Annotated in this window: 54 protein-coding genes and 1 pseudogene (2 of these 55 only partly in view); 36 read left to right on the top strand and 19 right to left on the bottom strand. The window is 51.4% G+C overall.

What is annotated here, in order from left to right; genetic code table 11:
- Positions 1-95 carry the end of a protein kinase domain-containing protein gene (locus K3T82_RS01495; RefSeq protein ID WP_220191735.1) on the top strand. The gene continues 2113 nt to the left of window position 1, outside the view, so the window shows 95 of its 2208 coding nt (coding positions 2114-2208); the start codon falls outside the window, past its left edge; its stop codon occupies positions 93-95.
- 234 nt (positions 96-329) lie between these two features.
- On the opposite strand, the gene K3T82_RS01490 is transcribed toward K3T82_RS01495, so the two are convergent.
- The 4 genes from K3T82_RS01490 to K3T82_RS01475 form a co-directional block, all read right to left on the bottom strand.
- Complete coding sequence (locus tag K3T82_RS01490) at positions 330-1535, bottom strand: winged helix DNA-binding domain-containing protein (protein WP_220191734.1); 1206 nt, start codon at positions 1533-1535, stop codon at positions 330-332.
- A 142-nt stretch (positions 1536-1677) separates the two neighbouring features.
- Entirely contained in the window at positions 1678-2820 is a 1143-nt protein-coding gene (locus K3T82_RS01485) for an epoxide hydrolase family protein (protein WP_220191733.1), read from the bottom strand.
- Positions 2821-2996: 176 nt separating this feature from the next.
- The gene (locus K3T82_RS01480; protein ID WP_220191732.1) at positions 2997-3179 is read right to left on the bottom strand and encodes a hypothetical protein; all 183 of its coding nucleotides are present in this window, start codon (positions 3177-3179) and stop codon (positions 2997-2999) included.
- 68 nt (positions 3180-3247) lie between these two features.
- On the bottom strand, positions 3248-3532 hold the full coding sequence (locus tag K3T82_RS01475; protein WP_220191731.1) for a hypothetical protein: 285 nt from the start codon (positions 3530-3532) through the stop codon (positions 3248-3250).
- Positions 3533-3845: 313 nt separating this feature from the next.
- On the opposite strand from K3T82_RS01475, the gene K3T82_RS01470 reads away from it, so the two are divergent.
- The 6 genes from K3T82_RS01470 (at position 3846) to K3T82_RS01445 (ending at position 9721) form a co-directional block, all read left to right on the top strand.
- Complete coding sequence (locus K3T82_RS01470) at positions 3846-4424, top strand: RNA polymerase sigma factor (protein ID WP_220191730.1); 579 nt, start codon at positions 3846-3848, stop codon at positions 4422-4424.
- The gene (locus K3T82_RS01465) at positions 4417-5250 is read left to right on the top strand and encodes a hypothetical protein (RefSeq protein WP_220191729.1); all 834 of its coding nucleotides are present in this window, start codon (positions 4417-4419) and stop codon (positions 5248-5250) included. The genes K3T82_RS01470 and K3T82_RS01465 overlap by 8 nt, the downstream gene beginning before the upstream one ends.
- Positions 5251-5279: 29 nt before the next feature.
- Complete coding sequence (locus K3T82_RS01460; protein WP_220191728.1) at positions 5280-6161, top strand: hypothetical protein; 882 nt, start codon at positions 5280-5282, stop codon at positions 6159-6161.
- A 13-nt stretch (positions 6162-6174) separates the two neighbouring features.
- On the top strand, positions 6175-7095 hold the full coding sequence (locus tag K3T82_RS01455) for an ABC transporter ATP-binding protein (protein ID WP_236030934.1): 921 nt from the start codon (positions 6175-6177) through the stop codon (positions 7093-7095).
- An 822-nt stretch (positions 7096-7917) separates the two neighbouring features.
- Positions 7918-8946 (top strand): CHAP domain-containing protein, encoded by a 1029-nt coding sequence (locus tag K3T82_RS01450; protein WP_236030932.1) that lies wholly within the window; start codon positions 7918-7920, stop codon positions 8944-8946.
- 511 nt (positions 8947-9457) lie between these two features.
- Positions 9458-9721: a response regulator transcription factor gene (locus K3T82_RS01445; protein ID WP_220191727.1), complete on the top strand. Its 264-nt coding sequence runs from the start codon at positions 9458-9460 to the stop codon at positions 9719-9721.
- Positions 9722-9896: 175 nt separating this feature from the next.
- Here K3T82_RS01445 and K3T82_RS01440 read toward each other — a convergent pair whose 3' ends face one another.
- Positions 9897-10187, bottom strand: coding sequence for a UBP-type zinc finger domain-containing protein (locus tag K3T82_RS01440; RefSeq protein WP_220191726.1), 291 nt, complete (start codon positions 10185-10187; stop codon positions 9897-9899).
- Positions 10188-11024: 837 nt separating this feature from the next.
- Between K3T82_RS01440 and K3T82_RS01435 the strand changes: the two genes are divergently transcribed.
- Positions 11025-13067 (top strand): PAS domain S-box protein, encoded by a 2043-nt coding sequence (locus tag K3T82_RS01435; protein WP_220191725.1) that lies wholly within the window; start codon positions 11025-11027, stop codon positions 13065-13067.
- Positions 13068-13814: 747 nt separating this feature from the next.
- Here K3T82_RS01435 and K3T82_RS01430 read toward each other — a convergent pair.
- Both K3T82_RS01430 and K3T82_RS01425 read right to left on the bottom strand, forming a co-directional pair.
- Positions 13815-14765 (bottom strand): LLM class F420-dependent oxidoreductase, encoded by a 951-nt coding sequence (locus tag K3T82_RS01430; RefSeq protein WP_220191724.1) that lies wholly within the window; start codon positions 14763-14765, stop codon positions 13815-13817.
- A 26-nt stretch (positions 14766-14791) separates the two neighbouring features.
- Positions 14792-15724, bottom strand: a complete 933-nt coding sequence (locus tag K3T82_RS01425) for an EamA family transporter (RefSeq protein ID WP_236030930.1) — start codon at positions 15722-15724, stop codon at positions 14792-14794.
- Between the two features lie 90 nt (positions 15725-15814).
- Here K3T82_RS01425 and K3T82_RS01420 point away from each other — a divergent pair, with 90 nt between their 5' ends.
- The 6 genes from K3T82_RS01420 (at position 15815) to K3T82_RS01395 (ending at position 22545) form a co-directional block, all read left to right on the top strand.
- On the top strand, positions 15815-16336 hold the full coding sequence (locus tag K3T82_RS01420) for an Lrp/AsnC family transcriptional regulator (RefSeq protein WP_220191723.1): 522 nt from the start codon (positions 15815-15817) through the stop codon (positions 16334-16336).
- A gap of 244 nt (positions 16337-16580) precedes the next feature.
- Complete coding sequence (locus K3T82_RS01415; RefSeq protein WP_220191722.1) at positions 16581-19715, top strand: winged helix-turn-helix domain-containing protein; 3135 nt, start codon at positions 16581-16583, stop codon at positions 19713-19715.
- A 128-nt stretch (positions 19716-19843) separates the two neighbouring features.
- Positions 19844-20836: a hypothetical protein gene (locus K3T82_RS01410; protein WP_220191721.1), complete on the top strand. Its 993-nt coding sequence runs from the start codon at positions 19844-19846 to the stop codon at positions 20834-20836.
- Positions 20837-21077: 241 nt separating this feature from the next.
- The gene (locus tag K3T82_RS01405; RefSeq protein ID WP_220191720.1) at positions 21078-21707 is read left to right on the top strand and encodes a TetR/AcrR family transcriptional regulator; all 630 of its coding nucleotides are present in this window, start codon (positions 21078-21080) and stop codon (positions 21705-21707) included.
- Positions 21708-21733: 26 nt separating this feature from the next.
- Entirely contained in the window at positions 21734-21898 is a 165-nt protein-coding gene (locus K3T82_RS01400; RefSeq protein WP_220191719.1) for a hypothetical protein, read from the top strand.
- Positions 21895-22545 carry an alpha/beta fold hydrolase gene (locus K3T82_RS01395; RefSeq protein ID WP_220191718.1) on the top strand — a complete coding sequence of 217 codons (651 nt, stop codon included), beginning with the start codon at positions 21895-21897 and terminating at the stop codon, positions 22543-22545. The genes K3T82_RS01400 and K3T82_RS01395 overlap by 4 nt, the downstream gene beginning before the upstream one ends.
- Before the next feature lie 462 nt (positions 22546-23007).
- Here the strand turns inward: K3T82_RS01395 and K3T82_RS49760 are convergent.
- Both K3T82_RS49760 and K3T82_RS01390 read right to left on the bottom strand, forming a co-directional pair.
- Positions 23008-23239: pseudogene (locus K3T82_RS49760) on the bottom strand (AAA family ATPase); the annotation flags it as partial.
- A 13-nt stretch (positions 23240-23252) separates the two neighbouring features.
- Positions 23253-23834, bottom strand: coding sequence for a TetR/AcrR family transcriptional regulator (locus tag K3T82_RS01390; protein WP_220191717.1), 582 nt, complete (start codon positions 23832-23834; stop codon positions 23253-23255).
- A gap of 318 nt (positions 23835-24152) precedes the next feature.
- On the opposite strand from K3T82_RS01390, the gene K3T82_RS01385 reads away from it, so the two are divergent.
- The 15 genes from K3T82_RS01385 (at position 24153) to K3T82_RS01315 (ending at position 40814) form a co-directional block, all read left to right on the top strand.
- On the top strand, positions 24153-24734 hold the full coding sequence (locus tag K3T82_RS01385; protein ID WP_220191716.1) for an NADPH-dependent FMN reductase: 582 nt from the start codon (positions 24153-24155) through the stop codon (positions 24732-24734).
- Positions 24735-24773: 39 nt separating this feature from the next.
- The gene (locus K3T82_RS01380; RefSeq protein WP_220191715.1) at positions 24774-25490 is read left to right on the top strand and encodes an antibiotic biosynthesis monooxygenase family protein; all 717 of its coding nucleotides are present in this window, start codon (positions 24774-24776) and stop codon (positions 25488-25490) included.
- A gap of 64 nt (positions 25491-25554) precedes the next feature.
- Positions 25555-26373, top strand: a complete 819-nt coding sequence (locus K3T82_RS01375; protein ID WP_220191714.1) for an SDR family NAD(P)-dependent oxidoreductase — start codon at positions 25555-25557, stop codon at positions 26371-26373.
- 68 nt (positions 26374-26441) lie between these two features.
- Positions 26442-26849: a nitroreductase family deazaflavin-dependent oxidoreductase gene (locus tag K3T82_RS01370; protein ID WP_220191713.1), complete on the top strand. Its 408-nt coding sequence runs from the start codon at positions 26442-26444 to the stop codon at positions 26847-26849.
- 388 nt (positions 26850-27237) lie between these two features.
- On the top strand, positions 27238-27744 hold the full coding sequence (locus K3T82_RS01365; protein WP_220191712.1) for a 2Fe-2S iron-sulfur cluster-binding protein: 507 nt from the start codon (positions 27238-27240) through the stop codon (positions 27742-27744).
- Positions 27741-28739, top strand: coding sequence for an FAD binding domain-containing protein (locus K3T82_RS01360; protein WP_220191711.1), 999 nt, complete (start codon positions 27741-27743; stop codon positions 28737-28739). The genes K3T82_RS01365 and K3T82_RS01360 overlap by 4 nt, the downstream gene beginning before the upstream one ends.
- The gene (locus K3T82_RS01355) at positions 28736-30832 is read left to right on the top strand and encodes a xanthine dehydrogenase family protein molybdopterin-binding subunit (protein WP_220191710.1); all 2097 of its coding nucleotides are present in this window, start codon (positions 28736-28738) and stop codon (positions 30830-30832) included. The genes K3T82_RS01360 and K3T82_RS01355 overlap by 4 nt, the downstream gene beginning before the upstream one ends.
- Positions 30833-31038: 206 nt before the next feature.
- Positions 31039-32271: a GAF domain-containing protein gene (locus K3T82_RS01350; RefSeq protein ID WP_220191709.1), complete on the top strand. Its 1233-nt coding sequence runs from the start codon at positions 31039-31041 to the stop codon at positions 32269-32271.
- 174 nt (positions 32272-32445) lie between these two features.
- Positions 32446-32919, top strand: a complete 474-nt coding sequence (locus K3T82_RS01345) for a sensor histidine kinase (RefSeq protein ID WP_220191708.1) — start codon at positions 32446-32448, stop codon at positions 32917-32919.
- Positions 32920-33242: 323 nt separating this feature from the next.
- Positions 33243-36161 carry a helix-turn-helix transcriptional regulator gene (locus K3T82_RS01340; protein ID WP_220191707.1) on the top strand — a complete coding sequence of 973 codons (2919 nt, stop codon included), beginning with the start codon at positions 33243-33245 and terminating at the stop codon, positions 36159-36161.
- 272 nt (positions 36162-36433) lie between these two features.
- The gene (locus tag K3T82_RS01335) at positions 36434-36877 is read left to right on the top strand and encodes an ester cyclase (protein ID WP_220191706.1); all 444 of its coding nucleotides are present in this window, start codon (positions 36434-36436) and stop codon (positions 36875-36877) included.
- 98 nt (positions 36878-36975) lie between these two features.
- On the top strand, positions 36976-37800 hold the full coding sequence (locus tag K3T82_RS01330) for a hypothetical protein (RefSeq protein WP_220191705.1): 825 nt from the start codon (positions 36976-36978) through the stop codon (positions 37798-37800).
- A gap of 362 nt (positions 37801-38162) precedes the next feature.
- Positions 38163-38957, top strand: a complete 795-nt coding sequence (locus K3T82_RS01325; RefSeq protein WP_236031218.1) for a GNAT family N-acetyltransferase — start codon at positions 38163-38165, stop codon at positions 38955-38957.
- Between the two features lie 361 nt (positions 38958-39318).
- The gene (locus K3T82_RS01320) at positions 39319-40224 is read left to right on the top strand and encodes an alpha/beta fold hydrolase (RefSeq protein ID WP_220191703.1); all 906 of its coding nucleotides are present in this window, start codon (positions 39319-39321) and stop codon (positions 40222-40224) included.
- A 239-nt stretch (positions 40225-40463) separates the two neighbouring features.
- On the top strand, positions 40464-40814 hold the full coding sequence (locus tag K3T82_RS01315) for a DUF2200 domain-containing protein (protein WP_220191702.1): 351 nt from the start codon (positions 40464-40466) through the stop codon (positions 40812-40814).
- A gap of 143 nt (positions 40815-40957) precedes the next feature.
- Here K3T82_RS01315 and K3T82_RS50850 read toward each other — a convergent pair whose 3' ends face one another.
- Both K3T82_RS50850 and K3T82_RS01305 read right to left on the bottom strand, forming a co-directional pair.
- Positions 40958-41452, bottom strand: coding sequence for a hypothetical protein (locus K3T82_RS50850; RefSeq protein ID WP_476630034.1), 495 nt, complete (start codon positions 41450-41452; stop codon positions 40958-40960).
- 410 nt (positions 41453-41862) lie between these two features.
- Positions 41863-42330, bottom strand: coding sequence for a hypothetical protein (locus K3T82_RS01305; protein ID WP_220191700.1), 468 nt, complete (start codon positions 42328-42330; stop codon positions 41863-41865).
- 906 nt (positions 42331-43236) lie between these two features.
- Here K3T82_RS01305 and K3T82_RS01300 point away from each other — a divergent pair.
- Positions 43237-43821 (top strand): HdeD family acid-resistance protein, encoded by a 585-nt coding sequence (locus tag K3T82_RS01300; RefSeq protein ID WP_220191699.1) that lies wholly within the window; start codon positions 43237-43239, stop codon positions 43819-43821.
- 432 nt (positions 43822-44253) lie between these two features.
- Here the strand turns inward: K3T82_RS01300 and K3T82_RS01295 are convergent, their stop codons facing one another.
- From K3T82_RS01295 to K3T82_RS01285, 3 genes are all read right to left on the bottom strand, one after another.
- On the bottom strand, positions 44254-45096 hold the full coding sequence (locus tag K3T82_RS01295; protein WP_220191698.1) for a class I SAM-dependent methyltransferase: 843 nt from the start codon (positions 45094-45096) through the stop codon (positions 44254-44256).
- Positions 45097-45236: 140 nt separating this feature from the next.
- A complete protein-coding gene (locus K3T82_RS01290) occupies positions 45237-46412 on the bottom strand; it encodes a sigma-70 family RNA polymerase sigma factor (protein ID WP_220191697.1) in 1176 nt (391 codons plus the stop codon).
- Positions 46413-46494: 82 nt separating this feature from the next.
- Positions 46495-46926 carry a MarR family winged helix-turn-helix transcriptional regulator gene (locus K3T82_RS01285; protein ID WP_220191696.1) on the bottom strand — a complete coding sequence of 144 codons (432 nt, stop codon included), beginning with the start codon at positions 46924-46926 and terminating at the stop codon, positions 46495-46497.
- Positions 46927-47083: 157 nt separating this feature from the next.
- Between K3T82_RS01285 and K3T82_RS01280 the strand changes: the two genes are divergently transcribed.
- Both K3T82_RS01280 and K3T82_RS01275 read left to right on the top strand, forming a co-directional pair.
- Complete coding sequence (locus K3T82_RS01280; protein WP_220191695.1) at positions 47084-47896, top strand: alpha/beta fold hydrolase; 813 nt, start codon at positions 47084-47086, stop codon at positions 47894-47896.
- 1197 nt (positions 47897-49093) lie between these two features.
- Positions 49094-49966 (top strand): Cof-type HAD-IIB family hydrolase, encoded by an 873-nt coding sequence (locus tag K3T82_RS01275; RefSeq protein WP_220191694.1) that lies wholly within the window; start codon positions 49094-49096, stop codon positions 49964-49966.
- Positions 49967-50297: 331 nt separating this feature from the next.
- Here K3T82_RS01275 and K3T82_RS01270 read toward each other — a convergent pair whose 3' ends face one another.
- On the bottom strand, positions 50298-51902 hold the full coding sequence (locus K3T82_RS01270) for a GGDEF domain-containing protein (RefSeq protein WP_220191693.1): 1605 nt from the start codon (positions 51900-51902) through the stop codon (positions 50298-50300).
- A 515-nt stretch (positions 51903-52417) separates the two neighbouring features.
- Between K3T82_RS01270 and K3T82_RS01265 the strand changes: the two genes are divergently transcribed.
- On the top strand, positions 52418-52744 hold the full coding sequence (locus K3T82_RS01265; protein ID WP_220191692.1) for a nucleotidyltransferase domain-containing protein: 327 nt from the start codon (positions 52418-52420) through the stop codon (positions 52742-52744).
- 193 nt (positions 52745-52937) lie between these two features.
- Here the strand turns inward: K3T82_RS01265 and K3T82_RS01260 are convergent, their stop codons facing one another.
- Entirely contained in the window at positions 52938-53396 is a 459-nt protein-coding gene (locus K3T82_RS01260; protein ID WP_220191691.1) for a hypothetical protein, read from the bottom strand.
- Between the two features lie 495 nt (positions 53397-53891).
- Positions 53892-54212 (bottom strand): hypothetical protein, encoded by a 321-nt coding sequence (locus tag K3T82_RS01255; protein ID WP_220191690.1) that lies wholly within the window; start codon positions 54210-54212, stop codon positions 53892-53894.
- Between the two features lie 281 nt (positions 54213-54493).
- Between K3T82_RS01255 and K3T82_RS01250 the strand changes: the two genes are divergently transcribed.
- From K3T82_RS01250 to K3T82_RS01240, 3 genes are all read left to right on the top strand, one after another.
- Positions 54494-54682 carry a hypothetical protein gene (locus K3T82_RS01250; RefSeq protein ID WP_220191689.1) on the top strand — a complete coding sequence of 63 codons (189 nt, stop codon included), beginning with the start codon at positions 54494-54496 and terminating at the stop codon, positions 54680-54682.
- Between the two features lie 362 nt (positions 54683-55044).
- Positions 55045-55491 carry an Hsp20/alpha crystallin family protein gene (locus tag K3T82_RS01245; RefSeq protein ID WP_220191688.1) on the top strand — a complete coding sequence of 149 codons (447 nt, stop codon included), beginning with the start codon at positions 55045-55047 and terminating at the stop codon, positions 55489-55491.
- Between the two features lie 247 nt (positions 55492-55738).
- Positions 55739-56266, top strand: coding sequence for a GNAT family N-acetyltransferase (locus K3T82_RS01240; RefSeq protein ID WP_220191687.1), 528 nt, complete (start codon positions 55739-55741; stop codon positions 56264-56266).
- A 68-nt stretch (positions 56267-56334) separates the two neighbouring features.
- Here K3T82_RS01240 and K3T82_RS01235 read toward each other — a convergent pair whose 3' ends face one another.
- Entirely contained in the window at positions 56335-57096 is a 762-nt protein-coding gene (locus K3T82_RS01235) for a hypothetical protein (protein ID WP_220191686.1), read from the bottom strand.
- A 395-nt stretch (positions 57097-57491) separates the two neighbouring features.
- Positions 57492-57671: the end of a helix-turn-helix transcriptional regulator gene (locus K3T82_RS01230; protein ID WP_220191685.1), read on the bottom strand. 453 nt of this gene lie beyond the right edge of the window; only the last 180 of its 633 coding nucleotides appear in the window; its start codon lies beyond the right edge, outside the window; it ends in the stop codon at positions 57492-57494.

The raw sequence follows: 57671 nt of genomic DNA, 5'->3' as shown, positions 1-57671 counted from the left end.
ATTCAGGAACCTCGCAAAATCTTTTAGGCGTGACCTGGTCTGGCTCGCAGTTTGTCGCCGTGGGATTTCCTGGGTTGATCCTCACCTCCCCCTAAGCCATTTGCAGAAATATATTCTCACTGAGAGCTCCCGAATGCACGGATTATTTGAGCCTTGTGGCAATAACGATGAAGAGCAAATTTATTGCTCAACTCTTCTTCATTAACAGCGTTAATGGCAGTAATTGCAGGTGAGAGCTTTCTTTCTTTACACCTCATTTCTTACGATGCGGTGCCAGCGTAAGTAGCAAATTCTACTGATGAAGTGTTTTGTTTGCTCATTATGTCAACTCAAGCGTGTCCACCTGCTGTGACGGTGCCGATAGTCAACCGGGGGTTGCCTTCGAGAAATGCTCCGATGCGTTCCACCTGGTCGTCGAGATCACGGCGTTGCGCGGCGGTGAGTTGGTCGAACGGCTCCACGGTGATATCGATCCAGCGACCAGAGCGCCGCTGGTGCCAGACCCCGGCGACAATACCGTCGATGAGCAGCACTGGAAAGTTTCCGGCTTGACCACTTGGGGTCAGTGCGCGTTTGGCGGCTCGCCCGGGAAAAAGCAGTTCGCGCGGGTGGCTGCCAACCGTATAAGCATCGAAGTAGGGGAGAAGCAGCACACTTTGGGGCATGATGGATGGAACCGTGGTGTCTCCGGCTACCACCCATGCCAGGCTGCCATTGACCTCCACTTGTTGAAGTTCACCAGACAGGGAGTCGAACAGTTCCGTTGCCCACCGTCGTGGTGCGTTCAGCCACTGCGCGAATTGCTGAGGAGTGGCCGGTCCGTAGGCATACAGATAGCACTTGATGAGCCAGGTAAGGGCGGTTGACCCATCGGCAGGTCGCAATCCAGGCAGGAACCGTTGGGGGTTGGTGTAGGTGACCTTGGGACCTCGGTTGGGACCGAAACACAGCGCACCGCGGGTTCCTGCTGTCGCAAGGGCCATACGCCATCGAGGCCACATCCCATTGAACGCGGGCACGACCAGTTCGCCAGCCCATGGGCCGGTGGCAGCAATGACTGCTGCACTCAGTTCATCGATGGTTAACTCGGCATCGCACAGTGCGGTTGCAATGGCATTAACCACCTCATCGGTTTGCTCAGAAGTCAGCCGTACCTCTTTTGTCTGACCGTTGTGGGAAGGTGGGAGTGCGGAGAGCGCACTGGTCCACATGGGCAGATCTTGGGCGGCCAGGAGGTGTACTGTGCCGCGCGGCCCGAACGTTTTCACGAGGCTGCGCTCAGTCCACAGGGCCTCTCTGACCACCCGCTGTGTGATGGAGGTGATTCGCAGTCCAATGGACCAAAAGGCTGCGGACAATACCTGGGCATGCGCTCCACACATGGTTCTGACCATGTCCGCAGGTCGGACGTCCTTTGAGGGCGTGGAAAGCCCATGGCGAACGACCCGGCGGGCGGTGATTTCGGCCCACGACAGTTGAGGCTGTGGAGTCGACGTTCTCATTTGATGATTCATGCGACTGGTTTCTATGTTCATGGTGATATGCTTTCATTTGAAGCGCCCGTGAGAGTGAGAAGCGTCTTGCACCTCAAAAACTCCCTCTCATTTCGCAGGCAAGAGAGGGACAAAGTCCTTTTGTCCCTCCCTGTAGGTATCTGTTGATTGCTTCCTGATCTGACTACCGCATAGAACGATAGAAAGCCCGCAGGTCTTCCGCCAGCAGTTCTGGTTCCTCTAGTGCAGGGAAATGCCCACCTCGTGGCATCTCGGTCCACCGTTCGATACGCAGGGTGCGCTCCGCAAGGGCACGCGGAGCAGGAGTATCTTTGGGGAAGAGAGCCATTGCCACCGGAACCTCGATACGCAGCCCCGCTTGAAGCGATGGCATGTGGCTTTCCTCATAGTACGAGCGAATCGAGGGATTGATCGTTTGAGTCACCCAATAGATCATGATGTTGGTAAGCAGTTCATCTTTCGTATACGTACGCTCAAGATCGCCATCGATGTCGCTCCAACCATAGAATTTTTCGATGATCCAGGCAGCGAGTCCGACGGGCGAATCGGAGAGGCCATAGGCTAGCGTTTGCGGCTTGGTTGATTGGATCATGACATACCCGCCCTCCTGAAAGAATCTCTGCTGCATCGCCCCCAGGTACCCTTGCTCGATGGGCGTCAGGCTCGATGGGTCCAGGTTCATGGTTGCCTGAAAGCCAATGTCAGTCAGATGGATGCCGATGACCGATGTGGGGTTATTGAGTGCCAGGAGTTGGGAGATAGGACTGCCACCATCCCCACCTGCCGCGGCATAATGCTGGTAGCCGAGTACGTCTCGCATCAAACGACCCCACACCTCCGCCGTCTGTTTCACCGTCCAGCCTGGCTTTCGCACGGGATCGGAGAAACCAAAACCGGGAATGGAGGGAACGATCACATCAAAGGAGTCAGCCGCGTTGCCTCCGAAGCGTTCCGGGTCGGTGAGCATAGGAATGATCTTGTGCATGCGATAGAACGAATCGGGCCAGCCATGAGTGAGGATGATCGGCAGTGGATTCGGCCCTTTGCCGCGCTCATGGATAAAATGAATGCCCAGGCCATCGATGTCTGCGCGAAATTGCGAATACCTGTTGAGTGCCGCCTCCTGTTTGCGCCAATCGTACTCGTGCTGCCAGTAGGTCACCAGACGCTTGAGATAGTCAAGATTCGTGCCATAACTCCAGCCAGCACCTTCGACCTCGTCGGGCCAGCGCGTGCGAGCTAAGCGCTCACGCAAATCGTCAAGGGTGGATTGAGGGATGGCGATATTGAATGGTTGTATATTCATGTTTATCTTTCTCCTTTTCTTTATTACAAGAAGATTGTAACATTGAACAAGGGCAAAATCGGCCCTCGTTTCAGAAGTTCTACCCAAAACGGGCTAAATCGAACAAGAGAAATGGGTGGATACCTCATGGAAACACACGTTGAGGGGTAGGAAACTCCCAATCGTGGTTGAGCCATTCAACGCGCAATGCCGCCGCCGCATTGCTGCGCAGCCAGCGCATTCCACTGCTCATAAGAGCCGATCCAGGCTCGCTGCTTCTGCAGGTACATGATCGCTTGCCGCAAGGGAGCTAGGTGCTGTGCAGGCTGTCCCGCCAGTTCCCTTCGCCATTGCTTGAGTTGGTTCTGATCCTTGTCCATCTCCCCTTTTCATAATCAGGTATTCAACTGGCTCACCGAACGCGCCTGCTCTTCTTGAGAGTGCTGGGTCAGCATTTCCACGGCGTAGGCGGCTTTGCGCACCGTTTGCCACAGGTGGGCCAATCCAGAATCTGCTCCGAATGAGGAAAATGCGTGGCGGCTTTCTTTTTGATCCAGTGCGCTCCATCGGCGACTGCCACTTGAAGATGCTGTTGGAGTCCCAACTCTTGCACCGCGTGACCTGCTTGTTGACCCAGCGCACGAGCGTTCTCAAAGGTGGCAACAGAACGACGCCTGCGGCAGCGGCTGCGTTGACGAGGAGGATGACGGCGGGTCTGGACAGAGCGGCTCAATTCCACTCATGCCATAGCTTCGTTGGGCTATGGTGGAATGTTGCCTCATTCTTGTCCACTACCAATCACTGCCACTTTACCTTGCCGGGAAACCGGAAGCTTTCAGCGCATCTTTTTCTCGCAACTTGTTGCAGCCGCTCTGACGATGGCTGAGAGCCTGGGTGAACCACTGGGCCTCACATCTCGCCGTTTAGGGAGTCCCTCCACTTCTAGACTCTAGACAAGATGAACCTTTTCTCCTTCTATCCGGTAGTAGAGAGAGAAGAGCAAAGATTGTTGCCTTCACCATTTTTTAGAGGATATGGGATTTGCCATGTTCATCGATGAAGATCTGTTTCGCGCCTGGCAGCATGGCGATGCAAGAGCACTGGAGATGCTTGTCCAGCGGTATCATGCTCCATTACTCGCACATCTCTATCGTGTTCTGACAGATATGCACCTGGCGGAAGATCTGGTTCAGGAGACGTTCATCAGGCTGATCCGCGATGCGCAGAGCTACTGCTATCCGCGTCCCTTTCGCCCCTGGCTCTACACCATTGCCCACCATCTGGCCTGCAACTATCATACCAGTGCCTATGCTCGCCGCGTCGAACTACGCACTGAGATGCCTGCCATGCAGGCCCACGAACCAGATCCGGCAGAATGGTTTGAGCGCTGGGAACAACACCATACCCTGCACAAAGCACTCACTCATCTGAGTCTTGAGCAACGCGAGGTGCTCAGCTTGCGCTTTGGGCAGGAGCTGAGCATCCCGGAAACTGCGGCCATTCTCTCGATCCCCGCTGGTACCGTCAAAAGCCGGACGTTCACTGCCCTCCGTCTGTTGCGTTCTCACCTGGAGGAAAACGCCAGCTACATGGAGAGCAAAGAAGGAGGACAGCACCATGGATAGCCATGCATTTGATCAGACTCCCGTACAGGGCGATGAGCTCTCCCCCGATCTGCAAGCTGTTGCCAGAAGCTATAGAGCTCAACCGGTTCCACATCCATCCTCAGCCGAGACGGCGCAATTACTCCACACGCTTCTGACGGAAGCCGCTTTTCAGACCCAAGAAATGCGCAATGAGAGCAACGATCACCTCTGGCATATTCTTGTGCTGGCTCGCTGGCGAGTGTATTTGCTTGGTCAATGGTTCTGGATGATTGGTATCGTGTTTCTCCTGGCTGGTATCTTCCTGGCCCGGTTTCTCACGGTTCCTGATCTCATTACACTTCTGATTCTTCTGCTCCCTCTGACATCCGTGCTCAGTCTCGCCTATGGGCTACGCACACTGTCGGCTGGATTACGGGCCGTTGAGGCAAGTTGCCCGGCCAATTTTGTGCAAACAGGTATGGGCATGGGCCTGGCTCTTCTGGCGTTCGATAGCCTGCTTGGCCTGGCTGCAACGCTTGGCTTTGCTCTGGCGAACTGGGCACCGTTCTGGCATTTATTGCTGGCCTGGCTGGCCCCACTGCTGCTGCTCACTGCCATCTCGCTCCCTCTTGCACTCCTGCGCAGTGTGCGTCTGGCAGTGCTGATTGGAGGTGGGCCCTGGCTGCTTCTGGGCTTACTTGCCCTGAATGAGCAACATGGATCAGGTGTGACGAACGTGCTCTTTTCTCTCCCACAGGATCCATTCTCGTTCTCATACCACCTGGTAACTATTTTACTCAGTCTCCTGCTTCTGACCGTACTCTTTCTCAGCGCCCCCAAATGGCAGCGCTTCTGCGCTTTTTAGAGGTATGAGAAAGCTTGGAAGGATTGTGTATGTCTCACTTCTGGACCATCATGAAACTTGAATTGAAGCTGACCTGGCTCAACTGGGTCACGTGGCTTATGGTATTGGTCATGCTCATCATTGGAGCCTTATGCGCTTCCAGTAACCGGAGCGAACCCTGGTCAACCTGGGCGCACCTGGGGGACACCGGTTTCTTCATGTCGCTCATCCTGGCTTTCTGCACCGGAAATCAGATCCACCGTGATTCTGTGCAACGCCTGGACGGGATCGTTCTGAGCACGCCTGTCGCTACTCCTGTTTACGTCTGTGGGAAATACCTGGCTGGACTGGTGAGCCTGCTCCTCCTTGCTGGTTCTGGACTGCTTTCCGCGCTCGTGGTAGATCAACTCCCTACTGGTACGCACGCTTTCCTGATCTTCTCACCCCTCTTCTATGCGCCACTGGGGGCACAACCCTATCTCATTGGCTGGGTCTGGCTGGTGCTGACCCCAATCACTTTTGGTGCGACCTTCGTGTTGGCCTGTATGACACTCACACGCGGTCAGCGTGTCATTGCCTCTCTCGCCATCCTCCCCATCTGGATTTTGCCTCTGTTTCTCGTCAGTTCCATTCCCCAACTGCTTGATATTACCGCCGCCGTTTTCTTCCCTGCGTATTCTCTCGCCCCAGCGGATACTCCTCCAAGCACTCCCATCAATGAGTTTCTGCGTCAACATCCGGTCTTGTGGAAGAATAGTCCACCGCCAGCTGATCTTGTTCAGCAAGTGATGCATCTTTCTCTGGCAGAAACACCACCTTCGCCCATTCCCGCTCTGTTTCTCTGGAACCGCCTGTTCTTCCTGGGTATTTCCCTGCTGTTGCTTGTTCTGACGATCTACAGTACGCATGTGCTGCGCCGTCGCGCTGTTTAAGGAAAGGAAAAAGATGATGCCAACGCTCTTTATCGATACCGTGAGCAAGCGTTATGAGCGCAATCGTTGGGCCTTGCGCGAGTTCTCGCTGCGCATGGAGGCCGGTGTGCTGGGCCTGGTGGGTCCCAATGGTGCAGGCAAGACCACACTGCTCAAGATGCTGGCAACGCTGCTACGGCCCACTGAGGGCCATATTACGTGGAATGGTCAGAATATCCTTCGCCATCCCGAGATGGTGCGCCGTGTGCTGGGCTACGTGCCCCAGGACTTCGGCGTCTATCCACAGATCAGCGCACGCATGTTTCTCCGCTATCTTGGCGAACTCAAGGGCTTGCGTGGGACGCAGTTGCGTCAGCGGATCGATGCTGTACTAGAGATGGTTGGCCTCTCCGCAGATGCCGACCGACGCTTAAAAACCTTCTCCGGAGGCATGGTGCGCCGCCTCGGCATTGCCCAGGCGCTGCTGAACGAACCACGCTTGCTCGTGCTCGACGAACCAACGGTGGGCCTCGATCCAGCCGAACGTGTCCGTTTTCGTGAAATGCTGCCCTCGCTCTCTGGCGAACGTATCGTCATCCTCTCGACGCACATTATCAGCGATATCGAGGTCACGGCGACCCATCTCGCCCTGCTAAACCAGGGGCGCTTGAACTGGACAGGCACGCCCGAGGCGTTGCTCGCTGACGCCGCTGGGTCGCTCTGGACACTGACCATTCCGCAGGCTGAATTCGAGCGTTGGCGCGCACGTTATCGCGTAAGCAGCGCGATTCCTCGCGGTGGCCGCGTCGAGATGCGTATTTTGGCCGCGCATCAGCCGCATCCCCAGGCCATCCCGGCTCATCCTACCCTGGAAGAAGCATACCTGCTCTTCCAGGAAGCAATGGGGCCGGAAGAGAGGGCTGAGGCTTTCGTTTCTCCCACGCAGGTCCCTTGAACGGCAAGATCCGAATGAAGGTGTGATCCAAGTGGTTGGGCTCCAACACTACCTTGGTGTCACTTCTGGTGCCCTTGATCTGCCAGCGGGGCTGATGTGCTACGAGACCCAATGTATGCATCAGATGGGCAACTTGCTTGCGAGCACAGAAAAATTCCTCAGCGTATAACTCTGCTTGCACTCATGGTCTTTCGTGTCAAACCTGTGGATACTTCTGAGGATGCTGTCTTCGTTGTACCTAACGATGACTTCTCCTCTCATATTCCTGCGCACCCTCATCAATAGAGACAGAAGATCTACAGAAAACCATTTGTGTAAATCTTCTGTCGCTTCTCAAGTTGCAATCATGGATCGTGATCGCACCCTCTCCCATTTTTCCTCTTACGCAACACATCGATTTTGAGCACAATGGTTTCGATGTCTGAGCCTCTCAGGCATCTTCGCTCAGGCGAATGAATAGCGTGCCACAAAAACGCCCTTCTTTCAGGTCTACTCCCGAACTCTCTGTGTAACACTCACAGGATTCCTGGCTTAGATGAGCAGAGGTGAGTTATGATATGACATTTTGGCATAGTCTTTAGGTCCTGTATAGACACATGCAATTTGACCGATGTGTAGGTGACCGGATAAGGTCAGTATATATGCTGACGTGCTGTAATTTCGGATTTGAAAGTTTGCAATGCAAATCTTAGGGCTGAATGGCAGACCTTATATAAGCAGTTGAGCTTTTAGAACAGCAAGAAAGGAGGCGGATCTCTACTGAAGTGTTGGTGCCGTCTGCGGTTTTCCTCACGACACCTTAGGTTTGAAGGGAAATAGTGTATGTCGTTTTTGGATCACAGATCAGATAGTAGTGCGGAACAACCAGTTGGTTCTAGTCCATTCAAGCCAGGTTCTCTCAACCAGCAGTCATCTACTGTGGAGCAGCAACTCCCTTTCCCCAATATAACAGGTGGTAAACCACAGGTACCATCTGCATCCTCCGAAATGTCTCAGCAGCAAACCGGGCCTATCATGACTCTTGAGGTAAAGAAAGCATTTTCTGATCCCTCAAGCAGCCTCAAGGCAACACGTCAACTTTCTACCGATGCACAAACGGGTAGTTTACCAATAACCAGGAGCAATACGACGGCATTGCGCGTACCAGTGGTCATTAAAGGGTCAAGAAAACATAGCACAGGTATAAAACCAAGGGGAAAACGCCTGTTGTTGCATGTCACGGTCACTGCGTTCTTACTCTTTATTATAGCTGGCACACTGCTTGCTGCCGCGACGGTTGGCGATGTTGATGCACATAACGGACCAGGCAGTATATTTAAAAGCATAAGCGGTGTTTTTGACTCAAAAAGTAGTAATTCCATGTTGTTAGCCCAGCAGGCGGCAACAGCAACGGCCGTGACACAGGATGGGTATGAGCCTCCTAGGTCCCAGCCCAAGAACGGTAGCACTCCCAGCACCCCTAGCTATGCTGGTGTCACCCAGGGACCTACTCTCGGTGGTTCGGGTAACCACTTTTTCCAGGGGCAGTGTACTTACTGGGCCGCTTATCGTTTTCATCAGCTTACTGGTGTCTGGATTCCCTGGACCGGTGATGCCTGGCAATGGTCTGGGCAGGCTGCTGCATATAACTGGCACGTTTCCAGTAGTCCAACGGTTGGGGCGATTATTGTGTTGCAGCCAGGGATACAGGGGGCCGGAGGCTATGGACACGTTGCTATCGTCGAGAAGATTAATTCAGATGGAACCGTCTATACCAGCGACTACAACTGGTATGCAGGAGGAGGTGGCTTTGGCATACTTTCATACTGGAATTTCTCTCCTGGTGGAGGAGTATCATTCATCACCCTCTGAGAGTTATCCATGCTCAAGCAACGTGCCTGAGCCATCTGCCTCAGATGTATCTGAGGCAGATGGCTCAGGCGACCAGGAAGGGCTGTCGGTGATCCTCTGTTTGGTTCTCAGGGAAAACAGTCGCTGACTAAGAATGGGGTGACGATGGTGTTTACCCAGTTCCGCAAGTGAGGAGGGGGAAATGACCCCATGGTCACCCCTCTGGTCTTGCGCCACAGTTTTGCTCTGCGGTATCTTCGGACAGGAGGGGCTCCTGTGGGTTGCAGGAATTGTTGGGATATGGAGGGATGGCTCAGGTCGAGTAGTATCTGCTCAGGCCAACGCAGATACTACTCGACCTGAGGCCGCAAGGTGAGAAGCAAGGTGAGAACGCGTGAGAGGATAACCTATTCTTTGCGCTCCAGGGCACAAAGCGACGGTTCTCAGTAATTCTTATAGTCGTGTGGTTATTGACTTCGGCACATGAAGGGCTATGCCAGAAAACGGTTGTTAAACATTCTCAGCAGATTAAGTGCAAATCCTCCTGCGTGCATTTGTCGAAGGGCCAGGTACTCGGTCAGCCGAAGAGGTAATCCTCCCAGGGGTAGCGAAGCCTCCCTGGGAAGAGTTCAGCGATCAGGAAAAACGAGTCCTGCGTCTATTGGTCGTGGGGCGTTCGAACCCGGAGATTGCGCGTGAACTGGTGATCTCAGACAATACCGTGAAAACCCATATTCAGGGTTTCTACCGCAAACTCAATGTTCACAATTGTATTGAAGCCAGTGGCTCGCTTTGATCATTACAAAAATAACGAGGAGGCTCTTCGAAGAAGAGAGGTGCCTCTTTCGTTGGGCGCATTTATCATTGCGACTCAATGGTTCGTACAATAGTGTGCAAAAAGTAGCCCCAGGGGAGAGGGAGCAGTTCTCTTCCGATGGGGCACAAACGTGCTTCCTCATCTCGCATGGATTTCAATCCTTCTCCTGCTCTTCTTCATCCTCGAATTCGAAAACCACCTCATCGACATAACACCAACCCCAATTCTCTCCCGGCTCAAGCGAAGCTATGAGTGGATGCGTTGTCGTGTGAAAATGCTTGGTCGCGTGTTTATTTTTTGAGGAATCACAACACCCGACATGTCCGCACAAAAGACAGAGGCGAAGATGCACCCACGTGTCTCCTGTTTTTAAGCATTCCTCGCATCCATTTGCACTAGGCGTCACTTTTTTTATTTGCTCCAGATGCGTACACTGTAGAGCCATATGCTATTTCCTTTCACATTCCTTTTTCAGTGTTCCTAGTATACATTATTAGGTATCGTGTTGCTTGATAAGCCTCTAGCATTTAGCCGTAGAGGGGTGCCCAGAACAAGGTGGTGACAGGCATATTATAGCCTGCTGGGAAAGAGCCTCTATTAAGGAACGTGAACCCGCTTGAGCAGGGTGGTCCAAGCTAAATTATCCCGATTACCCTCACTACACCGAGCAGTAGAGAATACTCATGTAACTCGTTGCTTTTCACATTGCGCCACATCGAATATTTTTCTAGATAGTGTATAATCTTGTCCTTTTCTTTAAATACAGTATTTCTGCAATAATAAGTGCGTTTTAAATAATAAAGAGGTAAGCATGAGGAAACATGCCGCCTGCCTGAGAAAGAGAGGAGCTCTCCTCCCAACCCTCAATCCACCTTTCCCGGACACTCATATGTCAGTTTGTCGTCAAGGAAGTGATGCCCCAAAGCGCTTTTCTTCTATCTATGTACTATCATGATAGAGGAAGGTGCGTTGCCATTGTTGTGGATGCATGGGTTAGTAGTTCGAAACAACATTGGAGGGAATTTGTCAATTTTCTTAGATGTTGTTATCGGGCACGAACTGGATTGGCGTTGAGTGTTCAGCTTTTCTCCTGTGTAAGGTGCTCATCGAGCATCATCAATAGTGGCGTTGGTATGCAGAGTCCCCCAACTGAGGCCAATATTTGGGTTGACTGTACTGATTATACGACCTGCAGATGCAGAACATTGGCCATAGGCTCACGAGAAGTCAAAGGGAGGACTATCAAGAAACAAAATCTCTCCAGAGAAAGAAGGTGTCTTCGATGATGAATTCACAAGACCCTAACCTCCATCCAGAGAAACAAGATAGAACATCCGGGGAACTGCCGATCCAGCCAGACAATGCCGAGCTGATGATCTCGTTTTTGCTGACGTTGAACATACTGGGAGCCTTTCTTGAGCTCTCTCCAGATGCACTAATTGTGGTTGATACAAAAGGCGTGATTGTCCTGGTTAATACGCAGTTGGAACTGCTGTTTGGATATGGCCATGACGAACTGATTGGTCAGCCAATTGAATGCCTTCTTCCTGAGCATCTGCGCGCGGGCCACGTGGGCAAGCGAACCCGCTACATGCAGGCAGCACATCCTCGCCTGATGGGCTCCGGACCCGACCTGGTAGGTCAACGCAAAGATCGCGGCCAGTTTCCCGTTGAAATTAGCCTGCGACCCATTCGGATCGAGCGTACGTTGTATGTAATGGGTGCTGTCCGCGATATGACTGCTCTACGTGATGTGGAACGTGAGCGCATGCGGATCTCCCAGCGCTTGCGCCAGCAGGACAAACTCATCAGCCTGGCCCATGATGCGATCCTGGTACGCGATGCAGAGAGCAGAATTGTTTCTTGGAACGAGGGGGCTGAGCACCTCTACAGGTGGACAGCTCAGGAGGCCATGGGCAAGGTCTCCCATTCGCTGCTCCAGACGCGTTTCCCCAGCACGCAGAAGGCGCTTGATCAGACCCTACTGCAGCACGGCCAGTGGCAAGGAGAGCTCAACCACACGTGCCGAGATGGGGCGCGGGTGATCGTCGAAAGCCGCCAGGTGCTCGTGCGCGATGATCAGGGAGTGCCTTCCGCTATTTTGGAAATTAATCGTGATGTGACTGAGCGCCGCCGCCTGGAACATCTGGAGCAAGAGGCTCATGCCGAGATGGATGCACGCTTAAATGTCTTGCAATTGATCCTGGATTGTTTACCCAATGGAATCTTCCTGGTGCAAGGGCCTCAATTGCGCTTACTGATGGCCAATAATGCGGCGGCGGCTCTCTGGGGTGCGGAATGGGCACGAGGCCAACCTCAGGAGGAATTTCTTCAACAGCAAGGCATCCATCTTTTCACCGCCAGTGGGCAACCGCTTCCCCTGGAAGACTTGACCGGCAGGCGTGCCATGGCCTCTGGTGAACCCGTACTCTATCGCCAGTTGGTAATTTGCCGACCTGATGGTACCCGTCTTCCGGTCATGGTGGATGCGATCCCCTTTACGAGTCTCTCTCTGCTTCCTCGCCTTCCCCAGGAGATGACACTGGAGTTTCCTTCTGTAGAGCGGGTGGTTCTGGTGGTCTATCAGGACGTGAGTGCCCTCAAAGAAGCAGAAAGGCTCAAGGATCAGTTCATCAGCCTGGCAACGCATGAACTGCGCACTCCTGTGACCATTGTTGCAGGCTATGCAGATCGCCTGCTCGCGCGCGCAGCACGTGGGGAGGAGCATGGGTTAGACGAGTGGCAGCGTGAAAAGGTGCAGGAGATGAAGCTTGCCTCGTGGCAATTAGCCAGCCTTACGGAAGATCTGTTGGATGTGACGCGGATCCAGGCAGACCTGTTCTCGCTAGAACGATGCTCGACCGATCTGGTTATCCTCACACGGAAGGTGATCAAGCGGCTCCAGGCCACCACAGACCGACATCAGCTTGCTTTCCAAACCACTCTTCCCCAGTTGTGGGTAAAGGTTGATGCCGTGCGGATCGAGCAGGTAATTTCTAATCTCGTTTCCAATGCTATAAAGTACAGTCCAGGCGGTGGGCTCATCGAGGTGGCGCTAGAGGAACATACAGAGACACATGAAGTCCGTTTTCGTATCCGCGATTGGGGGATGGGGATTCCACGTACTCAGCAAGCACACCTCTTTGGACGGTTTGTCCGTGCCGAGAATGCGCGTGCCGCTGGCATCCGTGGAACAGGACTGGGTCTCTATCTGTGCCGGGAACTGATTGAACGGCATGGAGGACACATCAGCTTCGAATCCGAGGAAGGGGTCGGCTCAACGTTCTTCTTCTCGCTTCCCTGCCTTGAATCTGTCCTACAGTGAAAGAGAAAAATGGAAAACTCATCGAACCAGCTATTTTGGTTGCTTGCTTGGACTCTCAGGTATCGCAAGGCTGTATTGGTGGGTCCTATGCTGTCTTCTTGGAGAGCCAGGACGAGCTGCCTTTGCTGCCAGATGATAGCACTCTGGCCTCCCGTATCTGCAAAGAACTCAGCTTCTACATAGGCCACAGGAGCTAGCACTGAGCGTTGACGAGCGAGATCAGCGACAATATCAGCCATCGCTCCCAAATAGGAAGGTGCCCCCTTCGTTTTTTCTCTTCTTCCCAATGATGTTTCTGCTCTGCCGAAGAGTGGGCCCGAAGTTCTGCTGTAAATGCTCTGGTTAATGGGAGTATTTGTAATCCGCAATGCAGCCGCACCACTTGAGCAACAGGATAGAGCCTCTGAACGACGACAAGCGTGTCATTCCCGAGAAGTGCATTGAGTGAGTAGGCTATCACGTTCTCCTCTTCTAGTTCTTCTTGAGGGAGGCTGTACTGCCTACAATAGGGCATTAGGGAATAATAACTCAGAATCTGTTCAAATGCGAGCCCAATCCTTCCAACTTCTGTGCCATTTCTAGCATTCGTTCTGTTTCAGGGACGTGATTCTGCACTGCAGGAATGCCCGTTTGTATCCATTTGGATCTTGGAGCTGAAGATCCCACGGGATGCACCTATGCGTCAAGGACGACTCATGGGATCCTCCTGTGCATGTTCTACCTCGCGCCGTTGCCAGAACAGCCGTTTCATTTTGCGATGAACGCTCTGGCGAAGCGGCGAAGAGCCTCTAGATTGGTCCCATCCACAAAGCGTAGCACCAACTCCTGCACGCCTGCTGCTTCATAGGCGGCTAGCCGTTCTCGAACGGTCTCAGGACTGCCAATCAAGGCCGTCTGCACGGCGTTTCCCAACCTGGCCTTGCGATCAGCAGAAAGCTGCTCCAGCGCTTGTTCGTCGCTGTCGGCGAGAAGACAGATGGTACTCGACGTGCGATGAATCTTCTCGTAGTTACGTCCCATGCGCTCGCAATGCTGTTTGAGGACGGACAACTTCTGCTTCACGGTGGCAGGATCACTGCCCACGTTGCACGCATCGGCGTACTGTGCCACCAGCTTCAATGTTACCTGTTCGCCACTTCCGCCGATGAGAAGCGGGATATGTGGTTTCTGCACCCCTTTGGGCTGATTGATCGCCTTGCGCAGCTGGTAATACGTCCCCTCAAAGACTGCTTCCTCCTGGGTCCACATGGTCAGAATCATCTGGAGGGCTTCACGAAGAGAGCGCAGTCGCGTTGGGGCGTCGAGATATTCATAGCCATAGGCCCGATACTCGTGCTCGTACCAACCTGCCCCAATGCCGAACGTGAGCCGTCCGTGACTGAGGATGTCGACCGTACTGGCCATTTTTGCCAGCAATGCCGGGTGACGATAGCCATTGCAGGTGACCATCTGACCGATGCGGATAGTCCGGGTACTACGCGCCAGAGCCGCAGTGCTTGTCCAGCATTCAAACGTCACTTCCTGCGAGGGAGAGGGAATCGTATGAAAGTGGTCAACGAGCCAGGCGGAAGCGAACCCTACCTCTTCAGCGGTTTGAACCACCCGTGTCATCGTTTCGTAGGCTTCCACAGGATCATGGATGGGTGCCAGATCCATGGTCCAGCCCTGGGGAATCAGCACACCAAATTGGAGCGCCATAGGATGATTACTCCTTCCTTTCTTTGCTACTGATCTTTTGCTACGTTTCGTCTTTTTCGAAGCTGTGGTTTTGTTCCCTGCTTTCTGGGCTGAGCCTCTGCTTCCCGGTGGAGAGCTATGCCACTTACGACCAGGAGAATCCCCGCGATTTCAAGCACGCTGGGAATCTGGCGGAGCACCACGACGCCGATCACCGTAGCAGACGCAGGTAGCAGGGAGAGGAGCAACGCGAATGTAGCCTGTGATAAGCGAGCCATGGCTAATTGATCGCAGACATAGGGAATGACCGACGAGCAAATCCCCACGCCAATACCGGCCAGAACAAAGAGAGGATTTGTCAGAGCTGCCAGCGCGCCGCCCAACCCCAACGGAGTAATGAGGATGAGCGCGATGAGCATAGCTGCCCCCAGGCGATCAATACCAGCAGCGTCACCATCCTGGGCGATCTGGTGGCCGAGCATGACGTAGAGTATGAAGAGTGCGCAGTTGGCGAAGGCGAACAGGAAGCCCAGCGGCTGCCCGCTGAAGCGTACATCGGTGAGCAACCACACACCACCGATGGCGAGCAACAACGCGACGATATTTCTGCGCGTCCGTGCACCAAGGGCGGCTAGTGCAATCGGGCCAAGAAACTCGATAGCTCCCACCGTACCCAAAGGGAGGCGAGCAATCGCCAGGTAGAAACAGACGTTCATCAAGCCGAGAACGATGCCGAGCGCTAGCAATGTGCGCTGTTTTGCCCAAGGCATCTGGGGGAAGATACGCCAGGGCCGTCGCCAGACCGCAAACACGATGGCGGCACTGGCGATGCGCAACCAGGCCACGCCAAGCACTGAGGCATAGGAGAAGAGCAATACCGCAAATGATGGTCCCAGGTAATGGAAGACGGCGCTCACGAAAAAGAAAACGTGAGGCGGAATCTTCCTGGTTACCGTCATTTTGCGCTCGTGCTGCAGCATGGCATCACCTCCGGGTTTTTCGCTCTTGTTCGTATGATACAATGGGGAATAGGTGAAAGTACATGGGAATATCAAGGAGATAGCTGCCTTATGGCTCAAGATTTAAAGGGAAAAAAGCTTTTTACTTACACTGCTTCCTCTGGGGTAATTGACGCAGTGAACAAGCGAGTCCTGGAAGAATTGCAGCGTGAGCCGAGGCTGACAATGTCAGAACTGGGTCGCCGAATTGGAATGTCATCACCTGCCGTAACTGAACGGGTTCGCCGACTGGAGGAAGTGGGGGTTATTCGTGGCTACCGGCTGGATCTCAATCCAGCGGCGCTTGGGCTGCCGATTGCAGCCTATATACGCATCCGTCCCAATTCAGGACAGCTTCCAAGGATTGCGGAACTGGCACAACAGATTCCTGAGGTTGTTGAATGCCATCGCATCACGGGCGAGGACTGCTTTATTGTGAAAGCGTATATTCCTGCTATTGATCAGCTTGACCGCTTGCTCGACAGCTTCCTCTTGTATGGCTCCACGACAACCTCCCTCATCCAATCTTCTCCGGTGCCGCTGCGCCCGCCTCCTTTCCCAGAAGATCTATGGCTTGAGGAAACCAGCAACTAATGCGATTCTCGCTATTTGAGAGCTGCAATCATATCTGAAGCAAGCAGGCTTTGAGAGGAACAAGGAAAGAGAGAAAAGGCGAGAGTAGCAGAGTCATATGTCTCATGTAGAGGCTGATTATGAGCATGTGAAAGACCCCTCCCGGCTTATAGTTTAGTTGCCTAACAGAAGAGATATGCTATACTTGGGAGCGTGTTAGGCAACTAAACCATCTGAACATTCTTGCTCGTAGAAAGAAGCATGTATGCCTAGATTTGTCCGCTCACAGCTCTGGTGGTCTCAGCAGACACAAAGGTATGAGCTTGCTCTTGATAGGGTCGCTGGCACACAGGCATTCAACCTCAATGTATTGGAGTCCATTTCCTCCTTTTCCTTTCGCAGCCGTGATGGAAATAAGTGTACCTTTCGCAAGCAGACTGTGCAACGAGGGAGCACCTACTGGTATGCCTATCGACGCCTGCATGGGTACCTGGTGAAGCGCTATGCAGGCAAGACAAAAGATCTTTCTCTTGCTCGCTTAGAAGAAGTCACGCGTAGCCTGCTCGACGTGCCTTCTTTCCCAGAAGCCTCTTCTCCTCTGCCTCATCAATCTGAACCAGTACAGCCTTCCTCACAAGATTCCCTGCTGTTTTTCTCAAAGATGCAGCCTCCGCGCCTACCCGCTTTGCTGGTGGAGCGAAAAGCCTTGTTGACACGCCTGCAGAGCAGCCTACTCTACCCCGTCACGCTGCTGCAAGCTCCTGCTGGCTTTGGCAAAACAATACTTATCACACATTGGATTGAGGAGCTGCGTTCACATGAGCACTTTCCCCATGTGGCCTGGCTTTCCCTTGATGCTGGTGAGAACAATCCAATCCGTTTCTGGTGCTCTCTCATTCGAGCTTGCCAGAGCGAGGGGATCACAGTAGGTCAAGCTGCCCTCACTCAGCTTTCCCAGGCAGAAGAGCCACCTTTTCAGGTTCCTCCACTTGAGACGATTGTGGCATCGTTCCTCCACGAGGTTTCTCATGACCTCCCAGATACGCTACTCATTCTGGATGACTATCACACCATTACACTCCCATGCCTCCATGAGACCATGACCTTTTTTCTCGACCATCTGCCCCCTTGTTTGCGAGTGGTGCTCCTTTCGCGATCTCAGCCCTCCTTGCCGCTCTTGCGCTGGCGTGCTCAAGGGACCCTCTTCTCATTGGGGGCCACCGATCTACGCTTCTCATTGGAAGAGACAGCCGCCTTTCTGCGAGAGGCAGGTGTGCCCTCTCTCTCGGAGGAAGTACTCAGCCAACTTGATGCTCACCTTTCGGGCTGGGTAACCGGGCTGCGCCTCTTTGCCTACACGCAGCAAGGAAAACGGAGTGCATCCGAGGTTGCTTCCAGCCTCCTCTCCCTACAAGGTGTGGGTGGAAAAGCAGCAATGAGGAGAAATCTCGATGAGGCACCTCAGCCAATCCTGGAATACTTCGTGACGGAAATTTTACAGGCCCAGCCAGAGGTACTCCAGCGTTTTCTCCTTCAAACCAGTGTGCTTCCCTATCTTAATGCATCTCTGTGTCAGATGGTCATCAATGAAGCGAGTGGTAATGAACTGCTCGAAGCTGCCTATACGGCTGGATTGTTTCTGGAGCGCGTTGAAACCGGAGCGGCTCACCTGCAACAGACATTATGGGTGTGGTACCGCTATCATGGACTCTTTGCAGAAGCGATGCGCCGCGAAGCCGAGGTGCGCCTGGGCGAAGCCACCCTACGAGCGTGCTCATTACGTGCAAGCTTTTGGTATGAGCAGCAGATGATGATGGTAGAGGCCATAGAGGCTGCTCTTTATGCACACGATTTTGAGCACGCTGCACGGCTTGCCGAGCAGGTCGATGCCCAGGGACAGATCTCCGATGCACACACCCTCTTCCGGTGGCTTTCTCCCCTACCGGAAATCGTCTTGCGCGCTCATCCCATGCTTTGCTGGCTCTCTGCCCTCGGCCTCCAGTTGCGAGAACCTGACCCTTCTTCTTGCACTCGGGAGCGCATCGTAGCACTGCTCCACATGGCCAGGGAAGGCTGGCAAAACCGTGGAATGGCGACATTTCTCGGCCTGATCGATGCTTTCCACGCTCTGTGCTCCTGGAGGAAAGGCCGGTTTGGAGAGGCGGTCGACTATGCCAGGGAGGCCCTGGCTGGGTTGAAAGATGACGGCGCCCATCGCCGCTTGCGTATGTTTCGTGGCATCTGTCTCTTTATTGTTGGAACAGCACAGATGTCATCTGGGTGCTGGGCAGAAGCTCGGTCATCCTTCTTACAAGCTTGTGAACGGAGCCGCCTTGATGGGGGAAGATCGTTGACGCGGAGCCTGCTGCTCATGTTGGGGATCTGTAGCGAGGTTCTTTTTGAACTGCATCAGGCACACGAGTACTATCAGCAGGCTATTTCCGATGCATGTCTGCCACAGGATCGTCAACTCATCGCGGCAGCCCGGCTAGGCCTCTCTCGGATGGCGTTAGAATGGAATGATCTGCCCTCAGCAGAGAGGCAGGCACATGAAGCCATAACCGTTGCTGGAGAGGGAACGCCAGACTTCTTCCATCAGGCAGATTTCCAACTGGCATGCTTGCTTCTCGCACGAGGAGAGTTTCCCTCCGCCACGGGGCGTCTGGCTGCCCTGCAGGTTCGCCTTCAATTAGCCCCAACATCCGAAGCCGTTCAATTGCTGTCCGAGGTGTATCTTCTCCTTGCGCACTGCCAGCTTCAAGTTGGCAACCTTCAGAGCGCACAGCTCTTTCTCCAGATGCCAGAGCTGCAAGAGCGGATGGCTACCAGGATCTTTCAAGCGCGTCTCTTACTTGCGCGGAACCAGCCCGAGATTGCACGTCAGCAGCTTGAGCACCTGCTGACAGAGGTAAAGGCACCACGTGAGCACCTCATGATCCAGCTTCTTCTGGCTCTCGCCTGCGCAGACGCCGCCGATCAGAAGCCGGCTATGCATTTCTTACGCCAGGCCCTCTCACAGGCGCATCATCAGAACCTCATACGCCCGTTTCTCTCTGAAGGAGAGCCACTCGCACACCTGTTACGCCAGCTTCTGCCCACACTCCGAGAACCAGCATTGCATTCGTATGCGCTGAGCATCTTGCAGATGATCCAATTTTCTGATGAAGAAATGGAGGCCTGCCGCGCCTCAGGCGAAGGCATCATTGCTGAGCCCCTTTCACGGCAGGAGCAACGAGTGCTTGGACTCCTGGCTGCTGGACACAGCAATCAGGAAATTGCCGAAGTACTCGTTGTGTCAATCAATACTGTGAAGGATCATATCAAACACCTGTATCGGAAACTCGGGGTCAATACACGCTTACAGGCAAGGCTGACCGCTCGTCGTCTCCAACTCCTCTGATATGGCCTTCTGGCGCTCTATCCCGTCACGCAAACCACCCCTGGAACCATCCTGCAGGGGGATGTCTCCTATGCAGAGATTTCCTATGCTAACAGCAGGTATTTCTCTCATGCAAAAGGAGTCATTGAATGCAAAGATGGTTGTTTGTGCTGGTGCTGATTGTCATAGCACCACTGGTTGCCGAAGTGCTTTCGGGTTCGACCCCCATAACTCAGCCGGGCCTTCTCCTGGTGGATCTCGTGATCTATGGGCCAGGTGCCCTGCTCATCCGAGAACTGGTACGCCGCCGACATCGAGGGTGGGCAAGTATCCTCCTCATGGGTGTTGCCTATGGACTCGTTGAGGAGGGGCTGGCGTTGCAAAGCCTGTTTGATCCCACCTACGCAACGGTTGCTCTGTGGGGTGCTCGTTTCTTTGGGGTCAACTGGGTCTATACCTCTGTCGTTCTTACCTGGATTCATCCGCTTTGGAGTGTAGCCATTCCAATTGTCCTCGCCGAATTCTTGTTCCCAGCGCAACGCGCGCTTCCTTCTCTCGGCAGATTTGGCCTGGTTGCCACCTCTGTCTGGTATATTCTTGGCGTTGTCCTACTTGCCTTCTTTGCCAGAACCATCTCTTCCTACAGCGTGCCTCCTCTGGTATCGGGCGTGGTCATCGTGATCGCGCTTATGCTTGTGGTGAATGCACTGTTTCTGCTGCCCAGGCAGCGCCCGCGGACTCAACGTTCTGACCAGTTCCCAAAGCCCTTTGGCATCCTGCTCTTTAGTGGAATGAGTGCGTTTCTCGCTCTGGGCATTCCAGCGCTACTCTGGCGTCCCTTTCCAATGCTGACGCAATTTCCTCTGGTTCTAGTTCCGCTCCTGGCACCACCCGTCATAGCCCTGATTCTGATCTGGCGTTTCGTGGATTGGGCACGTTCGTCTTCTTGGAATGACCGTCATCTGCTGGCCCTGGTCAGTGGTATGCTCATAGCTCACTCAGCCGTTGGCGCCCTGCTGTTTAGCAAAACGGTTGTTGAGAGAGTCGCCCTGGCAGTCATGGGGCTCCTGATGGTGATCTTCTTAGGGTGGCTTTGGGTCCAGATTCGTAACCGCAAGGTTGTCCTTACAACCACCAGCTAAAAGCGAGTGAATAGAAAGAAAAAAAGAATTCAAGTGTGGATACATCATAATGATTAAAAAGCTGCAATAGTTGGATGCGTTGAGACTCTATACCAACCGAATGTGTTCATATCTAGCCATGCATTTGCCTCAACAAGTGATATTCATCTTTTTTTAAGAAAAAAGACGCTCCTTGACACCCTCTCATTTACGTTGTATATTTACAATGTAAATATACAACGTAAATGAGAGGGTGAGAAGCATGCCGAAAAATGATGTACCACTCACACGCCAACGGGTGCTGGAGGCGGCTTTACACTTGATTGATCAAGAGGGTCTGGAAGGCTTTAGCATGCGTAAACTTGGAGCCATGTTAGGTGTCGAGGCAATGGCGTTGTACAACCATGTTGAGAATAAACGGGCGCTCTTTGATGGGGTCATCGAACTGCTCGTTATTCAGAGTCCATCCCCTGAGCAATTCGACGGGACACCGCGTGAGGAATTGTGGGCGTTTGCCCACGCTTTCCGCGACGTCTTACGCGCCCATCCACGCGTACTTCCGTTGGTGGCGACGAGCCCGCTACGGACCAAGGCCTCGCTAGTGATTCTTGACCGACTTCTGGCGACAATCCAGCGCGCGCAGATCACAGGAGTTCAGGCAATCTATGCATTACAGTGTCTTGTAGGGTTTATTGTTGGACACACCTGGATTGAGACGGGGACACCTCCCATGGCTGATCTGGAGCGTGGACCAAATGGTCCAATGGTGTGGCAGCAATTTCCGGCAGAGCACTACCCAACGCTTCACGCGTTGTTGCCGGAAATTACGCAGTGGAATCCTGATCGCGAGTTTGATTTTGGGTTGCAGGCCCTGTTCCAGAGCTTGTTTTGAAGGTGAAAAAAGAGAGGTGCGAGAGCATGAAAACGCAGATAAAACGCTACAAGGTTCCAAATGGAGAGGTACAACTCGCAGTCAGCGAGATCGGTCAGGGACAAACGCTCCTATTCTTCAATGGTGGTGGAGCAACACAAGTAGCTTGGAAACGAATCATTGGTGAACTCAGGGGCAGTATCGGCTTGTGACCTTCGATTTTCGCAACCATGGGAAAACCACCATTTCACATAATACCTCCTTGGAGAGTTTCATGACGGATGCAGAGACCATGATGGGTACGGTTGCTGGAGATCGGCCCATTCTGGTCGGTTGGTCTCTGGGGGCAGATCTGGCTGTTTGGTATGCGGCGAGCCATCCGGGAGAGGTGGCAGGACTGTTTCTCATTGATGGTGCGGTGCCGGTCAATCTTGTCAAGGATCCTGAGGATGTGAGACGCCGACTCAATACACCGATGATGCGCATCGGGCCGTTGCTCCTGGATCTGGTTGGCATGGGGTATCGCCTCACACCTTCCGAGTTTGCGACTCTCACCATTGAGGTCAATAAACGCCGCGAGCGGCTTCTTGCAGTCTATGACCAGCTTGATTGTCCTGTGGAACTGGTTCTGGCAACGAAAAGTGCTGGGGAAAAGGGGGAGCGTGCCGAGCAAAACAATGCTTTATGGCGAGCTGGTGGAGAGCAATTGGCCCAAGCGTTCCCAAGACTCGCTCTTTCTTGGATGGACAATACCCATTTGCTCCCTTTCAAGGAGCCGGCAACGCTTGCACGATTACTTGAATCATTCGTCCACCGATGCCAAGCTGGCGATCAGAGAAATGCCCTTAAGCAACAATAGGTTCCTTCGTTGTATGGAGCAAACATCTGCTTCAATCAGGATTACGCCGGAATCCAAGCCTGCCATCCTATGCTGGATGGCAGAAGTCGCCATTTTTGTCCAGGTCCGCGCCTGTATGGGAATCCTCAAACAGATCTTTGATCCCTCATCGCCTCTTCATTGGGTTTGGAGAGAAAGGTGCCAGCTTTTGCAGTGTTTGCGCATGCTGGATGCTCCCTTGAGTCGTTTTGCCACAGATCACTGAAAGCTCCCCGTGCTCAAGCAGCAGTGGTTCCAGAGGTTTGGCCCACGCTTCCAGTTCTTCTTGCTAAAGGAGAAGAGCTGGCTCTCGTGGTGGTTTCTCCGGACTTTCGGGCAGACGCGCTTAGGCTCGAGTCAGACTTAAGCTTCAGGGCATTGTCTGCCCCTCTCTCGCACGTTGTGTGGTACGCTCGTGTGCTGCCCGCAGGCGCACCTCCGCACCTTATACGGCTGGTTGATGCATCCTTTCTCGTCATAATGTTCCGGGTTGGCAGCTCGCCGCTGACGATCCATCCGCCGCTGCAAGCAACGAATGGCTCTGGCTTCAGGAGTCAGTTAGGCGCAGAGCATCTCCAGGCTTGCCTGCTCTTCTTGAGGAACGAGCGCCAGGGGGAGGAACCCAGATCAGCGCCAACCACTCCTTGAGCCCAACCGTGTGCTTATTTTTGTGATGATTCTCGTCACTCCTAGCTTTCTTGTATGTATGTTCCTCCTTCAGAGAGAGCCAACAGGATATGATTAGCCATCTCTTCTACTGAAAGGGAGCCTTTGTCCAGGCACCATCCAGCAGCTGTGCCAAAAATCGCCCAACTCATCGCTGATGCCAGCGTTTCTTTAGGAATCCGGGAACTGCTCCCCGCTTTTTTTGTTTGTTTGAGCCAGCGCAGGAGGACTGTCGCAACTTCCTCTTGTACAATCCATTCGAGATACCGCAAATCTTTTGGCCCACAATGGCGATAAAACTCGTCGAGATACAGAAGAACCACCTTTATGAGAATGCGCAAGTCTTGCATCCCTCCACCTGACGATGGAGAAAGTTTGCTCGCTATTACTTCCTGGATCTGTTGACGAAAAGTGGCATCCAACAACATATATTTGTCCGTGTAGTGGGCATAAAAGGTGGCACGGTTGATGGTTGCCCGCTCCGTAATATCCTGAATCGTGACTGACGCAAACCCTTTTTCTTGCAACAGTTCCAGAAAGGACTGCTGCAAGAGTTGACGTGTTCGTTTTACGCGAGGGTCCACGCTCTTCTCTATTCTCGCCATAGAAATTGACTCCTTATCATCCTTGTATATCTGTTGACAGTCTCTCAATCCTTGGAGATACGTCGTTCTTTACAAACTTTCTCGACAATCTTCTTTCCTATGTTGTTTACACAACAATAACGCAAAATTGCCCGTTGATTGCTCTCTTGATTCCGCGTTAGTATTATAACCAACAACTTTTGTTTAGACAAAAGGTGTTGATTATTAGGATGCACATGGAGGAGACGAGGGAGGGTAAACAATTGAACTGCACCTCTTCTGATCCCCTTTATGGCGACTGGAGCAAATATAGAAGTAAAAGGAGTAAAGAGTAAACGCATGATCAAGATAGCCATTATCATTGGGAGTACGCGCCCATTTCGCAATGCTGAGACCGTTGCTCGCTGGGTCTATCAGATAGCATCCAGGCGCAATGACGCGATGGTTGAACTCGTGGATCTCAACGATTTCAACTTGCCGCTTCTTGATGAGCCAACACCGGCAGCTATGGGGCAGTATACCCGCCCTCATACCAGAGCCTGGGCTGCTAAGATTGCTTCCTTCGATGCCTACATCTTTGTAACCCCGGAATATAACCATGCGCCGTCTGCCGCGCTTAAAAATGCGATTGATTATCTCTATAGAGAGTGGAATAACAAGGCGGCTGGCTTTGTCAGCTACGGTGCTGACGGTGGCAGACTTGCGGTGGAGCATCTAAGGCTGATCATGGGTGAACTGCAAGTCGCCGATGTGCAAACTCAGGTGAGCCTCTCCTTCTCACATGACTTTAAGAATTACAGCGTTTTGACGCCGCGCTCACATCAAGAAACATCCATCAACGCTATGCTTGACCAGCTTATAGCGTGGGGGAATGCTTTGAAGGCTTTACACTCAGAATATGTAGATACTGCGCGAAATTAGCCAAAACTATCATCCCTGGTCTGGGAAAGGAATTCCACTATGAAAATATCCACCCTTATCGTTCCTTTTGAAGTACTAGAAGATCAAAAAAACACGCTGTGCGAGCAGTGGCACACAATGTTGGGCGTTTGGAAACATGAGGAGCATTTTTACTCTGCGAGGCTCTATGAGGTGGACGCCGAAGTGGAGAACTATCTGGTGAAAAATTTAGGCTTTCACTGGCTCAGGGACCGGCCGGGTTCGAGGGCCAGATTTGGTTATATCGCTATAGTTCAGTGGTTATCTTTGCCGTATGGTGAAGCGGCTACCTACATCTCGCAAATAGAGCGGCAGATATCTTTCCCTGCGTATCCAGCATTCTATCACACTGAGGGCGACGGTCTCACTGCTGCATCGAGCAGATCGAAAGAAAAAACATTTACGCTCATCGTTCCTTTTGAGGTGCCAGAAGGTCAGGAAGAAGTCCTTCATAAACAATGGCAAGAAATTGTAGATGGCATGGGCAAAGTAGAAGGTTCTCTTGGTCCAGGGCTTTATGAAATAGATGCCCAGGCTGAAGGGTTCCAACGAGGATTGCGCTCTCCTCAGGGACATGATTTCAGAGCAAGTTTTCGTTTCGTCAATGTCGCAGAATGGACATCCCTGGCAGATTATGAAGCTGCCATTCGCTCAGTTCACCACGTAAAGCCGATTTCATTTCCCAGCTATGGCGCCTATTACCATGTTGTTGACGAATACCCTAATCATATCATCTAGCAGAATAGCCTCTTCTACGAGCAAGAAAATGTAAGAAGAACAAAGAAAAAGAGAGAAAAACAGTATGAGAGAGCACGACTACCGTACGCAACTATTGCAGGGGAAGGTCGCGCTGATTACAGGCGCAAGCCGTGGTATTGGAGCCGCAACCGCGAAACTATTCGCCAAACATGGGGCAATAGTTGGCATCAATTATCATACCAGTGCCGCACAAGCAGGAAAAATAGTTGAGTCTATTTGTGCTGAAGGTGGGCATGCAATTGCGTTCCGGGCCAATGTGAATGACGCTGAACAGGTAGAAGCTATGGTAGAGCAGGTTGAACGGGACCTTGGGCCGATTGATATCCTTGTTCTCAATGCTATGGCAACTGGCAGCAAGAGTAAGTCAGTTGCAACCTCGAAGGAAGAGAACTCATCACCCTTTATTCCCTTTCTCGAATCGAAGTGGGATCTCTACCACAACGTTGTGGTAGGCGCTCTGGCTGGCGTCTATCTCCCAGCGCGTAGCGTGGTTCCATTCATGGCTGAACGTAAACGAGGTAATGTGATTGCCATCAGTAGCCTGGTGGCGCGCTTAGCATATCCAGGAACTGGCGCCCTTGCTGCTGGCAAGGCAAGTGTCGAGGCATTTATGCGCGTGCTGGCAACTGAACTGGGCCCATATGGTATCCAGGTGAATGTTGTGTCACCTGGTGCAGTTGAGACAGAAGCTTCAGCACCAGTGCTTCAAGGACAAAAGGAAATGCTTGAGAATGCCTTACCATTGCGTCGCATCGCACAACCCGAGGATATCGCCGGAGCGATTCTTCTGCTGGCAACCGATGGAGCTCAGTATCTTACAGGCAACTACCTTGCTGCTGGCGGGGGCTCTTACATGCCCTGACAACTGCGCAAATGACGAATGAGCAGTGATAACACGCGTAAGTGGCAAATACTAAGGAGATATAAAAGATGAATACATGGCAGCAACAAAATGAAATGATTATTAAGGAATTCCGCGCACATGGAGGTACGGTGAGACTGGGAGGATATGGACCCTTCATCCTCATGACAACCACAGGAGCGAAAACGGGGCAACGGCATACGACTCCGTTGATGTATGTAGCTGACGGAGATCGGCTTCTGGCAGTTGCCTCTAAAGCTGGAAGCTCAACTCATCCATCCTGGTTTTACAATCTCCTTGCCCATCCCCAGGTGACAGTTGAAGTGGGGACTGAGACATTTGAAGCCGTTGCCAGAGTACTGGCTGATAATGAACGAGAAGAGGCATTTGCCAAAGCGGTAGAAGTCTTTCCCTTCTATGAAGAGTATCAAAAAGCAACCACACGCATCATTCCTGTAATTGCCCTTGAACGGTGAGACGGCTAAATGTGGTATGCATTGAGAGCCTGATGGAGGGATTGGAAACAAAGTGGGCATAACCTCTATTGGCGCTTTGTAGGTAATAGCCATCAGACCTCTCCAAACTTCTGACATCAATGTCAGAAGTTTGGAGAGGTCTTTAGCTGTGGTCGAAATGATCGAAGAAGCGTGAGCTAACTTGCCGCAGATGGTAAATGGCCTCTGCCTCGAGAGTATTGATGTGTTCTCTTTGACACATCAATACCTGAGAAGCTTTTTTTGTTGTGTTTTTTATTCAATTTATAATAATATATGCTGATTTGGTTTGACGCAACCAGAGTTAGCCACTACGCATTGTCATACTTTTTTGCGCAAACTGCGAACTCCGTTTCACAGGAGAGAAATAATGGATCTTGAGATTACCTTACAGGTCAATGGAACGATGCATCGGCTAACCGTTGATACCCGTACGACGCTCCTGGACGCACTGCGCGAGCACCTTGGGATTACTGGCCCCAAGAAGGGCTGCGACCATGGGCAGTGTGGCGCGTGTACGATCCTTGTCGACGGACGACGCGTCACGTGCTGCCTCAGCCTCGCCGTTGCCTTTCAGGATACTCAGATCGTCACTATCGAAGGGCTGGCCGATGGCGAGAATCTCCATCCGCTCCAGCGCGTGTTCGTTGAGCATGATGCTCTCCAGTGTGGCTATTGCACTCCTGGGCAAATTTGCTCGGCGGTTGGTATGTTACGCGAGGCCGAGGCTGGCTGGCCGAGTGTCGTAAGCTCTGATATGAACGCTGAACACATCACGCTCGATGATCAGGAAATTCGTGAGCGCATGAGTGGCAACCTCTGTCGGTGCGCCGCCTATGCCAATATCGTTCCAGCGATTAAAGAGGTACTATCATGAATCCTTTCCGCTATGAGCGTGCCAGTGATGCTTCCAGTGCCATCGCACTCCTTGCCCAGGCGCCAAACGGGGCCTATCTCGCTGGAGGAACCAACCTCATAGATCATATGAAACTGGGGGTGCGGCACCCTGATCTGCTTGTTGATATCAGTCGCCTGCCTTATGATCATATCGAAGTGCTGGCTGATGGGAGCGTACGCGTTGGCGCGATGGTGCGTAACAGCGACCTTGCGGCGGATCGCACGATCCGCGCACGCTATCCACTGGTTTCGCAGGCGATTCTTGCAGGCGCTTCCGGGCAACTGCGCAACCTTGCCACGACGGGCGGCAACTTGCTACAACGCACACGCTGTAGCTACTTTCAGGATATCTCGAAGCCATGTAATAAGCGTGAGCCTGGCAGTGGCTGTGCTGCGCGCGATGGGTATCATCGAGACCTCGCCATCCTTGGCACCTCGCAGGACTGTATTGCCACACATCCCTCGGACATGGCCGTCGCTCTGGTCGCCCTTGACACGCTTGTGCGTGTGCAGGGACCACGTGGGGAACGTACTATTCCACTCATGGATTTTTATTGCCTGCCAGGCAACGAACCGCAACGCGATACAGTAATCACACATGGAGAGTTGATTACTGCCATTGATCTTCCGCCGTTGTCGTATGCGGCGACACACTCGCGCTATCGCAAGGTACGCGATCGGGCCTCCTACGCCTTCGCACTTGTGTCGGTTGCGGTAGCGCTCGATTTCGCCGATGGCATTGTACGCGATGTACGTATTGCCTTTGGCGGCATCGCACCCATACCCTGGCGGGCAAAGAAGGCCGAAGCGGCGCTCCGTGGCAAGCCAGCAAGCGAAGAACTCTTCCGCCAGGCAGCTGATACCGAGCTGGCTGGTGCACAACCATTGCCTGGGAACGCCTTTAAAATCCCTCTTACCCGCAATACCATGACGCGTATGCTGCTTGATCTTGTAGAGGAGAGAAACCAGCCATGAAGATGCAACTCATGACGCGTTCCATTGGTGCGCCAATTAATCGAATTGATGGCATTCAAAAGGCCACGGGGGCGGCGAAATATGCCTACGAGTATCCGGTCGAGGGCGTGGTCTATCTCTTCCCGGTCCAGAGCACCATCGCCAGGGGACGGATCTCAGCGATCGACGTGAGCGCGGCACAAGCACTTCCTGGCGTCATAACTGTGCTATCGCACGAGAACGCACCACGACTTGCGCACCTTGCTAACACCGAATTGGAGGTCCTCCAGACGGATGCCGTGGCTTACAATGGTCAGTTTGTCGCGGCTGTTATCGCCGAGACATCTGAGATCGCGCGGCAAGCAGCTGAACTAGTGGTCGTGCACTACGAAGAGTTGCCGCATCACGTTGAACTGCGCGCTGACGACAAGACTCTCTACAAACCCCCGTCAGTCAATGAAGGGCATGATGTACCCGACAGATTTGTTGGTGATGTCGAGAGCGCGCTGGCCTCGGCGGCTGTCTCGCTTGATCAGACCTATACCACCCCAACCGAGCATAATAATCCACTCGAAACGCACGCGACCATCGCGCTTTGGGACAACGCTGGCCTCACCATCTACGATTCGAACCAGGGTTCGCATGCCATCCGGGACACCATTGCAACGGCATTCAGTTTGCTTCCCGAGCGTATTCATATCGTCACGCAGTATGTTGGCGGTGGCTTCGGGTCCAAATTGTTTGCCCACCCACCTATCATCCTCACCGTTATGGCGGCGCAGGTAACGAAACGACCAGTGAAGCTTGCGCTTACACGGCAACAGATGTTTTCGCAAACTGGCTATCGTACTCCAACCATCCAGCGCATCCGCCTTGGCGCCGATAACCATGGTCATTTGACGGCGATTGCTCATGATGTGATTGAACAAACCTCGACCTCCTATGAATTCGCCGAACAGGTCGCGGTGGTGACACGGCGTATGTACGCGGCTCCTAACCGCCGTACCACGCACCGAGTAGCGCGACTGGATATGCCTGTGCCAACATATATGCGCGGTCCAGGCGAGTGCCCGGGTATGTTTGCTCTTGAGTCTGCAATGGATGAGCTGGCCATTGCCTGCGGGATGGATCCGATTGAGTTGCGCATTCGCAATGAACCCACGATTGACCCCGAAACAGGATATCCTTTTAGTAGTCGTGGACTTGTCGCCTGCCTGCAGGAAGGGGCGCGGCGCTTCGGCTGGCAACAGCGTGATCCGACTCCCCGGATGCGGCAAGAAGGGCGCTGGCTCATTGGAACGGGCGTCGCATCCTCAACGTATCCTGCTTACTACTACCCTGCGTCCGCGTCTGTGCAGGTTGACCATAGGGGAATGTATCAGGTTCATATCGATGCCACAGACATCGGAACCGGAGCACGCACGGCGCTTACCCAGATTGCGGCAGATGTACTCGATGCGCCGTTAGAGCAGGTTCAGCTCGAGATCGGCAATAGCGACCAGCCAGCAGCGGGCTATGCTGGAGGTTCGTCGGGTACCAGCTCGTGGGGATGGGCCATCTTTAACGCGGCGAATGCGCTCCACACAAAGCTGCAAGAAGAATGTGGAGGAGTCATACCAGCGGAGGGGCTCTCAGCAAGAGGCACATTTGACACCAATCCCGAGTTACAGCAGTTCGCCATACATTCCTTTGGCGCACAATTCGCCGAGGTGCATATCAATGTAGATACCGGAGAAATCCGCGTGCCACGGCTCCTGGGAGTCTTTGCCGCCGGGAAAATCGTCAATCCGAAGACGGCCCATTCCCAATTCATGGGAGGAATGACGTGGGGCCTTTCAATGGCGCTCCATGAAGCGAGCGTTTTGGATACACGCTATGGGAATTACGTGAACCACGATTTCGGGGGATATCATATCTCGACCAACGCTGATGTCGGCACAATTGACGTAGTATGGCTCGAAGAGGATGATCTGCATGTGAACCCGCTGGGTACAAAAGGCATCGGCGAAATTGGGATCGTTGGTACAGCTGCCGCAATCGCCAACGCCGCCTTTCACGCGACAGGTATTCGTGTGCGCGACCTGCCTATCACACTGGATAAGTTCTTGTCGTGACAACTCCTGTTCTCGTAGGACGTGAGAGACAAGGGAGATGCGAGCGGAACACCAACGAAGGGGGTACAAGACGTGAGGTCACCTCCTCCAACAAAAGGGAGAAGGCCGCTCAAGCAGATGATGCATGATCGCGCGGCCTTTTATCTCCCTCGTCGATAAGTCCTATCGAGAAGGCCTGCTAGTAGTTTACTGTAAAAGAGAAAACAGTGGGTAAAAGCCAGCAGCGTACCTTGCAGAGGAAACAGCGGCTGGATAGGACGCCTGCCAAAAAGCATGTTCGCCGATCGACGCTGTTGAAAGCAACAATGAGACCGTTTGCTGAAAACAACAAGACCGCGCAGCTCCAGCAAATGGAAACCATTTTCGCGTGCCTTCAAGACGGAGTCATTGCCTGCGATCAGAATGGAAAGATTCTCAGGTTTAATGCTGCAGCTCTGAAGCTCTTTGAAGTCTCTTCTGAAGACCAGTGTCGAGGAAGAGATTACCACACATTTGTTGAGCGCTATGTGTTCCAATGCGAACAGCAGCGACCAGTTGCCCTGGAATGCTGGCTTGAAAAGCCCGGCAGCGAAGAAAGGGCTATATTCCATCCATCAGAAGCCATGTTTTTGCTCCGGGTTCCTTCGGGGCGGAAGATCGCAGTGAAGCAGTCCTGTTCACCAATACTTGATTCTCAGAAGCAAGTCAGAGGGATGATTTTTCTCTTCCATAAACTCTCGCAACGAGATCAGCAAGCCCTCAATCTCCAACGCGTTCATGAGGCAGTGCTCAATCTGACCGAGGCCATTGCCCATCTTCCTGAGCAAGATCCGGTCATGTCGCGCTATGTTTCCCCACTCTTCTCGCCTCCACAGGTCTTCATTGCTCAGCAACTGGCAGATGTTATCCGCCATGTCTTGAATTGCCATCAGGTAATGCTGAAGGCTGTGGAAGGGCAAGCAGAATACCTGCATTATGTTGCCGACAGTGGTTTCACCGCTGAACAAGAGCGATGCGAACGAGCAAAAGACTCACTCTGCATGCTCTCAGAGGCTTTTGACGCTGAACCGGTTGCTCGTTTTCACGCACACCAGGAAATTATCCTCCCTGGTGATAGCGTCGCTTTCCCGGCGAGTCTCGGCGACATGCGTTCGGAAAAGGTTCTGTTCCTCCCTCTCATTCTCAAGCAGCGACTGGCTGGCTTACTCTGCGTCTTTAAGACTGGTCGGAAGAGTGGATACACTCCCGAAGAGATCGAACTAGTGAAAGCTGCCGCAACCCAGGCAGTGCTCGTCATGGAGTGTCTCCGTGGTTTGCACGAGAAGACTGAGGACCGCATGAAAGAGAGTATGCTGCAAGAAGTACATCGCCTCAGCAATGATTTCTTGATCCTGGCCAATCACGAACTGCGTACTCCTCTGACGGGAATCCTGGGCAATTTGCAATTGGCCCAACGTTGACTAACGGCTCTGAATCGCCATATCGCGGCGCAGAAGAATGACCACATCAGCGAGTACCTTGAGCAGGCACAACAACCTCTAGTTTCAGCCAGTGCCGCTGCCTGGCTTCAGCAGCGCATCATTAATGACATCGTTGATGATGCGCACATCCAAACCAATCAGTTGGAGTTACATGTGCAGCGGTGTGATTTGCTTGCCCTACTCAAAACGGTTGTGACTGAGCAGCAGCGCCTGGCACCTGAGCACCCGATTCTTGTGGAGGTGAAGCCAGTAGCACAAACCATGCCTGTTCTCGTCGATACGGAGCGCATCACCCAGGTTTTCACGGCCTACCTCACGAATGCCCTCGCCTCTTCACCCATGAAAGCACCTGTAGCTGTGCAGGTGACGATTGAGGAGGGGATCACGCGGGTTTCGGTTCATAATGAAGGACCAGGCATCCCTCTCGAAGAGCAAAAGCACCTCTGGGAACGCTCGTATCGCTCCAAAGGAAGCGCGGTCCAGCAGGAACTGGACTTGAGTTTAGGCTTCCATCTCTATCTATGTCGAGCTTTCATTGAACAGCATGGTGGCCACGTCGGAGTGCAGAGTACCCCAAATAACGGGGCAACCTTCTGGTTTACCCTGTCGCTTGCACCATGCGCGTGAAACTAATAGAAGAGAATGACCGAACTGTATCTGTATTTCCTCACAATAATCGTCCCGCTAAATCTTCATATGCAGCACCATTTAATTTGGGAATGACAGTACATCATTTATTGGAGGGTATACCACCTGGGAGAAAAAATGTGACATTCATCTATATAGATCAATCTGAAGAGCTTTTGTGCTATTATGTATGTTCCCTCAAAGAAGAAAAAGAAACAGCAAGGAGATACGCTGGCACCGCTTCACAAGAGGTGTGAGTCTCTGTGTGCAAAGAGACACTTATTTCAATAATAATGAGCAAGTAGATGGAAAGGAGCAAGACCATGGTGGGGGAACGGCTTCTGTTTGAGCCAGTGTTGGCAGGAAGACAGAATGAATTACGCCTCTTTCAGCAGCAGTTTGTGACAAGTATGGCAGGTCAATTACTGGTAACGCTTGTGGATGGTGAGCCTGGTATCGGCAAGACACACTTTCTATGGGAAGCTGCTCAGCATGCTGAACAGGCGGGCGCTGTTGTATTATCTGGTTACGCGTCAGAAGCTGAAGGCATGCCACCTTATCTCCCTTTGCTGGAAGCGCTTGGTCAGTATATTCGCTCCGCTTCAGTTGAGGAGCTACAAGAGCAGACAGGAGCCATGGCTCCTGTGCTGGCAACGATTCTTCCTGAACTCTCATTCCGTCTGCGAGAGCTTCCAGACAGCTATAGCTTGCCCCCTGAGCAAGCCCGTTTGCGTCTCTATGAGGCAGTAGGCCTGTTTCTTGCAGCGATTGCCAGGACATCTGGTCTGGTATTGGTACTCGATGATCTGCAATGGGCTGATACCTCTACGCTGGACTTGCTCTGTTATGTCGTCCGTACTCAGCCAAGTGCGCGCTTGTTGATCTTGGGAGCTTATCGCAATAGCGAGATGACGCATCATCCAGCCTTTGGGCGTTCACTGACCGAGCTTCATCGCCTCCGACGGCTTACTCCTATTACTCTTAAACCTCTCTCCGAGGCCGATATAGGTCTGCTTGCGTTCAATCTCTTGGGCTTTTCAGTAGGCCCGCTCTTACTTCACCTGCTTGTGCTCCAGAGCGAGGGAAATCCTTTCTTTGCAGAGGAACTTTTGAGAGATTGGAGAGAGACGGGTTTTCTTGCAAAGGATGGCGAGGGAAGCCAGCCAGAGGACATTCGCACGAGGCGCCTTCCTTCTAGCATCGTGGGAGCGGTACAAAGTCGGGTTGACAGGTTAGAGACCCAGATAGGTTCTTTACTCCAGGTTGCCTCGGTTATTGGTCGCGCCTTCGCGGTAGATTTCCTTGCTGGCGTCGCTGGTCAGGATGTGGAAGTCGTGGAAGAATATCTGCAGAAAGCACTTGAGGCACAGCTGATTCGGAGTAGTCGTCCAGGCATCTTTACCTTTAGCCACGATCTCATTCGCGCGGGCCTCTATGATGGATTACCCTTCTTTCAACGAACTCGCCTGCATACATTGATCGCGCGCAGACTTGCTCTCCGGCTTCGCTCTGATCAACCCGCGACTCACCAGCTGGCGGAACTGGCTTTCCACTTTGCCCGCAGTGGTGATCAAGAGCAAAGCGCTATCTATTCCTTGCTTGCTGCGGAAGAGGCAATGCGTACCTATGCGTCTGAGGTTGCGATAGGTCATTATCGGACAGCACTTCAGCATCTTTCTGCTCACGATCCTCGGAGAGCAGAAAGTCTTCTGCGCCTGGGCGAGGCTTCATTGCAGGTGGGAGCTGTTCAGGAAGCTGTTGAAGCATTTCAGGCTGCTCAGGTCTGGTGGAAAAATTCGGGTGACAGGGTTGCGATGGGAAAGGTAGGTCTTGCTCTGGGACGAGCCTATTGGTGCCTGGAAGAGATCAATCTCGCGCGGGCGACCTTTGAACAGGCTGTCTCTCTCCTCTCCAGTACCCCTACAGTGGATACGGTGAAGGCAATGGTGGAATTGGGTTCACTGTTGCTTGTCAGTCAGCATAACTACCTTGCGGCACAACGTCACCTGGAACGGGCGCTTGATCTTGCGCGCCCGTTCGGTGATATGCGTTTGAAGGCGTCTGCCAATCGGGCATTTGGGAACGCACTTATGCGGGCAGGCAAGATGGAGGAGGGTATTCGTTTGCTGGAAGAGGCACTTGCCATCGCTGACGAGGCGATGGATGTGATGGAGGCAGCGGAGTGCTGCGAATGCCTCTTTCTGGCACGATGCTGGGCTGGTCAGCTTGATGGGTGGGAGGACTTCCTCTTCCGCTGGCTTCATTATGCGCAGCTCTGTCACGATCCATTCCAGTTGAGACATATATACTCACATCTGGCGACGTTTCACGCCCAGCGCGGTGATTGGCCATTGACTGAAGAATATCTCTTGCAGGGGCAGATGCTGACAGAGCAGCAGGGGCTTCCAGAGCCATTGGCGATGTTTCAGTGGACACGTGGCGTTATCTCTGCTTTTCAGGGAAAGCTTGATACAGCTTTTGAACTGATACAAGCGTCCATTGCTCGCTTTCGTGTGCTGGAACCTCAATCACTGGTCTGGTGGCTTGGCTGGCTGGGAATCGTCCAGGCATTACAAGGGAAACGAAAGGAGGCCCAGGCAGTGCTTGAGGAGCTAGAAACGCTGCTTCTTCCTCTGCCATCTGGGTCGATGGCGGTGGTCCATGCGCACACCCATATGGCCACGATCGTTGTCTCTCTTGGTGATAGGGAATGGGCTGAACGCCTCTATACGCTTCTTTTGCCGTATCACGGCCAGTACCATGCCATCTTAATCGACCGTTTGCTGGGAAGCCTGGCAATTCTCCTGAAAGATTTCACGGTCGCACAAGATCATCTGAAAGCCGCTGAAGCGGTGGCCCGTCGCTTTGCGTTCAATGTTGAACTGGCCTGGACGCTCGAAGCCTGTGGTAATCTTGCTTTCGCCAGGGATGGATCCAAAAACAGTGAAGCCGGGCGTAGTCAGTTGAAAGAAGCCATGGAGCTGTTCACGCAACTTGGAGATCAGATCCAGGCGCAACGCCTGCATAACCAGCTGCGCCGTTCGCCCTTTAATCTCAGCAAGCGCGAAGGTGAAGTACTACGCCTAGTCGCTACCGGGAAAAGTAACCGTCAGATCGGCGAAATGCTGGTCATTAGCGAGAGAACCGTCATCAACCATATTGTCAACATCTTCAACAAAATGGGGGTCAGTAACCGTGCTGGCGCTACAGCATTCGCCATTCGTCATAAGCTGATTGAATAACGAGAGTGTACCTGCCTGGCTGGTAGTTTCTTACTACTTTCTGTTCTGCCTCCTGTTTTCTCTTTCGAGCGAGAGTAGTAGTTTTTTGCGATGTCAGTATGACTGGAGCGTTATAGACTTCTTTCAGGCTCTGCTCCTACCTTGAGGTGGGTGCAAGGAGTACCAAACGTTCAACCAGCAAAAGCTCCGTTCTCCCTCTCAGGATGGTGCAATAATCTCGTGCTAGGGAGCAGAGCGCAAACTTGGTGAGCATGCTAGAAGGAGTCCATGGGATGTCAGTCGAAGAGAATAAGGTGCTCGTTTGTCGTGCCGTGAAGGCAATCTGGAATCGAGGCGACCTCTCGTATGTTGATGGAGCCTACAGTTCTGGGTACCTTCATCATGACTCGAATCTGCCTGCTGTGCGTACTCGTGAGGACTTCAAACGTTGGGTCGCTGAAAGCCGCAACGCTTTTCCTGATGTCCATGTGACAACTGAAGACCTGATTGCAGAACACGATAAAGTCATGTGCAGACTCATTGTGCAAGGAACGTATGCAAGCCCTTTCGGCATGCTCACATCGATACCCACAACCGGAAAACCAATCACTGTTTCAGGCGTGGTGATCTTTCGCGTTGTGGGAGGCAAAATTGCCGAAGACTGGTATCACATCGATACTCTTAGCATCATGCAACAGCTAGGCTTGCTGCCAGTGGTGAGAATAATGTCCGCGTAAAGGAAACACTGCCGTTTTTGCCGTACAGGCGTAGCACTCCATGCATGTTCAAGAACGTTGTAACGAAAACATATCATAAGTAAGAGAGGACATCATACGTGCCAAAAAACTTGAGAACCATTTCAGAACCTGCATTGACTGATGCGGTTGAATTCAACATACAAGAACTCGTCACTCTCTGGGGGCATGCCCTGGGAGCCAAATTTTATCATGAAGCTGAGGCTAGTTGGTTCACCAGCAATGTGCCCCATTGGGTCGGTAACTGGGTAACGAGAACGCATTTTACAGATGAGACTTCACCAGAGAAAATGGACTCTGTCCTTGAACGGATCCGGGCAACTCAGAAACATGAGACATTCTGGATTGTGGATGCCTCCAGTTCAGAGAGCTTTCTTGAGCGCATCAAGCAGCATGGATGGCAGGGAGGAAAAACGACGGTCTGGGCCCTGGATGTACACACACTGGCTGATCACTCTCCTTTTCCAGAGGGGGTCACTGTGGAACGGGTGACCACAGCTAACGGTCTTCAGGAATGGGTACAGACCTTTGTGACTGGCTATGGAGGTATCCCAATGTCCGTGTATCAGCGTAGCGCTGAGGTCGTCCAGCAACACGGCTTTGTGGCGACTCCCGGAGTGCACTACTACCTTGGTCGACTCAATGGCGAGCCTGTGAGTACGACCTTACTGTTTCTTGGTGGAGGTGTTTCGGGCATCTATTGTACCTCTACCCTTCCACACGCGCGACGGCGGAAAGTAGCCACTTCTGTTATTACGCAGTGCCTACTTGATACGCGTGCCATGGGCTATCATATTGCCACGTTGCAAGCCACTGCGATGGGAGCACCGGTCTATCGCGCCCTTGGCTTCAAAGAGTATGAAAACCTCAACTTTTACCGTTTGTCAGAACCGTCAAAGGAATAACATGGCTCAGCGTGTAGGCATGAGCCGAGCAAGGCTATAGAATAGATTTCCAGTGAGTATGAGGAGTAGTTTGCGGCGCGACTCCCATGCATGAGGCGTGACGATGCAAAGTGCAACTCCGTTTTTGGGGCAACGGAACTGCCCCTCAATCTTTTCCCAACAAGCAGAGGAACAGACCATATCGCAGGTCTGCTCTTCATTTTCGACACATGTATTGTTGGAAAGAAGACAATTTTCTCTTTTTGTATGCTTTCCCTTCATACAAACACGCCGCAGATTATTGACCACTCTTCCCCAAGAAGGGTTCTCGTAACCTCTAGAGTACATTTATTTCCCATAGGAAGTGCAACATATTGCAAAACATGATTGATCGCCTCTCCCATCCAGCCCTTATCGAAGCCATGGAAACAAACACAGAAGAATTTGTGTCGCTTTGGGGGCGCGCGCTGGGAGCCACATTCTATCATGAAGCAGGTGCTTCATGGTTTATCACAGGCGGACCATTTCTGCGTTTAAATATGGGGGTACAGGCTCGCCTGACACCAGATACGCCTGCAGAAAAGATTGATGATATGCTCTCAAAGATAGAAGCGCATAACGTGCCTACCTCCTGGCCTGTTGGGCCCTCTCTCCAGCACCCACCAATAGAAAGTCGTGTCAAAGCTCGTGGATGGTCAATCTTTGATACATCCGGTATGGCTAGGGATCTCCAGGACCTCGATGAGCACATTGCTATGCCTGCAGGAGTGACTCTTGAGCGGATAGACACAACAGAAGCCTTACAACTTGGGGTACAGACCATTGCTGCTGGCATGCCGTGGTCTGATGCCGGTCGCGATTATATCTTGGATGTGGTTCTGAAACGTGGATTTATCGCTCATCCAAGCGTACGCTATTACCTTGCTCGGCTCAATGGTCAACCTGTGGCGACATCAATTTTGTATCTTGCCAGCGGAGTCGCCGGTCTCTACTGTGTCGCAACGGTTCCCAGCGCACGAGGTCGGGGTATTGGTCGAGCCATATCCCACCTGCCTTTGCTCGATGCACGCAATATGGGATATCGTGTTGCCATTTTGCAAGCGACAGAAAAGGGCGAAAGAGTCTATCGACGCCTTGGTTTTGAAGAAATATGCCGTATTCACTTCTGGCAACGATAATCAAAGGGCAATCTGACCAGTGCAAAGCCTCTGTATCTGCAAAGAGGAACTGAAATTTTGTCGTTTGACGGGTAACTGACCTGGAGAAAGTGATCGGCATTCAATGTGATCACAAGGGGGGAACGAGGCCCTGGCAGTTCTTCTCTTCCGCCAGACGACAAAGCGCCAGGAGCAGGTACTGAACTATCGAGTTGACACGGGTCGACAAGCAATCTTTTTGTAGATTCTCAGATAACTACAGACCGTTTTATTTCGAACCATTGAAAGGTTTTATGATTGGTTTGCGAATCGAGTACTGAGAATCCACACTTTCACTGTATGTACCCATAAGGTATATCAAAAAAGAAAGGCATATATAGTAATGTTTACGGATTCAATGAAAGGCAACCATCTAAGCATTCGTGAAATTGAGCACTCTGCCGAGTCAGCAAGGATCTTTATACGGACCGCAGGTGCACTGGATGCAGACGACGTGCTCATTATGATTCACGGTGGTCCTGGTTTATCCCATCGTTATATGCTTGGCTTAGAGCAATTGGCAAGTCCTCAACTCACCGTTGTGAACTACGACCAGAGGGGAACTGGCCGCTCTCCTATCCTGGAACTTCAGGGAGCAGAAGCACAGGTAGCGCATTTTGCACCAACAACCTATGCACAGGATCTGGAATCCGTCCGCTCTGTGGTCGCCCAGGGGAAGAAGGTTCATATCCTCGGTCATTCGTGGGGAGGAATGGTTGCAATGTATTATGCTATTCAGTATCCAGAGCATGTTCGCTCTTTGCTGCTGATCGATAGTGTTCCTCCAACAGTGGCTGGACTGCATGCAGGGTTTGAACATTTTGAGGCACGTCTCAAAGATCTCCAGCAGCAAGGCATCGTGCCCACAGAGTTGTCTACAGATCATTTAGAGCGTCTAAAGCAGATCCTTCCCGTCTATGTGTCCAGGACCAATCCTTCGTTCGATCTTCCCAGGTTTACTGAGACAATTGATCATACTCCAGAAGTAGGAGAGCAAACCTGGAAAGCCCTGGGCGACTTCGATCTGAGCGCGCAAGTGGCAGCCTTGAAACTTCCACTACACATCTTCTATGGAGAGGATGATCCATTTGGAAGAGTGTGGGCAGATGAGACACGGGCAGCTTTTTCCAATGCGACCATCGATTTTCAGATGATTCCGGATTGTGGGCACTTTGGCTGGCTAGAGTGTCCTGAGATCTTCTTTCCCGCGTTGCAAAACTTCATTGAGCAGCATAAAGTAAACGGCTAGCGACCTCGCGAGTGAGAATGAAAAATGTCATCCAATGTGCACAATACATTGGCAAGGAAGGCGAATCCAGCGTGAAGGTAGGGATAGAACCAGCGCTCTTCTGATGAGATCCACCCTCGAAAACAGAGCGATATTCTGATAGACTGTTAGAGAAAGAACCAATTATGTTGGGCTAGCTTAAATATCACTCTCTATTTCTGCGCTAGAATAAGGAAAATCTTTAAAGTAAGGAAGGTATCATGGCAGGACATCGGATCTATACAGTAAGCTTTGCAAGTGTCTATCCCATGTACGTTACAAAAGCGGAGAAAAAAGGACGTACGAAAACAGACGTCGATGAAATCATTCGTTGGTTGACAGGATATAGCCAGGAAGAGTTAGAAGCCCAATTAGCAAAACAAACAGACTTTGAGACCTTCTTTGCGGAGGCTCCCGAACTGAATCCTTCGCGGGCTTTGATTAAGGGTGTGGTTTGCGGTATCCGAGTGGAAGACATACAAGAACCAACTATGCAGGAGATTCGCTACTTGGACAAGTTAATCGATGAGCTTGCAAAAGGAAAAGCAATGGAGAAGATTTTACGAAATTGACGCCTTTCCCTGCTTTGCTGGGTCTTGCCCAAACGAGACGAACTCCAGCCAGGTCTGACAGCCTCTCCACAGGCAGATACCGTGAGCCATACAGTCACAATATTGTGAAGTAGGCGGCTGATGCATTGCCTTGCGGTACGTTTTCATCCCTTCCTTAGAAGGCGCATCTGAAGGTGCTCTACATGCTCGTATCGCGGGTATACGCCGTGATGCGCCTGCACAAGCTTTCCGCATACCTGATCCGCGAAATCCGCGCGATCTGTGCTAAGAGTTTGCAGGTCAAGAATCTGCTCTAGAATGACACGTTGAGCAAAGCGCTCAGCGATGTAGGCTGGTTCGAGTTCGTGTCTCAACTCTCCTACAAAGCCATCTGGTATGGCAGGAACCCGGTCAAGATTGACATGTGGTATCCATTGAGGAAACGCTGTTTCGCGTGTGGGTATGTGCTCGATTCCTTGGCGTTTGACATCCGCGAATGGGACTGCCCGGAGTGTGGCATTCACCATGACCGCGTTCTCAATGTGGGCAAGAACTTTGTGGCGGCTGGGTGAGCCGTCTTGGCCTGCGGGGAGGCTGGCAGACCTGGTGCGGTGAAAACCAACCCAGGCAGACCTCAATGCGTACAGGAACCCCAACAAGGGATTGTTGGAATCCCTTGACCTTCTAGGCATGGGGAGGATGTCAATGAGGTCATCTTGCATACGACCACAAACGAAGGTTTGATAGTGACGGCGAGCAAAGGCTCTCAGATCTACCCCATCAGCCTCAAAATGACCGATGATGATTTGGTTGCCGTCCTAAAATTGTTCAGAGAGCCTTCTCGCAGTGAATGGAACAACCCCATCAAGCCTCAAGCGGAATGAACAAGGTGTTTCCGGGAATCCCTTAGCGATCACACATATAATTGCCAAGGAGGGGAGCCATTATATGGCGGTGGTAACAATAGTTGTGAGTTTAACCCACTAGGTCCTCAGACGCATCTTGGAGAGGACCATCGGTGTCGGCCGTACCAGTATTGCTAGAGTCAAGCCTAACATTATAGCCGAAGCTACCGTGTCATGACACGGAATCCGCTACGGCCGCGAAGGAAGCCGCTGCCGCGAAAGAAACCGCCACCACGATAGAACCTGCCACCTTGGTAGAAACTGCTCGCGCCACCACCGCTAGAGACTCCGCCACTCTGATAGGCACCACCGCTAGAGACGCTGCCACCCTGATAGACGCTGCCACCCTGGTAGAAACCGCCACCGCGATAGAAACTGCCACCACGGTAGAACCTCATCCCACGAAAGAAGCCGCCACCGCGAAAGAAACCACCACCACGATAGAACCTGCTTCCGCTATATAGGCTACGACTATATCCACCATACATTCCTGGGCCTCTAGGCATCGCTACCGCGTGTCCTACGCTTGAGTTTGAGTGTGATGTTGAGGCAGACACAGGAGTAGCTACACCTGCCCAAAAGAGTAACGCCGGGACTACACTCGCGACGATAAAGCAGGCAATCTTTCTCATGGAAAATGTCACTCCGTTTCTTCTCTACGTTTCAGCATCAAAAAATCTCTACTAAAGCTACTACAATACCGTTACCCGGTTTTTAATATAGAAATAGGCAAAAGCTCATAAATGAGGTTTATGTTGTCGAGATGCCAATCGCTTTTTGCTCTGGCAGATACAGAGCAAACAATGAAAATATCTCCCTTCTCCAGCCGCAGGCGGGCACACCTTGCAAACGACGCTTGACACTCCACGAGTGGAAACTGGAAAATTGAGACAGCCAGATAAGAGCAAGCACAGACAGACTCAAACCCCTTCTCCATGATGCAACCTCCCAGCAAGCTGTCTTTCGACTTGCACACGTGTTGCTCGCCTATCTCTGGTGCGAGCAGGACAAACCCGAAGGAGCACTTGCTCACTGGCATGTGGGACTCTAGCACACCACCCTATCGCACAATAATCCAACCATTCAGCGAGATGGCTTCCATTTCTTTCTTGCAATTTTTGAATGCATGTGCCATGTTCGGAGAGAACATGGGGAGTCAAAAGAGGTATGCAACTGGTTGAGCTATGCAACATGTGTCTTCTCAAGTCTGAGTGGGCAACCATCGACAGGTGTTCTTACGCTGGCCCTTCGCCGTTATCTGGTCTCGCAGGACGCTCCGGCAAAAGCCTGCGTCATTTTGTTCAACTGCAATGTATGAGTGCGTCCTATTCGTGCCTCTCGTTCGAAGGATTCCTCCTGCTCCAATCTTTTCGCTTGACTGAACTGGGATAACCAAGTGAAGAATGGTGACATCTCTGGGTATAAACCGTCTCAAGTTGAAATTTTGCTCGTCGTACTTCAAAGATTCGCGTGCTCTATTCTAGGGCTTTTTTCGCAACCTTATACTGGAGGAAGAAATGTCCAATGAGGAGGTGAACATGCGTCCACGCTTTCCATCCATAATGGAAACAGCAGCATCAAATACTAGCGCTTGGTGGCTTGTCGTGATTGCAGGCATTGCGGCAGTGGTTGTGGGAGTGTTGCTTCTCATTTCGCCAGGAACGACGCTTCTTGTGCTCGTACAATTCTTAGGAGCCTATTGGCTAGTAACTGGTGTTCTTGCTTTTGCGAACCTCTGCATTGATAGGAGGCTGTGGGGATGGAAGCTTGTCACTGGGATTTTAGGTGTTATTGCAGGTTTGAGCGTTTTACGGAACCCTTTATGGAGCGCAATCTTCGTGCCAAAATTGCTGGTGATTTTTCTGGCAATAGACGCCTTTGTTATGGGAATGACACAGAACATTCATGCGTTCAGAGGGGGCAGTTTTAGTCTCGCGATCCTGGGCATCATGAATGTCCTCTTTGCAATCATTTTGCTATTGAATCCGGTTATTGGCGTTTTTCTTCTGCCGATTGTACTGGGTATGATTGGTATCATTGGTGGTGGTCTTGCAGCTCTTCGAGCTTTTGCTTCGCGCCCGCGACAGACACCTCTCCAGCCACCTGGGGCGCAGCCCGTTTAGGACACATTTGAAGATAATGCTCTAGAACAGATTCAAACAGCAATAGGAGTTCCATTTTCTCGTTTCGAGAGAAATATGCTTACATTATGCCAAGATGCCTTTGATAATCATATTGCATATTGCGAAAACATGCAAGGTAATCTGGTTAGGTACGACACCTCGTTGGGTGAATGATTGAAATCCCTGGTGTCCATATGGGCATGATGCTGAGCGAAAATTGGATCATTTGACAAGTGAAGGTCTCTCGCGCAAAAGAGCCGCGTCAGCTACAAAGTTCTCGCATCTCTATTCAACATCATGCCTGCATGGATAGATGCGCTTCGGGAACTCACTTCATCGGATATTGCTTTCTCCCAGTCTTCGCTCTTCTCGGTTTTGTGGTTGGAGCCTGACCCCGGATCGAGGAATGGTCCATTCCCAACACATCAGATCTTATCTGATTCCTACGCCAAGCAATGTTTCACCAGAGGTGACAAGACCCTGTGACCCCTCAAACTGGTTTAACACCTGGTGTATCTCCTGCATTAATTGCTGTTGGTCAGATGCACTCAGCCGCTCGATTAACCCTGCCATTAGCATCCTTCTGCTTGCCAGGAATGCTCCGACTGAAGCGAAGTGGAGCTGGACCGGGATTGCTTGAACCGCGACCTCACGAAATCCGGCATTGGCAAGTTCCTGTGCGAAGCGCCGCTTATCCGAAAGGGAAAAGGGACCAGGGGCGTTGGAAGCATTAGAGCAGGTATTTTCTGCTCCGGTATACTTGCTGATCAGGGCAAGTGGCAGTGCATGCAAAGGATTGCGTTGGGGTTCCGACCAGACCAGGGCTGCAAGAGCCCCGCCGGGTTTCAACACGCGACGGATTTCGCTTAGGGCCTGGCCAAGCCTCTTGACTAACATCAACCCATTGCGGCAGATGGCTGCATCGAACGTTTCATCATCCAGTTCAAGCTGTTCTGCATCCATCACGCGTGTTCGGATCATAGTGAGATTCTCTTGCTGTGCGCGACTCGCTGCCACCTGAAGCATGTCAGCAGAGATGTCGGTTGCTAGCACGCATCCAGTTGGCTCCACCAGACGCGCTGCGAGTATGCTCTGGTCCCCCATCCCAGCCGCAATGTCCAGAACTCGATCTCCTGGCTTGAGTTTTGCAGAAAAGAGCATGTGTTGGGTCACTTCTTCCATACTTTGCTGTCGCCGTTCGTTTTCTTGCTGACAGTGTGTCGCCACGTCTGGTGACTGCCACTGGAGCATGGACTCGTGCTGTTCTTGTGCCATCTGTTTTTCTCCTTCTCTTCTCCCGTTGCTCTTATGTACGTCGTTCTCCCATTCATTGAGACATTTGTGGCGCGCGTTCATCTAAGCGAAAGGCTCGATCAGGTGCCAGGCGCAAGTTGATCATTACGCGAGGAGGTGGGTTACACAGTTCCAAGCATGGTGGAGAAACGCTTCACACAGCGATCACAAATGAAGATGCCTGACTCGGCTGAACTTCTTTCCGCAATGCTAACCTTCGCTGGGAAGAGGCGGGCGATCTCTTCAGCACTTTGTCCGCAGAAGGAGCAGATCTGGTGGGTAGCGGGAGGAACCAGTGCCGTGCGTACCTGCAAGAGGCTGATGCCGAGCGTACGAAGCAAGCCTGCACCAATTCCCTCCCCTTCATTTAGCAAACCAAGCAGTAAATGCATCGGGCGTATACTCTGCTCTCCCAGGCTCTTCATCTCTTCTGCTGCCAGCATGATCACCTGTTTGGCGCGAGGAGTGAGCAGCATGAATGCATCGGATGAGATGTTCGTACCCGATAGAGAACTGCTGCTCGGTTGGCCCTGTTGCGCCTGGCGATCGAAGATAAACACGATACCAGCATGAATGCGTTCAGGTGTAATCCCGTGTGGTGTCAGAAACGAAGCAAGGCTGCCTTCGCTTGCCAGGCCCCACAGCAGGTGTTCCGTGCCGATCCACCAGTGCGAAAGAGCAAGCATCTCTTTACGGGCCAGATCAAGCACACGGCTGCTCTCTGGTGTCATGAATCTAGTGAAGGAATCAAAGGGTGATTCTTGTTCTTGCATTCTGCATCTATTCCTTTCCATACTCTCAAGTTGTGCCGCGCGCCTCAGTGCTCGCAGATGCAGCACACGGATATGTCCCGTGCTTGTTCCTAACGCCTCGGCGATCTCAGCTGTGCTATATCCCTCAAGGTAGTGCAAGGTCAAAACGCGGCGATCTCGTTCAGGCAAGAGACGAAGAAGGTACTGCACACGCATCTCGGCCTGTTGAGATGCCTCTTCGACGTCATTGCGGGCTCGCAACTGCTCCTCCAGACCGCTCAATGATCGCATCTCAGACTGATTCTGCGCCTGCCAGTGATCGATGATGGTCGTCGCATAGAGCCAACCACGCACACTTTGGAGACTCTGATCATCTCTGAGCCAGCGTAGCGCCTTGAGAAAAACTGTGCTCGTGAGATCCTCAGCCACAGCGGGGTCGCCGATCTTGTTGGAGATAAAGCGTTGGAGATCGGCGGCATACGTTCGGTACATCTCCGCTAGCCAGTTCAAGCGATCCTGCCGGCGTGAGTGATTGGAGAACTGCATAGTGCTTACGATCGTTCCTTTCTGAGACGCTCAGGAGTTTCACAGTAGTATACAGGGAGGCGTTACAACCAGAAATGAGGCTCTATTCTCCTGCTAATTCATCAGACCTATGCAACAAACGTGCCAACAAGTTGTACAGGATATCACGTTCCTCAGGTAGAAGCGGCGAGAAGGATTCGGAGAGCATCTCGTTGAACACGACACGACCTTTGCCCAGCAAATCCTCTCCAAGAGGCGTGAGGCGATGGCGAAGCGCGCGACCACTGCCTGTGACTCGTTCAATCAATCCTCGCGCCTCCATTCGGGAAGCCAGGGCACCAAACGACTGATCAGTCTGGAATGTGATCTGCGCAAGCTTATGTGCGGATACATCCGGATGTTGGCTAATCGCTCTCAATGCATCCCACTGTACAAGTGTCACACCCAGTGGTGCCAGCCGAGCATCGGCAGTGCGGTGATGACGGTGTTGCAAACGTTTGATAGATTGACCAAGATTTTCGAGTTCGACTCCCATATCAGTTCTTCCCTTTAACTAATTTTATAAGTATCCTTATATAAACTTGCTTATATAAGGATACTGTGTTAACATGTTTATATAAGCAAGTTTATATTAAATGGAGATTGCTCTGCAAGAGCAAGTCAGGGGCTGCCTAAATAGAAAGGATATTTCTATGGATACCCATCCTTCTTCCTTTAAGGGTCGGACAGAACTTTTTACCAATGATTTGACAGTACACATCGACGAGCAGGGCAGTGGTCGCCCCATACTTATTTTGCATGGTGGTGGTGGACCACAGACAGTGGTTAGTCTCATAACCCCACTCTCTGAGCGCGCATATGTGCTTACTCCAACACATCCGGGTTTTGCTGGTCAGCCACGACCTGAGTGGTTCGATAGCATTGACGATCTCGCCCGCACCTATCTCGAATTACTCCAACAGCTCGACCTGCATGATGTTCTCATCATTGGTTCCTCGATGGGGGGGTGGATCGCTTCTGAAATGGCAGTGCGAGATACGGCACGCCTGAGCGGTATTGTTCTTATTGATGCCGTTGGCATTCAGGTCGAGGGTCATCCTGTCGTGGATGTGTTTTCTTTGACTCCTAATGAACTATCCGCACTCAGCTTCCACAATCCCTCCGTTTTCCGCGCCAATGCAACGACCATCAGTTCTGAACAGGCTGCGGCTACTGCTGCCAACTTTCAGGCACTCAAAGCATACGATCAGGGACTGGGAATGAGTGATCCGAAGTTAATGGGACGCTTAGGGCGTGTGAGCATTCCAGTACTAGTCATCTGGGGCGAGAGTGATCGTGTTGCCGATCTAGACTATGGTCGTGCCTATGCTCAGTCGTTTCCCAACGCTCGCTTTCAACTCATAAGAGAGGCTGGTCATCTCCCACAGATCGAGCAACCTGAGCGTCTGCTTATAGATGTCTCAGCATTTGCGGACGACATCATCGTTACGCCAAAATCTTTGTAAATACGCTGTTGGTAATCGCTTCAGCATTCCCATGTGTGGAAAGAATGGGAATGCTGAAGGCTTTTAATGATTCAGAAGAGCTATGCAGTTGCAGAGAGAACGGTCGATACGACCTTCTCCGAGAGGCAATTTTGATCTTTATGGTCAGGCGATGAGACAATACTCAGATGATTTGTATTCGTTGTGTGATCTGTTTTCTCGCTGCAAGGTCATTCACTTGTTCAATGATTGAGGCAGGGCACATCATCCATCCTCTCGATATGGTCTTTCGCCGTATGTTGCTTGCATGCTGCCCAGGATAGGATTGAAATTGAGCAAGATAGAGTTGTATTCGTTGGATCATCTGAGTTTGCTGAAAGAGCTGCGGGCTCAGGACAAGCACTAAGATTCTGCCAATATATGATCACATCTTGCTTGTGTAAGCAACTCTTAACAAGTTCCAGAAACTGTTTCTAAAGAGGTCCGTAGAAGAGTTTTTGAGAACTGGTGAACCATGCCCTGGCCTCCTTCACCAGTTCATCTTGACCAGATACCGCGCCGTTTCCTGTGGCTGTTTGCCGGGCCTGGATGCAAACAGGCTATTATACCCTGCTCATCAAAAGCATCAGCTTTGTGCTCCAGAGTAAGACGTGGCTCACCTGTCTTTTTTGCTCGTTGCTGGATCTCCGAAAAATATGACAGGACGCAATAACTCATATGCCATCTGCTTCGGCTAGAGCGTATATTACTCTATAGTTTGCCAGTCTTCAGTATGGCTCTCGTTATGGGCCTTGCACATTTTTTTGAACGGTAGACAGCCCCATCAGTATGAACAACGTAAGAGTCAGTTTCGTAGAATCGATTGAGGGATGTTTCTTCCCAATCTGCTCGCTTGCTCTCGTCTTTTGCCATCAAGCGTGCTAGTTGCAGAATGGTTATAAAAAAGTGTTAAACCTCGTTGCATATTCTGATAAACCAAGGGTAAGTAATAGGTTGATGAAGTGATAGGCTGTCAGTAGGCGCATAAATTGGCTACTATTTGCCCATGAAATCACCAGATATTGAGTATAATATGAGTCAATGCGGTGATGATATGGCCCTGCCTGATAGCCCTTTTTTGCTACAAGTCGCTGCTGGGAAGACTTGTCAGAAAAACCATAATTTGGAATGTACGCAAGGCAGGCGAACTGGAAGCAAACCACTTCCAAAGGAGGAAAAATGAGCAGCTCTCGCTCTCACATTGCATTCTCATCACTTTCATCATTACAATTGGTTGCAACTGGTTTAGATGGCACATTACTTCGTTCGGATCTCACACTCTCTCCTTATACCAGGACCGTCTTGCAGAATCTCCAAGCTGTTGGTGTCCCTATTGTCTTAATGAGTGCCCGACCACCGCGTACTCTTCGTCAGTTCGCTTTAGCGGCAAATATTAGAGGTATCGCTATCTGCTCAAATGGGGCTATCGTCTATGATCTGGATGAAGAGCGCATTGTGCAGGAATACAAACTTACTCCTGAGCACATTCAAGAACTTATTCATCACTTGCATCATATCCAACCTCATCTCACGTTTGCTGTGGAAACAGGCACCTTCCTTGCGTGTGAAACTGCCTTTTATACTTCTTGCGCACCACCAGATGCTTGCCTGCCATCGATTGTCGACCGCCATATACTCTGGCAACAGCCACAAATCAAGATTCAGGTCCATCATCCAAATATAAAGGCGCCAGAGCTTTATAAACAACTTGAGCCTTTTATTGAAAAAGATTTGTACAGTCTCACCTATTCTAGTTCCCAATTTTTAGAAATCGCACTGGCACGTGTCCAGAAAGGAAGAGCGCTGGCGGAACTTTGTCATCAATGGGGTATTCCCGCACATTCAGTTGTTGCCTTTGGTAATATGCCAAACGATATCCCAATGCTTCAATGGGCTGGGCTCAGTCTCGCGCTTGCTAATGCTCACCCATTAGTCCAGCAAGCCGCGCAGACGATACCCCTTTCCAATGATGAGGACGGATGTGCATCGATCCTTGAAGAACTCATTCCACGTGCGTCACGAAATCGCATTTGTGAAGTGCCCCATCGCTAGAAGGAAGTGAGGGGCTTCTACTGAGATTGCTCTCTGTTGGCTCCTTCCGAGCCGTAAAATGTTGAGGGCGGTATTCGTATCGCGATCGGGAAAAATCAGCGGATTGGTGAACAGCAATTCGAGGCTGTCAAACGATCCTCCGCATGGTGCGAGGAAAAGATGTTGAAAAAAGCCCCATAATGCACACTGATGTGTTTTCAGCTTGACGAGACAAGCGACATTTTTACCTCTCGCGTGGGGAAAATGAGGCACCTGTAGCTCATAACTTCCGAGTTCTTTCTAAGGATTGCATATGTGTGTAGAAGTGATAGTGCTTGAGCATGGGGCGCTCTCAGAAAGTTGCCATATGGGTTTGATTGCGTCCGAGATGCTTGGCCTTGTACATGGCTTGATCGGCTGCATTGATCAGGCCATCGCGCGAAGCCGCCGTTTGGGGATAGGTTGCAATCCCCAATGAACAGGTCACATGTAGATTGTTCTCGGAAGAAACCACCTGTTGAGCAATTTGCATCCGAATCATCTCAGCCACCTTGTGCGAAGAATGCAGGTCGTGCCCTGGCAAAATCGCGATGAATTCCTCCCCTCCCCACCGCCCCAAACAATCTTCAGGGCGCAAGATCGAGGCGACTCTTCTCGCCACCTGACACAGGGTCAGATCGCCCATTGAGTGCCCATACTGATCGTTGATTGCTTTAAAATGGTCGATATCCATGAATAGGATGGAGCATGGAGTCTGCTGGGCCTTGGCACGTGCCACTTCCTCATCAAGTCTGGTTACGAATGTCCGATGATTGAGTACACCGGTCAAGGGATCAGAAGCCACCAACGTATCTAACTGTGCATTCTTCTCTCGAAGCTCTCGCTTCATGTTATTCAACTCATGCGTCGTTAGCGCCTGACGCAAAACCAGCACAATGAGAATACTGGTTCCCCCAATCTCAATGATCTGTAATCTCGCGGAGGTATACACATTGGCTGGCTGGATCGCGAGAGATACCAGCAATAGCGCAAAGATTAGTACCAGAAGAGATACCAGCCAGGTTTTCCAATGGGCAAAGACCTCCGTTTCCTCTAATAGCACTGTAGGACCATGTTCCAAAGGTGCATCCTGGCTCAGCATGTGCTGCATCCTTTGGGCTGCCATAGCGATCAGAGTGAGACCTCCGAGCAACCCAGGGTTTGGCCCAGTCGTGAGGCCCGCCTCTGTCGAATGCAAGAGATAGCGATAGATCACCATATTGCCAACCTGGAAAATGACCATGGCCAGCGTGAGCAAGGTGATAACCCGCCGGATTCCTACATTGACCGTTTGAAAGGCGACGAACAGCAAGCAAAAGAGCGATACTAGGGAGGCGGTGGTGAAGAGCAGGCCCAAGGTCTTTTCCAGAAGCGTGAGTCTGATCGTGACAATCATGGGAACCGAGAGCATATAGTAATAGAGGGTCATGACCGTCGCCAGGATGATCAAGCTATCGAGTAGGATCCGCAGGCGCGAGAGCCGAGAGAGATTTTGCGAGGGTAGAAGCAGAACTGCCATGATGAAGAACGGAAACATCCCCAAGCTGAGCGCATGAAACAAAGTGGGGTAGGTAGGCGCCCGCTGCGTCCAAAGGATTTCGGACAACCAACCAAGGAGGGCAAGAGCAGCCCACAACGAAGTCATGCCCAAAAAAACAGGGATGAAGCACTGCCCGGTCCGCTTTCTAACGTCAGGAGAATGGGATATGTTCTGTAGCCCCCATGAACTGCGCAAACACACGAACGCCAGGAACAGTGCATATAAGATGCTTAAGGCGTCAAGAAACTGGTTCCCAAATGCCAGGCTGAACGGTCTGAGAAAGGAGAAAGTTCCCAGGGCAAGGCTTGCTAGGAGGAGGACCCCAAACAAATACCAGGGAATATATGGAGTAGAAACAGGTGTCTCACGATTATACATGTCTTTCTCTCACCTAATGAATTTCTGCGCTCTTTTCCCTTTCAGTAGGCAGATTTTTTCTTAAGTTTCTTTCCATAAGAGTTCTTACAGTGGAGAGCGGGCATTTTTAGCCCCTCTATGGATTCTGATACCTGATAGCCCGTCCTCCCCAGTCATTACTTCCAACACCTATTGCCGTTTCACGTCTAGGCGTGAAACGGACTAACCACTAGCCAGTAAAAATACTTTAGTAGCTGGTCGAATAGTTGTCATCTCTGCTCTAAGGATACCAAGAGGGGGCTGAAGAAGCAACGTGAAGTATTGATTTCTGTACAACGTTACATGCTGATACTCCCAATGGGAGTGGTTTCTCAGATCCACCGAGTAAGCTATAACATCATGCTGGCAGGATATCGGTCGCCGCTAGCTGCACCAACTGGTGCGGCTTTATCAAGGGCTTTGAGCTCTTCATCCGTCAGCGTAATCTCCGCAGCGGACCTGGAAGATATCATCCTGATTGTGGGGTATCAAGTGTCATGATTGCAAGTGAAATGGATATTCGCTGGATTACAGAGCGTGTTATCGTGCTCTGTAATCCAGACTGTGTGTACCTCTTCGGTTCCTATGCCAAAGGGACAGCTCATAAGGGGAGTGACGTCGATCTGCTTATTGTCGTTCCCAGCACTTTGCCTCGCCTGCACCGTGTCAAAGTGCTTAAGGCCGCACTCAGTACTTTTCCCTGTCGCTTTGATCTCTTATTCTTCACGCTGCAGGAGTTAGAAGACGAGATGAACGATCCATTCTCTTTTGTCTCGTTTATTCTAGCGAGCGGGCGATTGGTGTATAAAAAGGGCCAAAATTGAGCATGCATGTGGCAATAGGAAGGTCTCTCCACGAGGCCGTGTACATCCCTTTTGCTGAGAGAAATGTCTCGATCAAATGCTCCTCAAAAGGATGTTCTGTACCTCTTTCCTGCAGAGAACCAAGAGAAGAGCGGATATGCAAACGCCTACGATTTGTTGACATGTACATGGTGTCGCAGACCTTTCCTTTTGATCACTTCTGTCTGAGATATTTGAGCTCTTGATGAATGAGGGTATAAGCGATTCCCAATCCCAAAAGGCTAGAAAAATTGTAACTATGTTGATGAATAAGATGGGGAATTTGGACAAGGATACTATCAAGAGCGAATTGCAAGAGGTTGATGCCCAATATCAGATAATATCCCCACTTTTTCCAACGCCATATGCCAATAATACCAATGCAAATGAGGAGATCAAGAACGATGTTGAGGAGATCCAATCCATGTACATCAGATGTGATTGATGGGGGAATGTACTGGAGGAAGTAGCCCTTAGGGACGTTGAACCCTGTGAAGCTTACAGCAAAGAAAGTGACACAGCTGAGGAGAGCAAGCATGAGCCAGATGATGAGACATCCACCATGTTTTTGTTTGCCCTCTGGTGTTGTTTGTGGCTCAATAAATCTATCAATCCAGTCATATCCTTTTGCCATAGGGAAAATCCTTTTCGATAATTCTTCTGTTTCGCACCAAGAGATCGAAAGTTCGTCGTGCAGAGCATTTACTTTCTTCTCGTAAAGAAGCCTTCTTTGAGTATTGAATACCCCCTCAAGACCTGGAAAATCTTACTTCATCCATGTTTTTTTTGCGTGCGTTGTTTGGAAGGGTGTCGACGGCGATAGCGGGGGCTACGGCCCAGTGGAAGATCAATTTCTATATTAGAACGCACACCGCGATACTGTGTGAAGGTGGTGGCTCCATCGCGATAATGTGGCCCTTGTGAGAATGTATTTCCGTTCTTGTTTTTGCGCGAAGTCCAGATCGACCATATCCATATGAGTGGAATTGTCAAGGATATGAAGAGAATGAGTAGTATTGCTAGGGGATCCATTTGTATCGTCTTGCCTTTCCTCTATCCATTCTCTGTTGGATGATTGAACGTTCCTTGGGGCAACAGCACAACTTAAAGGTCAGGGCCCTTCTTTTTGCTATTGGTGCGCTATTGTATCCTCATAGTCCTCATCATCCTCATCATCTTCTACCCTCTGTGCTGTTCCTGTAAGGTGCTCGACAGCCACAGCTGCCGCATAGAGGATAAAGAAGTCGAAGAGTATCGCGTTTGCTAAGGGGAGGAGAAATTGGACCAAACTCCATATCGCCGTGAGTGAGATGGGAGAAACTTGGCCAGCGTACACAATAGAAAACTGTAAGACCACGTAAACAAGGCGGAGGATGAGCTGTATCCAGGCAGCTCGTTTACACCAGATTCCGACCTGATAATTTTTTAGTAAGTTGGTGAGTTTATCCATAAAATCCTTTTTTTGTTCTTATTTGATAATAGTTGTGATTAATTATCTAAAACAGCAACTGGGATCCCAAAAAGTGTGATAGATCAAGTGTAGAAGGAAAAGAACGCTTTGACTAGGACAGAAACTGGCCACCTGCCGGTCAGTTTGCACGAAAGATTCGATTTTTTTATTTTGCTTGTTTTCGCTGGATGATCAGGGAATGGTAGCATCCGCAGAGGTGCGTGCCTCGCCGTCTTGGTGGGCGGAATGGGGTTGGAGGTTCACAACAAGGAGATACACACGTGCCAGCATCGGAGCGAGAGACATCTATCGTTCCATTGCGTCCACTCTTTGATGGTAGCCAGCTTATTCGTAGCCGAAGAGGGTTTTGGCAAAGGCAAGTGTTGTTCATGATAGTTTACAGAAATGCGAGCGGGAAAGCCCTCAGTACCGTCAAGCAGATGGGAACTGATGCACTGCTGCGTGCATGAAACGCTTCTGGACAGGAGGGTCGCTACAATCTCTCAGGCATGCGATCATGCAAGCCACCTGGATGAAGGAAGAATTTCCTGTGCTTGATCTGGGGGAGTGTCAAATTGGGAAACTGGTGCAATCATTGTGAAGCTTGGAATGGAGGATGCAGTCGTTGACCAGGTGGGTGCTCTATTTATTTTGATAGTGGATCTATCAAGTTTTCTAACATATTTCTTATAGATTGTTTACGTTCTTCTAACGTATGGAGAGATATACTCTCATCAGTGAAGAAAATCATCCAGACGCCGTTGGACGAATGCCATCAGAGATTGTCCAATGCGTCATCCCATACATGTCCCTTTTGAGGAGAAAGAAGATCATGGCCAATATGACTCGTTACAAACCTTTCAATGAATTCGTGACGCTGCGTGACGCGATGGATCGGCTGTTTGAGGAGAGCGTCATTGCTCCGCGAAGCACTCATGCCGCTTCCCATCGAGCGTTGCCAGCCAACATCTATGAGACAGCAGAGGATTTCACGTTGCAGATCCCAATGCCTGGTGTGAAACCTGAGCACGTTGAGATCAATGTGCAGCAAGAGGTGGTGAGCCTGAAATGGCAGGTGGGTGCAGAGATCCCAGAGAACGCCAAGGTGTATTATCATGGGTTCCCCAAGCGTGAGTATCAGCGCAGCTTGACCGTTCCCACACCAGTGGATTCAGGGCGAGCCGAGGCGAGCTACCAGGATGGTATTCTGACCTTGCGTTTGCCTAAGGCCGAGCATGCTCGCCCTCGCAGCATCAAAGTGAACGCCGCCCAGAACTAAAGGCGTCGTATCCATCTGTGCTCATGCGGAGTCAATACATTGTGGAGAGAAAAGCACTGAGGAGAGCCAATTCTCAGTGCTTTTTCTTTTGCAGCAAAAACGAAGTTGAGATATGGTACAGATAAGAAAGACACATTTGAGCGATCTCCTTCGAGATTTCCAGCGTATTCACTTGTAGGAGGGTGAACGCTGTTGTGTTTACGATATAATGAGGAAAACTCTTTTTGAGAAAGAAGCATGGAGCGCTATGTTACACGGAAAGAACGTCTACCTGCGTCCTATTCGGCAGGACGATTTGCCCAAATTGGCCGCCTGGACGAACGATATTTCTATTATAACCGAATATAATTTCTTTCACCTGCGTCAGGAAAACGAGAGTGAGAGGCGTTTTCTCGAAGGCAGCTTGTTAAGTGATCAATTTGGAAGGTTGGTGGTGGTTACTCATAAGAGCAGCTACGTTGTAGGCAATGTCAGCTATCACCAGAGGCGCTATGGTCCCAATGATGGCAGTATCGCCTACAATATCGGAATTATGCTCTTGCCTGAGCACCGTGGTAAGGGCTATGGTGTCGAGGCCCAGCGGCTACTAGTTGAGTATCTCTTTGCAACCTATCCAGTGATGCGAGTGGAGGCCAGCACAGATATCACGAACATACCAGAACAGCGCGCGCTTGAGAAGGCAGGTTTTACACGTGATGGTGTGCTACGCAAAGTCCAGTGGCGTAGTGGCGATTGGCACGATATGGTGATCTATAGCAAGCTACGCGGTGAATAGCATGTGATCTCTCTGCCAACCACCATGGAGGCTAGCAGCTATTCTGTTGCGACTAAAGAATCAATTTCTTATAGTTTTGCTCCAGGAGGTCCCTGTGCTTTTAGCTCTACTTCTTCTAGCTGTTGAACTCTCCGCAAGAAATGTGGACGGAGCATCGGCCAGCCAAGTTGCTCTAAATTGAGCTTGTTTGTCAGAAATCGTACCGGTCTACCCTGCGAATCTACTTCGTAGAAGCCGCTCTGTTCTTCTGGCCAGTCCCCAGGTCTTGGCGTGAGCGGTAAAAAGACGATGGAGAGCAGAGCTGTGATAATTTGCAAACTGTTGCCAAGTAGAGGGAGAGTGATCTGGAACAGTGCCCCGAGAGCAAGTAGTACAGTGACACTCTCTATGAGCAGATCATGCCACGCCCAACTCCGTGCTTTTCTGAAGCGAACATGAGAAAAGATGCGGAAACCCATGGAGAGCAGTAAGGCGCTTCCTCCAACAGAGAGATGCCCCCAAATGATGCCACCGATACTTGCCAGTGGAAGTCCGATGCTGAGAAGTGAGATTAGGAAAATGGCTGGAGATAGAGAAGATATCTCTATAGCATAGAAGAAATTGAGAAGAGTCATTTCCCCTAAGGCAAGGATAATGCTCAAAGAGAGGTGCCCCAAAAGCAGGAGTGCCAGACTGACGGGAATGAGCCAGAGCAGCATGAGCAATCTCATCCAACCCATTATGGACATGGTCAAGCCAATCTTGAGGTCGTCTGTATCTATCCAATAGAGCCAAGCTTGCAGGCGACGATGCCTCTGGTTGTTGTGCCTCTCAAAGTGTTCAGACGTCAACGGCCTCCATTTCCCTCTCAGGAGAAAATACTTCTCTGTTCAAGAGAACGCAACAATGGCTCTCTTATCTAACCTCGCCAGAAGACCCCTGCTTTGAGGTGTGTGAGATCCAGACAACATGAGAAACGCAATCTGCACTGGTAATCAATGTCGCCTATTACATGTCCACATAGGCATGTAATAGTATACACTATTTTATGATGACCGTAATTCTATGCATTTGCATTCAAATGCCTATCGCAGATAAATGACAGTGCATTCGCGTAGGGAGTTCTCAGGTTGCAAATGACGACTTCGCAAGCATCAACGCTATACTACTTCCAGATGAGCAGCTTCAACGAGAATGTATCTCTTTGAAAGGACAAAATCTCAAAAGAGGCATTATACACTACTGATCATTCCATCTTATGAATAATGAAGCAACAGGGCGCTGGCCTCCTTTCGTCACATTGCTCTTGCACAGAGGCTCCAATGACCTCTGAAAGCAATGTGCCCAGAAGGCGACACACTTCTGGATGTCCCGGCACCGCTGCGGCTAATGGGCAGCGATAGCCACGAATGGTGTAGGTGTTCTC

The organism is Ktedonospora formicarum (assembly GCF_016587355.1).
GTDB classification, from domain to species: Bacteria; Chloroflexota; Ktedonobacteria; order Ktedonobacterales; family Ktedonobacteraceae; genus Ktedonobacter; species Ktedonobacter formicarum.
Note: the sequence above shows the minus strand (reverse complement) of the source record. Positions and strands in the feature narration are given on the sequence as shown.

Excerpts from the sequence above, each read along its gene's own strand:
- K3T82_RS01490 (WP_220191734.1), bottom strand. The coding sequence starts at position 1,535 with ATGAACATAGAAACCAGTCGCATGAATCATCAAATGAGAACGTCGACT.
- K3T82_RS01485 (WP_220191733.1), bottom strand. The coding sequence starts at position 2,820 with ATGAATATACAACCATTCAATATCGCCATCCCTCAATCCACCCTTGAC.
- K3T82_RS01480 (WP_220191732.1), bottom strand. The coding sequence starts at position 3,179 with ATGGACAAGGATCAGAACCAACTCAAGCAATGGCGAAGGGAACTGGCG.
- K3T82_RS01470 (WP_220191730.1), top strand. The coding sequence starts at position 3,846 with ATGTTCATCGATGAAGATCTGTTTCGCGCCTGGCAGCATGGCGATGCA.
- K3T82_RS01465 (WP_220191729.1), top strand. The coding sequence starts at position 4,417 with ATGGATAGCCATGCATTTGATCAGACTCCCGTACAGGGCGATGAGCTC.
- K3T82_RS01460 (WP_220191728.1), top strand. The coding sequence starts at position 5,280 with ATGTCTCACTTCTGGACCATCATGAAACTTGAATTGAAGCTGACCTGG.
- K3T82_RS01455 (WP_236030934.1), top strand. The coding sequence starts at position 6,175 with ATGATGCCAACGCTCTTTATCGATACCGTGAGCAAGCGTTATGAGCGC.
- K3T82_RS01450 (WP_236030932.1), top strand. The coding sequence starts at position 7,918 with ATGTCGTTTTTGGATCACAGATCAGATAGTAGTGCGGAACAACCAGTT.
- K3T82_RS01440 (WP_220191726.1), bottom strand. The coding sequence starts at position 10,187 with ATGGCTCTACAGTGTACGCATCTGGAGCAAATAAAAAAAGTGACGCCT.
- K3T82_RS01435 (WP_220191725.1), top strand. The coding sequence starts at position 11,025 with ATGATGAATTCACAAGACCCTAACCTCCATCCAGAGAAACAAGATAGA.
- K3T82_RS01430 (WP_220191724.1), bottom strand. The coding sequence starts at position 14,765 with ATGGCGCTCCAATTTGGTGTGCTGATTCCCCAGGGCTGGACCATGGAT.
- K3T82_RS01425 (WP_236030930.1), bottom strand. The coding sequence starts at position 15,724 with ATGCTGCAGCACGAGCGCAAAATGACGGTAACCAGGAAGATTCCGCCT.
- K3T82_RS01420 (WP_220191723.1), top strand. The coding sequence starts at position 15,815 with ATGGCTCAAGATTTAAAGGGAAAAAAGCTTTTTACTTACACTGCTTCC.
- K3T82_RS01415 (WP_220191722.1), top strand. The coding sequence starts at position 16,581 with ATGCCTAGATTTGTCCGCTCACAGCTCTGGTGGTCTCAGCAGACACAA.
- K3T82_RS01410 (WP_220191721.1), top strand. The coding sequence starts at position 19,844 with ATGCAAAGATGGTTGTTTGTGCTGGTGCTGATTGTCATAGCACCACTG.
- K3T82_RS01405 (WP_220191720.1), top strand. The coding sequence starts at position 21,078 with ATGCCGAAAAATGATGTACCACTCACACGCCAACGGGTGCTGGAGGCG.
- K3T82_RS01400 (WP_220191719.1), top strand. The coding sequence starts at position 21,734 with ATGAAAACGCAGATAAAACGCTACAAGGTTCCAAATGGAGAGGTACAA.
- K3T82_RS01390 (WP_220191717.1), bottom strand. The coding sequence starts at position 23,834 with ATGGCGAGAATAGAGAAGAGCGTGGACCCTCGCGTAAAACGAACACGT.
- K3T82_RS01385 (WP_220191716.1), top strand. The coding sequence starts at position 24,153 with ATGATCAAGATAGCCATTATCATTGGGAGTACGCGCCCATTTCGCAAT.
- K3T82_RS01380 (WP_220191715.1), top strand. The coding sequence starts at position 24,774 with ATGAAAATATCCACCCTTATCGTTCCTTTTGAAGTACTAGAAGATCAA.
- K3T82_RS01375 (WP_220191714.1), top strand. The coding sequence starts at position 25,555 with ATGAGAGAGCACGACTACCGTACGCAACTATTGCAGGGGAAGGTCGCG.
- K3T82_RS01370 (WP_220191713.1), top strand. The coding sequence starts at position 26,442 with ATGAATACATGGCAGCAACAAAATGAAATGATTATTAAGGAATTCCGC.
- K3T82_RS01365 (WP_220191712.1), top strand. The coding sequence starts at position 27,238 with ATGGATCTTGAGATTACCTTACAGGTCAATGGAACGATGCATCGGCTA.
- K3T82_RS01360 (WP_220191711.1), top strand. The coding sequence starts at position 27,741 with ATGAATCCTTTCCGCTATGAGCGTGCCAGTGATGCTTCCAGTGCCATC.
- K3T82_RS01355 (WP_220191710.1), top strand. The coding sequence starts at position 28,736 with ATGAAGATGCAACTCATGACGCGTTCCATTGGTGCGCCAATTAATCGA.
- K3T82_RS01340 (WP_220191707.1), top strand. The coding sequence starts at position 33,243 with ATGGTGGGGGAACGGCTTCTGTTTGAGCCAGTGTTGGCAGGAAGACAG.
- K3T82_RS01335 (WP_220191706.1), top strand. The coding sequence starts at position 36,434 with ATGTCAGTCGAAGAGAATAAGGTGCTCGTTTGTCGTGCCGTGAAGGCA.
- K3T82_RS01325 (WP_236031218.1), top strand. The coding sequence starts at position 38,163 with ATGATTGATCGCCTCTCCCATCCAGCCCTTATCGAAGCCATGGAAACA.
- K3T82_RS01320 (WP_220191703.1), top strand. The coding sequence starts at position 39,319 with ATGTTTACGGATTCAATGAAAGGCAACCATCTAAGCATTCGTGAAATT.
- K3T82_RS01315 (WP_220191702.1), top strand. The coding sequence starts at position 40,464 with ATGGCAGGACATCGGATCTATACAGTAAGCTTTGCAAGTGTCTATCCC.
- K3T82_RS01305 (WP_220191700.1), bottom strand. The coding sequence starts at position 42,330 with ATGAGAAAGATTGCCTGCTTTATCGTCGCGAGTGTAGTCCCGGCGTTA.
- K3T82_RS01300 (WP_220191699.1), top strand. The coding sequence starts at position 43,237 with ATGCGTCCACGCTTTCCATCCATAATGGAAACAGCAGCATCAAATACT.
- K3T82_RS01295 (WP_220191698.1), bottom strand. The coding sequence starts at position 45,096 with ATGGCACAAGAACAGCACGAGTCCATGCTCCAGTGGCAGTCACCAGAC.
- K3T82_RS01290 (WP_220191697.1), bottom strand. The coding sequence starts at position 46,412 with ATGCAGTTCTCCAATCACTCACGCCGGCAGGATCGCTTGAACTGGCTA.
- K3T82_RS01285 (WP_220191696.1), bottom strand. The coding sequence starts at position 46,926 with ATGGGAGTCGAACTCGAAAATCTTGGTCAATCTATCAAACGTTTGCAA.
- K3T82_RS01280 (WP_220191695.1), top strand. The coding sequence starts at position 47,084 with ATGGATACCCATCCTTCTTCCTTTAAGGGTCGGACAGAACTTTTTACC.
- K3T82_RS01275 (WP_220191694.1), top strand. The coding sequence starts at position 49,094 with ATGAGCAGCTCTCGCTCTCACATTGCATTCTCATCACTTTCATCATTA.
- K3T82_RS01270 (WP_220191693.1), bottom strand. The coding sequence starts at position 51,902 with ATGTATAATCGTGAGACACCTGTTTCTACTCCATATATTCCCTGGTAT.
- K3T82_RS01265 (WP_220191692.1), top strand. The coding sequence starts at position 52,418 with ATGATTGCAAGTGAAATGGATATTCGCTGGATTACAGAGCGTGTTATC.
- K3T82_RS01260 (WP_220191691.1), bottom strand. The coding sequence starts at position 53,396 with ATGGCAAAAGGATATGACTGGATTGATAGATTTATTGAGCCACAAACA.
- K3T82_RS01255 (WP_220191690.1), bottom strand. The coding sequence starts at position 54,212 with ATGGATAAACTCACCAACTTACTAAAAAATTATCAGGTCGGAATCTGG.
- K3T82_RS01245 (WP_220191688.1), top strand. The coding sequence starts at position 55,045 with ATGGCCAATATGACTCGTTACAAACCTTTCAATGAATTCGTGACGCTG.
- K3T82_RS01240 (WP_220191687.1), top strand. The coding sequence starts at position 55,739 with ATGTTACACGGAAAGAACGTCTACCTGCGTCCTATTCGGCAGGACGAT.